At 29.4% G+C, this 57,671-nt stretch carries 58 protein-coding genes, 1 rRNA gene and 2 riboswitches (1 of these 61 running past the window's edge); of the genes, 49 read left to right on the top strand and 10 right to left on the bottom strand.

Going from position 1 to position 57,671, the window contains the following annotated elements; translation table 11 throughout:
* The 4 genes from guaB to Tmeso_RS07705 all read left to right on the top strand — a co-directional run.
* On the top strand, positions 1 to 611 hold the 3' end of the coding sequence (gene guaB / locus Tmeso_RS07720) for an IMP dehydrogenase (protein ID WP_099189882.1). 856 nt of this gene lie to the left of the window's left edge; the window shows 611 of its 1,467 coding nt (coding positions 857–1,467); its start codon lies off the left edge, out of view; its stop codon occupies positions 609 to 611.
* A 1-nt stretch (position 612) separates the two neighbouring features.
* On the top strand, positions 613 to 2,148 hold the full coding sequence (guaA, locus tag Tmeso_RS07715; RefSeq protein WP_099189879.1) for a glutamine-hydrolyzing GMP synthase: 1,536 nt from the start codon (positions 613 to 615) through the stop codon (positions 2,146 to 2,148).
* A gap of 177 nt (positions 2,149 to 2,325) precedes the next feature.
* A complete protein-coding gene (locus Tmeso_RS07710) occupies positions 2,326 to 3,270 on the top strand; it encodes a sensor histidine kinase (protein WP_099189877.1) in 945 nt (314 codons plus the stop codon).
* Between the two features lie 183 nt (positions 3,271 to 3,453).
* A complete protein-coding gene (locus tag Tmeso_RS07705; RefSeq protein ID WP_099189875.1) occupies positions 3,454 to 4,734 on the top strand; it encodes a sensor histidine kinase in 1,281 nt (426 codons plus the stop codon).
* A gap of 17 nt (positions 4,735 to 4,751) precedes the next feature.
* Here Tmeso_RS07705 and Tmeso_RS16405 read toward each other — a convergent pair whose 3' ends face one another.
* The 4 genes from Tmeso_RS16405 to Tmeso_RS07695 all read right to left on the bottom strand — a co-directional run bounded on the left by Tmeso_RS16405 (position 4,752) and on the right by Tmeso_RS07695 (position 6,799).
* Entirely contained in the window at positions 4,752 to 4,898 is a 147-nt protein-coding gene (locus Tmeso_RS16405; protein ID WP_187296269.1) for a hypothetical protein, read from the bottom strand.
* A complete protein-coding gene (locus Tmeso_RS07700) occupies positions 4,882 to 5,484 on the bottom strand; it encodes an accessory gene regulator B family protein (RefSeq protein ID WP_099189873.1) in 603 nt (200 codons plus the stop codon). Before Tmeso_RS07700 ends, Tmeso_RS16405 begins: the two co-directional genes overlap by 17 nt.
* 157 nt (positions 5,485 to 5,641) lie before the next feature.
* The gene (locus Tmeso_RS16400; RefSeq protein WP_187296268.1) at positions 5,642 to 5,785 is read right to left on the bottom strand and encodes a hypothetical protein; all 144 of its coding nucleotides are present in this window, start codon (positions 5,783 to 5,785) and stop codon (positions 5,642 to 5,644) included.
* Between the two features lie 795 nt (positions 5,786 to 6,580).
* The gene (locus tag Tmeso_RS07695; protein WP_099189871.1) at positions 6,581 to 6,799 is read right to left on the bottom strand and encodes a hypothetical protein; all 219 of its coding nucleotides are present in this window, start codon (positions 6,797 to 6,799) and stop codon (positions 6,581 to 6,583) included.
* A gap of 463 nt (positions 6,800 to 7,262) precedes the next feature.
* Here Tmeso_RS07695 and Tmeso_RS07690 point away from each other — a divergent pair, with 463 nt between their 5' ends.
* The 11 genes from Tmeso_RS07690 to Tmeso_RS07640 all read left to right on the top strand — a co-directional run bounded on the left by Tmeso_RS07690 (position 7,263) and on the right by Tmeso_RS07640 (position 21,326).
* Positions 7,263 to 7,643: a hypothetical protein gene (locus Tmeso_RS07690; protein WP_099189869.1), complete on the top strand. Its 381-nt coding sequence runs from the start codon at positions 7,263 to 7,265 to the stop codon at positions 7,641 to 7,643.
* 239 nt (positions 7,644 to 7,882) lie between these two features.
* Positions 7,883 to 8,653 (top strand): LytR/AlgR family response regulator transcription factor, encoded by a 771-nt coding sequence (locus Tmeso_RS07685; protein WP_099189867.1) that lies wholly within the window; start codon positions 7,883 to 7,885, stop codon positions 8,651 to 8,653.
* 86 nt (positions 8,654 to 8,739) lie between these two features.
* Positions 8,740 to 8,841: riboswitch (purine riboswitch) on the top strand.
* A gap of 82 nt (positions 8,842 to 8,923) precedes the next feature.
* A complete protein-coding gene (locus tag Tmeso_RS07680) occupies positions 8,924 to 10,273 on the top strand; it encodes an NCS2 family permease (protein ID WP_278281396.1) in 1,350 nt (449 codons plus the stop codon).
* A gap of 266 nt (positions 10,274 to 10,539) precedes the next feature.
* The gene (purE, locus tag Tmeso_RS07675) at positions 10,540 to 11,016 is read left to right on the top strand and encodes a 5-(carboxyamino)imidazole ribonucleotide mutase (RefSeq protein ID WP_099189865.1); all 477 of its coding nucleotides are present in this window, start codon (positions 10,540 to 10,542) and stop codon (positions 11,014 to 11,016) included.
* A gap of 29 nt (positions 11,017 to 11,045) precedes the next feature.
* Positions 11,046 to 11,744 carry a phosphoribosylaminoimidazolesuccinocarboxamide synthase gene (purC, locus tag Tmeso_RS07670; protein ID WP_099189863.1) on the top strand — a complete coding sequence of 233 codons (699 nt, stop codon included), beginning with the start codon at positions 11,046 to 11,048 and terminating at the stop codon, positions 11,742 to 11,744.
* A 38-nt stretch (positions 11,745 to 11,782) separates the two neighbouring features.
* Positions 11,783 to 13,141, top strand: coding sequence for an amidophosphoribosyltransferase (gene purF, locus Tmeso_RS07665; protein ID WP_099189861.1), 1,359 nt, complete (start codon positions 11,783 to 11,785; stop codon positions 13,139 to 13,141).
* Between the two features lies 1 nt (position 13,142).
* Complete coding sequence (gene purM / locus Tmeso_RS07660; RefSeq protein WP_099189859.1) at positions 13,143 to 14,171, top strand: phosphoribosylformylglycinamidine cyclo-ligase; 1,029 nt, start codon at positions 13,143 to 13,145, stop codon at positions 14,169 to 14,171.
* Positions 14,165 to 14,755 carry a phosphoribosylglycinamide formyltransferase gene (gene purN, locus Tmeso_RS07655; protein ID WP_099189857.1) on the top strand — a complete coding sequence of 197 codons (591 nt, stop codon included), beginning with the start codon at positions 14,165 to 14,167 and terminating at the stop codon, positions 14,753 to 14,755. The genes purM and purN overlap by 7 nt, the downstream gene beginning before the upstream one ends.
* Positions 14,748 to 16,280, top strand: a complete 1,533-nt coding sequence (gene purH, locus Tmeso_RS07650; RefSeq protein ID WP_099189855.1) for a bifunctional phosphoribosylaminoimidazolecarboxamide formyltransferase/IMP cyclohydrolase — start codon at positions 14,748 to 14,750, stop codon at positions 16,278 to 16,280. The genes purN and purH overlap by 8 nt, the downstream gene beginning before the upstream one ends.
* A gap of 23 nt (positions 16,281 to 16,303) precedes the next feature.
* Complete coding sequence (purD, locus tag Tmeso_RS07645; protein ID WP_099189853.1) at positions 16,304 to 17,557, top strand: phosphoribosylamine--glycine ligase; 1,254 nt, start codon at positions 16,304 to 16,306, stop codon at positions 17,555 to 17,557.
* A gap of 1 nt (position 17,558) precedes the next feature.
* A complete protein-coding gene (locus tag Tmeso_RS07640) occupies positions 17,559 to 21,326 on the top strand; it encodes a phosphoribosylformylglycinamidine synthase (RefSeq protein WP_099189851.1) in 3,768 nt (1,255 codons plus the stop codon).
* A 221-nt stretch (positions 21,327 to 21,547) separates the two neighbouring features.
* Here Tmeso_RS07640 and Tmeso_RS07635 read toward each other — a convergent pair whose 3' ends face one another.
* Together Tmeso_RS07635 and Tmeso_RS07630 are read right to left on the bottom strand one after the other, a co-directional pair.
* Positions 21,548 to 21,997 (bottom strand): stage III sporulation protein AH, encoded by a 450-nt coding sequence (locus tag Tmeso_RS07635; RefSeq protein ID WP_099189849.1) that lies wholly within the window; start codon positions 21,995 to 21,997, stop codon positions 21,548 to 21,550.
* Between the two features lie 67 nt (positions 21,998 to 22,064).
* Entirely contained in the window at positions 22,065 to 22,877 is an 813-nt protein-coding gene (locus Tmeso_RS07630; protein WP_099189847.1) for a hypothetical protein, read from the bottom strand.
* A gap of 389 nt (positions 22,878 to 23,266) precedes the next feature.
* On the opposite strand from Tmeso_RS07630, the gene Tmeso_RS07625 reads away from it, so the two are divergent.
* The 11 genes from Tmeso_RS07625 (at position 23,267) to Tmeso_RS07580 (ending at position 31,963) form a co-directional block, all read left to right on the top strand.
* Entirely contained in the window at positions 23,267 to 23,695 is a 429-nt protein-coding gene (locus Tmeso_RS07625) for a flavodoxin (RefSeq protein WP_099189845.1), read from the top strand.
* Between the two features lie 303 nt (positions 23,696 to 23,998).
* Positions 23,999 to 24,382 (top strand): transcriptional repressor, encoded by a 384-nt coding sequence (locus Tmeso_RS07620; RefSeq protein ID WP_242967894.1) that lies wholly within the window; start codon positions 23,999 to 24,001, stop codon positions 24,380 to 24,382.
* A 126-nt stretch (positions 24,383 to 24,508) separates the two neighbouring features.
* Positions 24,509 to 24,793 (top strand): FeoA family protein, encoded by a 285-nt coding sequence (locus tag Tmeso_RS07615; protein ID WP_330400324.1) that lies wholly within the window; start codon positions 24,509 to 24,511, stop codon positions 24,791 to 24,793.
* A 138-nt stretch (positions 24,794 to 24,931) separates the two neighbouring features.
* A complete protein-coding gene (feoB, locus tag Tmeso_RS07610) occupies positions 24,932 to 26,926 on the top strand; it encodes a ferrous iron transport protein B (RefSeq protein ID WP_099189841.1) in 1,995 nt (664 codons plus the stop codon).
* Positions 26,927 to 26,943: 17 nt separating this feature from the next.
* The gene (locus Tmeso_RS16205; protein ID WP_145993140.1) at positions 26,944 to 27,111 is read left to right on the top strand and encodes a FeoB-associated Cys-rich membrane protein; all 168 of its coding nucleotides are present in this window, start codon (positions 26,944 to 26,946) and stop codon (positions 27,109 to 27,111) included.
* A 246-nt stretch (positions 27,112 to 27,357) separates the two neighbouring features.
* Positions 27,358 to 27,573 carry a FeoA family protein gene (locus tag Tmeso_RS07605; protein ID WP_099189839.1) on the top strand — a complete coding sequence of 72 codons (216 nt, stop codon included), beginning with the start codon at positions 27,358 to 27,360 and terminating at the stop codon, positions 27,571 to 27,573.
* A gap of 18 nt (positions 27,574 to 27,591) precedes the next feature.
* A complete protein-coding gene (locus Tmeso_RS07600) occupies positions 27,592 to 27,816 on the top strand; it encodes a FeoA family protein (protein ID WP_330400323.1) in 225 nt (74 codons plus the stop codon).
* A 73-nt stretch (positions 27,817 to 27,889) separates the two neighbouring features.
* Positions 27,890 to 29,926, top strand: a complete 2,037-nt coding sequence (feoB, locus tag Tmeso_RS07595) for a ferrous iron transport protein B (RefSeq protein WP_099189837.1) — start codon at positions 27,890 to 27,892, stop codon at positions 29,924 to 29,926.
* A gap of 133 nt (positions 29,927 to 30,059) precedes the next feature.
* Positions 30,060 to 30,902: a DUF5685 family protein gene (locus Tmeso_RS07590; RefSeq protein WP_099189835.1), complete on the top strand. Its 843-nt coding sequence runs from the start codon at positions 30,060 to 30,062 to the stop codon at positions 30,900 to 30,902.
* Positions 30,886 to 31,464 (top strand): DnaJ domain-containing protein, encoded by a 579-nt coding sequence (locus tag Tmeso_RS16920; protein ID WP_099189833.1) that lies wholly within the window; start codon positions 30,886 to 30,888, stop codon positions 31,462 to 31,464. Before Tmeso_RS07590 ends, Tmeso_RS16920 begins: the two co-directional genes overlap by 17 nt.
* Positions 31,465 to 31,474: 10 nt before the next feature.
* A complete protein-coding gene (locus Tmeso_RS07580) occupies positions 31,475 to 31,963 on the top strand; it encodes a hypothetical protein (RefSeq protein WP_099189831.1) in 489 nt (162 codons plus the stop codon).
* Between the two features lie 188 nt (positions 31,964 to 32,151).
* Here Tmeso_RS07580 and Tmeso_RS07575 read toward each other — a convergent pair whose 3' ends face one another.
* The gene (locus tag Tmeso_RS07575) at positions 32,152 to 32,877 is read right to left on the bottom strand and encodes an HAD family hydrolase (protein ID WP_099189829.1); all 726 of its coding nucleotides are present in this window, start codon (positions 32,875 to 32,877) and stop codon (positions 32,152 to 32,154) included.
* A 251-nt stretch (positions 32,878 to 33,128) separates the two neighbouring features.
* Between Tmeso_RS07575 and Tmeso_RS07570 the strand changes: the two genes are divergently transcribed.
* Together Tmeso_RS07570 and Tmeso_RS07565 are read left to right on the top strand one after the other, a co-directional pair.
* Positions 33,129 to 34,346 (top strand): hypothetical protein, encoded by a 1,218-nt coding sequence (locus Tmeso_RS07570; protein ID WP_099189827.1) that lies wholly within the window; start codon positions 33,129 to 33,131, stop codon positions 34,344 to 34,346.
* Positions 34,347 to 34,425: 79 nt separating this feature from the next.
* Complete coding sequence (locus tag Tmeso_RS07565; protein WP_099189825.1) at positions 34,426 to 35,373, top strand: calcium/sodium antiporter; 948 nt, start codon at positions 34,426 to 34,428, stop codon at positions 35,371 to 35,373.
* A 40-nt stretch (positions 35,374 to 35,413) separates the two neighbouring features.
* On the opposite strand, the gene Tmeso_RS16395 is transcribed toward Tmeso_RS07565, so the two are convergent.
* Complete coding sequence (locus Tmeso_RS16395) at positions 35,414 to 35,842, bottom strand: hypothetical protein (RefSeq protein ID WP_102856505.1); 429 nt, start codon at positions 35,840 to 35,842, stop codon at positions 35,414 to 35,416.
* A gap of 178 nt (positions 35,843 to 36,020) precedes the next feature.
* Between Tmeso_RS16395 and Tmeso_RS07555 the strand changes: the two genes are divergently transcribed.
* The 20 genes from Tmeso_RS07555 (at position 36,021) to hemL (ending at position 55,030) form a co-directional block, all read left to right on the top strand.
* A complete protein-coding gene (locus Tmeso_RS07555; RefSeq protein WP_187296267.1) occupies positions 36,021 to 37,376 on the top strand; it encodes a DUF6612 family protein in 1,356 nt (451 codons plus the stop codon).
* 130 nt (positions 37,377 to 37,506) lie between these two features.
* Entirely contained in the window at positions 37,507 to 37,707 is a 201-nt protein-coding gene (locus Tmeso_RS07550; RefSeq protein WP_145993139.1) for a hypothetical protein, read from the top strand.
* A gap of 4 nt (positions 37,708 to 37,711) precedes the next feature.
* Positions 37,712 to 37,895: riboswitch (cobalamin riboswitch) on the top strand.
* 119 nt (positions 37,896 to 38,014) lie between these two features.
* On the top strand, positions 38,015 to 39,373 hold the full coding sequence (locus Tmeso_RS07545) for a cobyrinate a,c-diamide synthase (RefSeq protein WP_099189819.1): 1,359 nt from the start codon (positions 38,015 to 38,017) through the stop codon (positions 39,371 to 39,373).
* Complete coding sequence (cbiB, locus tag Tmeso_RS07540) at positions 39,370 to 40,317, top strand: adenosylcobinamide-phosphate synthase CbiB (protein ID WP_099189817.1); 948 nt, start codon at positions 39,370 to 39,372, stop codon at positions 40,315 to 40,317. The genes Tmeso_RS07545 and cbiB overlap by 4 nt, the downstream gene beginning before the upstream one ends.
* Positions 40,314 to 41,384: a pyridoxal phosphate-dependent aminotransferase gene (locus tag Tmeso_RS07535; RefSeq protein ID WP_099189814.1), complete on the top strand. Its 1,071-nt coding sequence runs from the start codon at positions 40,314 to 40,316 to the stop codon at positions 41,382 to 41,384. The genes cbiB and Tmeso_RS07535 overlap by 4 nt, the downstream gene beginning before the upstream one ends.
* A 1-nt stretch (position 41,385) precedes the next feature.
* Entirely contained in the window at positions 41,386 to 42,285 is a 900-nt protein-coding gene (locus tag Tmeso_RS07530; protein ID WP_099189812.1) for a GHMP family kinase ATP-binding protein, read from the top strand.
* A complete protein-coding gene (locus tag Tmeso_RS07525) occupies positions 42,260 to 42,892 on the top strand; it encodes a cobalt-precorrin-8 methylmutase (protein WP_099189810.1) in 633 nt (210 codons plus the stop codon). Before Tmeso_RS07530 ends, Tmeso_RS07525 begins: the two co-directional genes overlap by 26 nt.
* A 25-nt stretch (positions 42,893 to 42,917) precedes the next feature.
* Positions 42,918 to 44,027: a cobalt-precorrin-5B (C(1))-methyltransferase CbiD gene (cbiD, locus tag Tmeso_RS07520; RefSeq protein ID WP_099189808.1), complete on the top strand. Its 1,110-nt coding sequence runs from the start codon at positions 42,918 to 42,920 to the stop codon at positions 44,025 to 44,027.
* Entirely contained in the window at positions 44,024 to 44,632 is a 609-nt protein-coding gene (locus Tmeso_RS07515) for a cobalt-precorrin-7 (C(5))-methyltransferase (RefSeq protein ID WP_099189806.1), read from the top strand. Before cbiD ends, Tmeso_RS07515 begins: the two co-directional genes overlap by 4 nt.
* The gene (locus Tmeso_RS07510; RefSeq protein WP_099189804.1) at positions 44,622 to 45,182 is read left to right on the top strand and encodes a decarboxylating cobalt-precorrin-6B (C(15))-methyltransferase; all 561 of its coding nucleotides are present in this window, start codon (positions 44,622 to 44,624) and stop codon (positions 45,180 to 45,182) included. The genes Tmeso_RS07515 and Tmeso_RS07510 overlap by 11 nt, the downstream gene beginning before the upstream one ends.
* Complete coding sequence (locus Tmeso_RS07505) at positions 45,182 to 45,934, top strand: cobalt-precorrin-4 methyltransferase (RefSeq protein WP_099189802.1); 753 nt, start codon at positions 45,182 to 45,184, stop codon at positions 45,932 to 45,934. Before Tmeso_RS07510 ends, Tmeso_RS07505 begins: the two co-directional genes overlap by 1 nt.
* Entirely contained in the window at positions 45,918 to 46,952 is a 1,035-nt protein-coding gene (cbiG, locus tag Tmeso_RS07500; protein ID WP_099189800.1) for a cobalt-precorrin 5A hydrolase, read from the top strand. Before Tmeso_RS07505 ends, cbiG begins: the two co-directional genes overlap by 17 nt.
* The gene (gene cobJ, locus Tmeso_RS07495) at positions 46,949 to 47,674 is read left to right on the top strand and encodes a precorrin-3B C(17)-methyltransferase (protein WP_099189798.1); all 726 of its coding nucleotides are present in this window, start codon (positions 46,949 to 46,951) and stop codon (positions 47,672 to 47,674) included. The genes cbiG and cobJ overlap by 4 nt, the downstream gene beginning before the upstream one ends.
* Positions 47,671 to 48,435 carry a cobalt-precorrin-6A reductase gene (locus Tmeso_RS07490; RefSeq protein ID WP_099189796.1) on the top strand — a complete coding sequence of 255 codons (765 nt, stop codon included), beginning with the start codon at positions 47,671 to 47,673 and terminating at the stop codon, positions 48,433 to 48,435. Before cobJ ends, Tmeso_RS07490 begins: the two co-directional genes overlap by 4 nt.
* 62 nt (positions 48,436 to 48,497) lie before the next feature.
* On the top strand, positions 48,498 to 49,733 hold the full coding sequence (gene hemA, locus Tmeso_RS07485) for a glutamyl-tRNA reductase (protein ID WP_099189794.1): 1,236 nt from the start codon (positions 48,498 to 48,500) through the stop codon (positions 49,731 to 49,733).
* Between the two features lie 57 nt (positions 49,734 to 49,790).
* Positions 49,791 to 50,372 carry a precorrin-2 dehydrogenase/sirohydrochlorin ferrochelatase family protein gene (locus tag Tmeso_RS07480; protein ID WP_242967892.1) on the top strand — a complete coding sequence of 194 codons (582 nt, stop codon included), beginning with the start codon at positions 49,791 to 49,793 and terminating at the stop codon, positions 50,370 to 50,372.
* Entirely contained in the window at positions 50,350 to 51,255 is a 906-nt protein-coding gene (gene hemC, locus Tmeso_RS07475) for a hydroxymethylbilane synthase (protein ID WP_099189790.1), read from the top strand. The genes Tmeso_RS07480 and hemC overlap by 23 nt, the downstream gene beginning before the upstream one ends.
* Positions 51,243 to 52,751 (top strand): uroporphyrinogen-III C-methyltransferase, encoded by a 1,509-nt coding sequence (cobA, locus tag Tmeso_RS07470; RefSeq protein WP_099189788.1) that lies wholly within the window; start codon positions 51,243 to 51,245, stop codon positions 52,749 to 52,751. Before hemC ends, cobA begins: the two co-directional genes overlap by 13 nt.
* Before the next feature lie 2 nt (positions 52,752 to 52,753).
* Positions 52,754 to 53,719 carry a porphobilinogen synthase gene (hemB, locus tag Tmeso_RS07465; RefSeq protein WP_099189786.1) on the top strand — a complete coding sequence of 322 codons (966 nt, stop codon included), beginning with the start codon at positions 52,754 to 52,756 and terminating at the stop codon, positions 53,717 to 53,719.
* 15 nt (positions 53,720 to 53,734) lie between these two features.
* A complete protein-coding gene (gene hemL / locus Tmeso_RS07460; RefSeq protein ID WP_099189784.1) occupies positions 53,735 to 55,030 on the top strand; it encodes a glutamate-1-semialdehyde 2,1-aminomutase in 1,296 nt (431 codons plus the stop codon).
* A 100-nt stretch (positions 55,031 to 55,130) separates the two neighbouring features.
* Here the strand turns inward: hemL and Tmeso_RS07455 are convergent, their stop codons facing one another.
* Positions 55,131 to 55,616 (bottom strand): S1 RNA-binding domain-containing protein, encoded by a 486-nt coding sequence (locus Tmeso_RS07455; protein ID WP_099189782.1) that lies wholly within the window; start codon positions 55,614 to 55,616, stop codon positions 55,131 to 55,133.
* Between the two features lie 195 nt (positions 55,617 to 55,811).
* The gene (locus tag Tmeso_RS07450) at positions 55,812 to 57,083 is read right to left on the bottom strand and encodes a YjiH family protein (RefSeq protein WP_099189780.1); all 1,272 of its coding nucleotides are present in this window, start codon (positions 57,081 to 57,083) and stop codon (positions 55,812 to 55,814) included.
* Positions 57,084 to 57,456: 373 nt separating this feature from the next.
* Here Tmeso_RS07450 and Tmeso_RS07445 point away from each other — a divergent pair.
* Positions 57,457 to 57,671: ribosomal RNA gene (locus Tmeso_RS07445) — 16S ribosomal RNA — on the top strand; the annotation flags it as partial.

The following is a 57,671-nucleotide window of genomic DNA, read 5'->3' as shown; positions in this document are numbered from 1 at the left end:
AATTAATACAAGCTGGAGCAGATTGTGTAAAAGTAGGAATAGGTCCAGGATCAATATGTACAACAAGAGTAGTAGCTGGAATAGGAGTTCCCCAAGTAACAGCTATAATGGACTGTTATGAGGCTGCTAAAAAATATAATGTTCCAATAATAGCAGACGGAGGAATAAAATACTCTGGTGATGTAGTTAAGGCTATTGCTGCTGGAGGATCTGTTGTAATGATGGGATCTATGTTTGCTGGAACAGAACAAAGTCCTGGAGAAAATATAATATACAAAGGAAGATCTTTTAAGGCATATAGAGGAATGGGATCTATAGGAGCTATGGAAAAAGGATCTAAAGATAGATACTTCCAAACAGGGTCTAGAAAATTAGTACCTGAAGGCATTGAAGGAATGGTAGCATATAAGGGAAATGTTGAAGATATACTATTCCAATTAGCAGGAGGAATAAGATCTGGTATGGGATATTGTGGAGCACCAACTATAGATAAATTAATGGAAAATGGCAAATTTACAAAGATAACAGGAGCTGGTCTTAAGGAAAGCCATCCTCATGATGTAACAATAACTAAAGAAGCACCAAATTATAGTGCACAAGGAGAGAATTAATATGGAAAAGGAATTAGTATTAATAGTTGACTTTGGAGGTCAATATAATCAACTTATAGCTAGAAGAGTTAGAGATTGTAATGTATATTGCGAGATAGTTCCATATACTTACTCTATAGACAAAATAAAAGAAAAAAATCCTAAAGGTATAATATTTACAGGAGGACCTTCTAGTGTATATGCAGAAGGAGCACCTAGAATATCTAAAGAAATATTCGATATGAATATACCTATACTTGGAATATGCTATGGAGCTCAAATTATGTCATACACTCTAGGCGGTAACGTTAAAAGAGGAGATAAAAGAGAGTACGGAAAAACAGAAATAAACTATAAAGAGAGCTTAATATTTGAAGGTGTAGACTCTAAAAATATAACTTGGATGAGTCATACAGACTTAATAGATAAAACACCAGAAAATTTTGAAATAATTGCTCACACAAACGATTGTCCTGTAGCTGCAATACAAAATGAAGCTAAAAAATTATATGGAGTACAGTTCCATCCAGAAGTTGAACACTCTATACAGGGGAATGAAATAATAAAAAATTTCTTATTCAAAGTATGTAATTTAAGTGGTAGTTGGACTATGGATTCTTTTGTAGATCAAAAGATAAAAGAGATAAAAGAAAAGGTAGGAAATAAAAAAGTACTTTGTGCTTTGAGCGGAGGCGTAGATAGCTCAGTTGCTGCAGTTTTAGTTCATAAGGCAATAGGAGATAACCTTACTTGCATATTTGTAGATCACGGACTTTTAAGAAAGAACGAGGGAGATCAAGTAGAGCAGATATTTAGAAAAGAATTTAAGATGAACTTAATAAGAGTTAATGTACAAGAAAGATTCTTAAACAAATTATCAGGAGTATCTGAACCAGAGGCTAAGAGAAAAATAATTGGAGAAGAATTTATAAGAGTATTTGAAGAAGAGTCTAACAAATTAGGGAAAATAGACTTTTTAGTTCAAGGAACTATATATCCTGATGTTATAGAAAGTGGAGCTGGAGAAAGTGGAGCATCTACTATAAAATCTCACCATAATGTAGGTGGAATACCTGAAGATATAGAGTTTGAAATAATAGAACCGTTAAGAGAATTATTTAAGGATGAAGTTAGAAGATTAGGACTTGAGCTTGAAATACCTGAATATTTAATATTTAGACATCCTTTCCCTGGTCCAGGACTTGGAATAAGAGTTATAGGGGAAGTTACTAAAGAAAAGCTTGATATATTAAGAGAAGCTGATGATATATATATGCAAGAACTTAAAAATAATGATTTATACGATAAGATATGGCAAGCATTTGCAACATTACCAGATGTTAAGACTGTAGGAGTTATGGGAGATGAGAGAACTTATGCTCATTTAGTAGGATTAAGAGCTGTTACGTCTTCTGATGGAATGACATCTGACTGGTACAAGATGCCTTATGATGCACTTGAAAAAATATCAAACAGAATAGTTAATGAAGTTGATGGAGTTAATAGAGTTGTTTATGATATTACATCTAAACCTCCAGGAACTATTGAGTGGGAATAAATAGATAGCCAATGGCTATCTATTTTTTTATGTAAGCAAAAATATATAATTTTATTTTAAAATTTCTTTGAAAAATATATATTTATACAAAATTCGCTAAAAAGATTTACGTATAATTTAAAAGATAATATAATATATATTAATATGCTACTAATAACAATTAATTAGGAGGGCTAAATGTATGGTGTTTATTTATTTATTTTAACTTTTTTATGTACATATTCAATTTGGTTTACATTTAAATACTTGGGAAACTATAGACATTATAATAAATCCTGTAATATTAATAATAATGAAATGGATAAAATATTTTCGATATACATTGTATTTTTAATAATGGTATTTACAGTAATAATATATTACTATGAAAAAATAGATAAAAATCTAAATAAGTTTATAATGTTTTCTATATTGTTATTTATATGTTGTGTACTTTTAAGTTATTTTATATATTTAATAGTAGATAAGCTATACAAGGAAAAAAGCCAAAAGAAGGATATTCAGTTATATGCTAACATGATAGAGGAATCTCTTGAGAATATGAGAGTTTTTAAGCATGACTATAGAAATATCTTAATGTGTATAAGTGGTTATATAGCTAGCAAGAATATAGAAGGATTAGAAAAATACTTTTATGAAAATCTAGTTAATGACAAATATATAAACAACAATATTCATGGAATTATAAATATAAAGAATATACCTCTGAAAGGATTAATAAATGTAAAAGCATCAAAAGCTAGTTCTTTAGGGATTGATTTTAATTTAAATATAGAAAATTATATAGAAGACTTTATTATAAAAGAAGTTGATATATGTAAGATATTCGGTATACTAATAGATAATGCAATAGAGGCTAGTGAAGAATCTAAGGATAAGATAATAAATATTAATATGAATGAGAATAATAAAAGTATAATAATAGAAATTTCAAATTCCTATAATTTGAAACCAGATTTAAATAATATATATATAAAAGGGTACTCCACAAAAGGTAGAGACAGAGGACTGGGACTTGATATAATTAAGAAAATGAAAGATAACAAGTATAGGAATCTGAGTATTAACACATATATAAAAGAAGATTTATTTAATCAAAAAATAATTATAGATAAAAAATAGCGATGGCAGGATGCATCGCTATTTTTTATTGATATATAAATTAAAATTTAAAGATAACTATTTAATTACAAAATATACAAAAATATTGTCGGATGGTGTAAAATATAAAAAGAAGATAAATTTAGATATATTACAAATAAATAACAAAATGTAGTATATTACAAAATTGTGAAGGACTGATAAATGGAAATGATTACTTTATGTGATTTTATAATGACTAGTTTATTTACCTATTGTTTTATTTATGTATTTAAAAAAATAAATGGGGACATAGAAACTAATTTGAGATTAGAAATGAAATACGTATTATTAATATCATTAGTAGATTTTATTATGAATATGATAGCTGTTAAGCCTATAAAGTTGGGAGTATACTATATACTTTTAGAGGTAGCTATATATTATATAATAAGAAAAAAGAAAGACAATTTTTTCTTGTCATATATTTTAACATTTTGGGTATTTCAAATAGCAGATATATGTGTAGGTCTTTTTTTGTATAAGAGTAATATAATACCAAAAGTTTTAAGTGAAAATATATACTTTAATATAATAGGATCGATGATATTAGTAATGGCTGTATCTATATTACTATGCAATATATTATTGAAATTTAGAGAAATAAATAAACGCTTAGTTGTAGAAGAGGAAAAATTCCTTTGGATTTACGTAAATATTTTCATATTGGTTTATATGACTTATATATACATGTATAGCGGAGCAGAAAGTATGCAAAATATAATAACCGTTACATTTGTACTACTATTTTTTCTTTTTATGAGTTATCTAATATTCATGGTAATAAACAAATTGGACATTGAAAAAAATGAAAAAAAGTATATTCAGATATATAATAATATCATAGAAGAATCTTTAGATAGTATGAGAGAATATAAGCATGATCAGAATAATATACTGTTATCAATGAGTGGATTCTTAGTAAAGGATGATATAGAAGGATTAAAGAAGTATTTTTATGAAGATATATGTAAAAATCAAAAGATAAACAATAAGAAGCTATATGGTCTAAATAAGATAAAGAATAGTCCTATAAAGGGTTTGATGAATTTTAAAGTTTCAAAGGCTATCTCGAATAAAATAAATTTAGAAATAGATATAAGCAATGATATTAGTGAATTTTATGTAAATGATATAGATATGTGTAAGATATTTGGAATACTACTTGATAATGCAATAGAGGCAAGTATTGAATCAGATAAAAAAGTATTAAATATTGGTATGTCGAATAAAGAATCTAGAACATATATAACTATATCAAATTCATTTAAAAATGAACCTGATATTAATAAAATATTTGATAAAGGATATTCGACTAAGGGAGAAAATAGAGGATTAGGTCTTAATACTGTAAAAAAATTATCACAAACTAAGTATCCTAATATGTATGTGAATACAAATATAGAATATGATTTATTCAAAATAGAACTTATATTAAAAAAATAGAACAACTTGACGTTGTTCTATTTTTTTAATAGAGATTTTGGAGCTGTAGGCTCTTCAAGGAACCCTCTGCTACAACAAAATCCTATAGACGTAGTTGCAAGGAAAAAAGCAGAACTAAATACAAGTGTACATAACATAGTTTTTAACTTATTTGAAATCTTCATAATTTTTATACCTCCTGTTAAATATTTTATATGTAATAGGGTGTATAGCTATACACTCTACTAACAAAACAAATAAAAATATATTAGATACAGTTTGATTAGTACAAATTAAAGATATACAAATATATATAATTCCTATTAAGATAGAGAAATTTTTTTTAGTTTTTCTAGTTAATGGATTTAAAAGTGGTCTTTGTTCTGTATCGGCTGGAGCGTATTTATATATTATATATAGAATTGATATGTATACAAATATTTTAATTCTTATAGGGATGAATAATAACTTTGATATATAAACTACACTAAAAAATGCTATACAACTATAAAAAAGACATAACTTTCCGTTTTTCATATGTATTCCATGAGCCTTACTTCTTATAAACCCGAATAATATATAAGTTAAAATGCTGTATTTAAATATACCTAAAAGATAAGCAAACTCTAAAAATATAGGAAGCTTATAAAGCTCCATAAAGAAAAGGTTCATACCATATTTAGCAATTTCTAAATCGTCTTCAGATTTATTTTTGATATAAGGCTTTATTGAATCTAATATAGTATCGGTTGTTTTGTAAATAAAACTCATATTTAACACCTTCTTCTGTATATAACAAATTATAACATAAAAATACAGAAAATTCAAATAATGCTATGTTATACAGGATCAAAAAAAGTAAAGATATCAACATACCTATCTATCCCCAAAAACACGGGTTAAATGATTTAAAAAACATAATATAAATTTATTCTCTTTTCGAATCTATTATTTTGGAAACTTTATCCCATCTATCTTTAAAATCTCCAAAAACAAGAGCCAAAATTATGGCAATAGGTATATATATAATAAATGCAATTAGTTTTAATAAGTTTTTAAACAAATATTTCATTTTTAACCTCCTGTTTATCTATGCTTTTTATTTTTAAAAATATTATTATAAAATATAAACTCAGAAAAGGTAATAGATTGAGATTCTAATAAAAGAATAAAATTAATAATTATCATAGGAATACAAATGAGTAGCCAAAAGGGTAGTGCGAAAATATAAAATAGAATATCTAAAAGTTTGATATTGCTTCTCCTAATTATCACATAATCATCTCCTAAAGCAAATATAATAATAAGTAAAACATTTTTAATATAAAAAAACAATAGATATGCACTAAAGTGTAGATTTTATGACGTGAAATGTAAAAATGAATATGTGCTTAAATAAAACTAAGACTTATTAAAATATCGTGAATGTATTAAATATTTATAATAGAACTAAGCATTACGCCTTATTGAATATCCTAAAAGTTCTAAACTCCCTATGGTCAGACAACGAACTTTCTTAACGGATATTCAAACGGTGTAATACAAGTCCTATACATAAATATTTAAATAATTCACTAACATTTCAATAAGCCTTAGTTTTATATGTAGTTTTAAACTGTAATTGGAGAATTTTTAGATGAATATATAAATAGCTATGGAAAATTCCACAGCTATTTAAGGTAAATAAAGACTTAGCTAAGGTTTTATTTTTATTTATGATTTTAAGCTACTTTTTAAAAAAATGGTTATGAACTGCTTTAAATATAAACATAGAAAAGAATTTTCTAAAGACTTAAAGTTATTATATATTGCTTCAATAGAATAAAATCTAATGACTCTAGAAATTAAGGGTTTATTTGAAAATTTATTAAGATTGATTTTTATAAGATATAAAAGCTAAAATGTCTATAAGTGTTATTATAATTGATCCTAATATACCAATAGAATCTATTATTATCCAAAAATGATTGTTATCTTTTATATTAGAATGAAGACTAGAAAATAATAGTAATGATATGCTACATTCAGCAATAATTCTGATAAATAACTCCCATTTTGCTGTTGTAGGTTTATTTTTATTAGACATTATGACTAATCCTTAAGTATACTTAAGGATTTTGTGATGATTAAAAGACTATTAAAACATGATAAAATTTTAAAAACAATAAAAATGAACTAAATTGTATATATTTAGGCATGAAATACAAAGATAAATAGGTTTTTTGAGTGAAACTAAGACTTATTAAAATACCGTGAATGCATTAAATATTTATAATAGAACTAAGCATTACACCTTATTGAATATCCTAAAAGTTCTAAACTCCCTATGGTCAGACAACGAACTTTCTTAACAGATATTCAAACGGTGTAATATAAGTCCTATATATAAATATTTAAATAATTCACTAACATTTCAATAAGCCTTAGCTTTAAGTATGTTTTCAATTGTAAGTTGGAGAATCTTTAGATAAATAGATGTGGAAGCTTCCACAGCTATTTATGGTAAATAAAAACTTAGCTAAAGTATTATTTTTACTTATAGTTTTAAGTTGTTTTCTTCATTAATTTTTTATAATGAATTAGATTGTTTATTTTTAATTAACATTTTAATACCTAATGATGAGAGTAATATACTAATTAAAGATAATGATAGAATCATATCTTTTCCAAAATTGACTTCTGAAGATGTTAAGGAGAATACAACTGGAATAAAATATACTATACCAAATATAATTAGAACAATACTTACTATAAATTTATTAGAACTTAATAATTTAAAGCTAAGGAATATACTAATTATGCCAGAGATAATTAGTATTATAAATGTTGATAAATTATTAATATTAAATTTAATTGGATTAAATAAAGATGAACTTATAAAATGTAAATGCGGGATTCAGTTATTTTGTAGAAGGAAGCTTAGAAAATAAACCCTTATATGGATATAAAGGTGATATGAAACGAGTTAAAGTTGGTATGACAGCAGATGTACAAATCGTGACTAAAAGAAAAAAGATTATACATTATTTATTAGAAAAATTAGATTTAAGAAATTAATAATAAAATTATTATGGAAATATTTATAGAAATATAAGGTTGTTTTAAGATATATTGTATAGAATATACATTTGATATATTTACGCGATTGTATTAGAAAGGGATATTCTATATGAATATAATAATATGTGAAGATAATCAAATTATTGCTGAAGGAATAGCTGACACTATAAATAAATTAAATTCAACCGATAAGTACAACTTTGAGATAGATATGATTAAAGATTCTGATGAAGGCGTTATTGAGTATGTAAGAAATAATAATGATAAAGAGTATATATACATATTGGATATAGGCCTTAGAAATAATAGAAATGGAATAGAGTTGGCAAGAGAGATTAGAAGATACGATGATAAGGGTGAGATTATATTCATAACTGGGTATAGTCATATGATGGGAATGCTTTTTAAATATAGAGTTAGAGCAATTGATTTCATAGATAAAGGGTCTATTGATGTTTATGATAGATTGAGCGAAACTTTAAAGAACATATATGATAGAAATAATATGCATAATTTAGAAGAGAGTATGATTCTTAAAAATGGATTTAATGAATATATAATTAAACTTTCAGATATCATAAATATAGAGACTGTTGGAAAAAATAGAAAAATAATAATATACACAAAAGATGGAATATATGAATTTGCTAAAACTCTTAAAGATATAGAAGTTCATCTCGATGATAGATTTTTTAGATCACATAGATCTTGTATTTTAAATAAAGACTATGTAAAAAGGATAAATACTAAATTATGTGATTTATATGTTCTTATGGAAAATGGACAGAAAAGTCTTTTGTCTAGAAACAAGATAAGAGAGTTGAAATATGAATTACATTTAGATGAAGAAAGCTGCTGTTCTCAGCAATGTTCGTTATGATACGTACGTTTGTATAATGTAATAAAAAAATATATGAAAAAGTATTGACTATTAACGAACAATAATTTATTATTAGATTATAAGATAACTAAATAACCGAATTTTCTTATATAATCTCCGTAATATGGTCGGAGAGTTTCTACGGGATAGCCTTAAACATTCCAGCTATAAGAAAAGCTTTATATTTAAATTTTAGCTAGTTTAAAGCTTTTCTTGTATAATTTTGAGAATTGTTTGAGCTAGCTTTGTTTAATTTAAGGAGGGATATAAATGCAATTAGCACAAAAAAAAGTTGAGTCTACTGAGCAGCCAAAAGGGATGCTAGAAAAAATATTTAAGCTTTCAGAAAATGGGACTACTGTTAAAAAAGAAGTTCTTGCAGGTATTACTACGTTTATGACAATGGCATATATATTAGTAGTAAATCCAATGATACTTGGTGATGCAGGGATGGATAAAGGTGCAGTATTCATGGCAACAGCACTTGCATCTGTAATAGCAACTTTTGTTATGGCATTTTTAGCTAACTATCCAATGGTACTTGCACCTGGTATGGGTCTTAATGCGTTCTTTGCATATGGAGTTGTTTTAGGAATGGGATATTCATGGCAATTTGCTTTAGCTGCCGTGTTTATAGAGGGTATCATATTTATAATATTAACTTTTTTTAATGTTCGTGAAAAAATAATAAATGCAATTCCTCAAACTTTAAAAAATGCTGTTACAGCTGGTATTGGATTATTTATAGCTTTTATAGGACTTGTAGGAGTTGGATTCATAGAAGCTGGAGGAGCAATATTAACACTTGGAAATCTTAAAAATCCATTAGCATTACTTGCAATATTTGGTATTATACTTACTTCAGTGTTACTTAGTAAAAATGTTAAGGGAGCTTTTTTAATAGGAATGATAGGTACATCAGTAATAGGAATGATTACTGGAATAGTAGCTGCACCTAAGCAGTTTATAGATGCACCACCGTCTTTATCTCCAATATTTATGGCTTTTAGGCATATACCATCATCTGAAATATTTAGTATGGATATGGTAGTAGTAGTATTTACATTCTTATTCGTTGATTTATTTGATACTATAGGATGCTTAGTCGGTCTTGCTAGTAAGGCTGATATGCTAGATGAAAATGAAAATCTCCCAAGAGCAAAACAAGCATTATTTGCAGATGCAATAGGAACAACAGCGGGAGCTATGCTTGGAACTTCTACAGTTACAGTATTTGTTGAGAGTGCATCTGGAATAGCTGAAGGTGGAAGAACGGGACTTACAGCTTTTACAGCAGGGATGTTATTCTTAGTATCAACTTTATTTGCACCTATATTCACATCAATACCATCACAAGCAACAGCACCAGTGCTAATACTTGTAGGAGTTATGATGGCATCATCACTTCTTAAAATAGATTTTAATGATTTTACAGAAGCAATACCAGCATTCTTAACAGTTATAATGATGCCTCTTGCATATAGTATAGCTGAAGGATTGGTGTTTGGAATAGTTTCATACACAGCAATAAAGCTTTTAACTGGTAAAAAACACGAGATACAACCTACTTTATATGTTCTATCATTACTGTTCATATTAAAGTACGGGTTAGCTGGTTAAATTAAATAATAGCCCTAATATATAGAAATTTCTATATAGGGCTATTTTTATACTCAAAATTAGGTATAAAATTCCAATAGGTGTATAATATTGGGTGGGAAACTGTAATAGCAACTATTTTGAGAAACGGAGTCTGTAGGACTCGTTGGCGACATGAGCTATGCGTTAGCAGAAAGCGAATTTTTATACCCTTTTTAGGATTAAAATGAACTTTATAGGATAAAATGGAAAATATAAGATGATATAAAATATATAGGAGGTGCCTTATGAAGGTAGCTATAATAATGGGATCAAAGTCTGATTACCCTAAGTTAGAAGAAGGAATAAATTTATTAAAGAGATTTGGTATAGAAGTTGAAAAAAGAGTATTATCAGCGCACAGAACACCTAATGAACTTATGAAATTTATGAACAATATAGAAGATGTAGATGTAATGATAGCAGCTGCTGGAAAGGCTGCACACTTAGCTGGAGTTGTTGCATCTCATACATTAAAACCTGTAATAGGAATTCCGATTAAGTCTTCAACTTTAGATGGAATGGATTCTTTGCTTTCTATGGTTCAAATGCCAAAGGGAATTCCAGTTGCAACTGTAACTATAGATTCTTCTTTAAATGCATCATTGCTTGCTACTCAGATAATGAGTTTGAAATATGAAAATCTTAAAACTGAGCTTGAAAAATATAGAAAAGAAATGGCTGAAAAAGTACTAGAAGACGATGAAATTGTAAAAGGTTTATAATATAAATACTATATGGGGAGGTAAAAGATATGGAAATGCTTTATGAAGGAAAGGCTAAGAAAATTTTCAAAACTGATAATTCTGGTGAATATTTAGTTTATTACAAGGATGATGCTACAGCATTTAATGGAGTTAAAAAGGATGAAATAGGAGAAAAGGGAATTATAAATAACAAGATATCTTCTTATGTATTTGAACTTTTAGAAAGTAACGATATAAAGACTCACTATGTAAAAAGAATTTCTGACAGAGAGATGATTGTTAAATCTGTAGAGATAGTTCCTCTTGAAGTAATAGTTAGAAATGTATCTGCCGGATCTATGTGTAAAAGATTTGGAGTAGAGGAAGGCATAGAATTTGAATCTCCTGTATTTGAATTTTCATATAAGAATGATGATTTAGGAGATCCTTTAATTAACGATTATCATGCGATAGCTTTAAAAATTGCTACAAAAGAAGAAATGGACTATATAAGAAATCAAGCTTTTAAGATAAATGAATTATTAAAGAAATTTTTTGAAAAACTTAATTTAAAATTAATAGATTTTAAATTAGAATTTGGAAAAACTCAAGATAATCAGATAATACTTGCTGATGAAGTTTCTCCTGATACTTGTAGATTATGGGATGTTAATACTAATGAAAAGATGGATAAAGATAGATTTAGAAGAGATTTGGGAAATGTTATAGATGCTTATAAAGAGGTTCTTAATAGAATCGAGTTGTAGAACATTTTCAACCTAGGTTAAGGGAGGGGGAAACAAATATGTGCGGAATTATAGGTATTAGCTCAAATAAAGACATATCTAAGGAACTCTATTATGGGCTTTATTCCCTGCAACATAGAGGACAAGAGAGTTGTGGAATAGCTGTTTTAGATGAAGATAATAATATAAATTATCATAGAGGTATGGGTCTTGTATCGGACGTTTTAAAAGAGCGAGAGATTGGTAATTTAAATGGACATGTAGGTATAGGTCATGTTAGATATTCAACTGCTGGAGGAAGCCATGTATCCAATTGTCAACCGTTGGCTGGCGTTTGTAGAAGAAGGAAGTTATCTATAGCTCACAATGGAAATTTAATAAACCATGATTATTTAAGACAAACTCTTGAAGAAGAAGGATTCATGTTTCAAACATCTATAGATTCTGAGGTTATATTATATATATTGTCTAGATATTATAAAGGGAACATTATAGATAGTGTAAAAATCACTATGGATTATATAAAAGGAGCATATTCATTAGTAATACTTAGCGAAGAAGGACTTGTAGCTGTTAGAGACCCTTATGGATTTAGGCCTTTAATTCTTGGAAAAAAAGGTGATGAATATATAGTTTCATCAGAAAGTTCTTCTATAGATATACTTGGAGGAGAAATTATAAGAGACATAGAACCTGGGGAGATAGTTCTTATAAATAATGGAGAAGTTAAATCTTATAATTATAAAGATAATTACAAGGAAAAGCAGAAGACTTGTATATTTGAACACGTATATTTTGCTAGGAATGATGCGGTAATAGATGGAGTTAATGCATATGAATTTAGAGTGAAATCAGGTGAAATACTTGCAAAAGAAGATGATATAAAAGCAGATATAGTAATACCTGTTCCTGATTCAGGAATACCAGGAGCACTAGGTTATTCTAAGGAAAGTAAGATACCTTTAAAAGAAGGATTAGTTAAAAACAGATATGTTGGGAGAACATTTATAAAGCCTACTCAAAGTGAAAGAGAAATAGGAGTTAAATTAAAGCTTAATCCTCTGACTTCTGTAGTTAAAGGAAAATCTATAATATTAATTGATGACTCTATAGTTAGAGGTACAACATCAAAGATACTTATAGACTCACTTAAAAAAGCTGGGGTTAAAGAAGTTCATCTTAGAATAACATCTCCTCCAGTTAAATATTCTTGCTATTTTGGAATAGATACACCGAGAAGAAGTCAATTAATAGCATCTAAGAATTCTGTAGAAGATATAAGAAAAGAGATAGGAGCGGATTCTTTAAAATTTTTATCTACAGATGCACTTATTAAAGCTGCGGATTGCAGTAACATATTCTGTATGGCTTGCTTTGATGGGAAATATCCAATAAAGCCTATGGTTGAGGAGGATTAGTATGAATAAGATAACTTATAGAGATAGTGGAGTTAATATAGATGAAGGAAATAAAGCAGTAGATGTTATAAAGGAAAAAGTTAAATCTACTTATAATAAAAATGTTTTGGGCGATTTAGGAAGCTTTAGTGGATTATACAGTATAAAAGATTGTTTAAGCATGAAAGAACCTGTTTTATTATCTTCTACAGATGGTGTTGGGACTAAGCTTAAGATTGCTCAGATTATGGATAAGCATGATACTGTAGGAATAGATTTGGTGGCAATGTGCGTAAATGACCTTATATGTCAAGGAGCAAAGCCGTTATTTTTCTTAGATTATATAGCTACGGGAAGCCTTAAATCAAACCAAGTAGAGGATATAGTTTCAGGAATTGTAGCTGGATGTAAGGATTCAGGATGTGCACTTGTTGGTGGAGAAACTGCAGAAATGCCTGGAATGTACAGTGATGATGAATATGATTTGGCTGGATTTTCGGTTGGTATATGTGACAAAGAAAATATAATAACTGGAGACAATGTTAAAGAAGGAGATGTTCTTATAGGAATATCATCTAGTGGTATACACAGTAATGGATTCTCTTTAATAAGAAAAATATTCTTGGATAAGCTAAATTGGAAATTGGATAGATATACAGATGAACTTGGAAAAACTTTGGGAGAGGAACTTTTAACTCCTACTAAAATATACGTAAATACAGTAATGAACTTAATATCTGAATACAGTATAAAATCTATAGCTCATATAACAGGTGGAGGATTAATAGAGAATGTTACAAGAGTTATACCAGATGATTTAGGAATAAGTATAAATAAAAATTCATGGAGAGAACTAGATATATATTCTCTTATAAAAAAATTAGATTTAGTGGATGAGAGAGAACTATATAGAAGTTTCAATATGGGAATAGGACTTGTAATTATAGTTGATAAGAATGATGCAGATGATGTGGTTAACTTTATAAACCAAAATGAAGAAGCTTATATAATAGGAAAAGTAACTACTGATAAAGGAGTCGCATTATGTTAAACATAGCCGTTATGATATCAGGCTCTGGAAGTAATCTTCAGAGTTTAATAGATGGTTGTAAGTATGATATAAATGGTAATATAAAGGTAGTTATATCTGATAATGAAGAAGCTTATGGACTTACGAGAGCTAGAGAAAATAAAATAAAAGCTGTATATGAAAAAGATGAAAAAAAGATAATAGAAATTTTAAAGAATGAAAATATAGATTTGGTAGTTCTAGCTGGATATCTAAAAATAATAAGTGAAGAATTTGTAAGTGAGTTCAAAGATAGGATAATAAATATACATCCATCTTTGATACCTTCATTTTGTGGTAAAGGGTATTATGGTAAGATTGTTCATCAAAAGGTCCTTGAATATGGTGTAAAAATAACTGGAGCTACAGTTCATTTTGTAGATGAGAAAGCAGACAATGGTCCTATTATAATTCAAGAGGCTGTAGAGGTTAAAGATATTGATACTGTAGACACTCTTCAAAAAAGGGTGCTTCATGTGGAACATAAGATACTTAAAAAAGCAGTTAAGTTGTTCTGTGATGAAAAGGTTGAAATTAGGGGAAGGAGAGTGCTTATAAATGAATAAAAGAGCGTTAATAAGCGTTACTAATAAAGATGGAATAGTTGATTTTGGAAGAGAACTTGTAAAACTTGGATATGAGATAGTATCAACAGGAAATACGTACAAAATACTAACAGAATCTGGTGTTGACGCAATTAAAATAGATGAGGTAACAAATTTTCCTGAAATATTAAACGGAAGAGTAAAAACTTTAAACCCATATATACATGGTGGAATATTGTTTGAAAGAGATAAGTCAGAACATATAGATACTATAAAAAGACATAATATATCTCCTATAGATATTGTTGTAGTTAACTTATATGATTTTGAAGGGTCTCTTAAAAAAGACGAAGAGCATGACAAAATGATAGAAAATATAGATATAGGAGGTCCTACTATTATAAGAGCAGCATCTAAAAATTATAAAGATGTAACAGTAATAGTTGACCCTAGTGATTATGATGTTATAATAGACAAAATTAAAAACAATTCCCTATCTAAACAAGATAGATTAAATCTTGCCTTTAAAGCCTTTTCTATAACAGCTCGTTATGACTCTTTAATTTCAACTTACTTTGCAAATAGTTTGGGAGAAAAATATCCTCAATATTTAAATTTAACATTTGAAAAACAGTATGAACTTAGATATGGAGAAAATCCACATCAAAAGGCATGCTACTATAAAGATAGCTTTAGTCAAAAAAGTATATTAGACTTCGAAAAATTACATGGTAAAGAATTGTCTTTCAACAATATAAATGATTTAAATGGATGTCTTAATATAATGAGCGAATTTAAAGATGAGGATTATATAACAGCAGTTGCTATAAAACATACTAATCCATGCGGAGTAGCTATTGGGAAAAATTCATATGAAGCATTCAAAAAATGTTATGAATCAGATCCTGTATCTATATTCGGAGGAATAGTAGGAATAAATGCTACTGTTGATGAGGATACAGCTAAAATGTTAAATGATATATTCCTAGAGATAATTGTAGCTTATGACTATACAGAGAAGGCTCTTGAAATATTAACACAAAAGAAGAATGTTAGAATACTTAAAATAGATGACTTAAATAAAAGTGCTAGAGGATACGATTTTAAATATTTAGATGGGAAATTTTTAGCACAAGATGAGGACGAGAAGTTGCTTGATAAATTTGAAATTGTAACTGAAAATAAGCCAAGTGATAAAGATATAGAAGATATGAAGTTTGGAATGAAGATAGTTAAGAATATGAAATCGAATGGAATTGCTATAGTTAAAGATGGAAAAACTATCGCCCTAGGACCTGGACAAACTAGTAGAATATGGGCACTTGAAAACAGTATACATAATAACTGTGACAAGGACTTTAATGGAGCTACACTTGCATCAGACGCGTTTTTCCCATTCGATGATTGTGTAAGACTTGCTGCGAAATACGGAATTAAAAATATAATACAGCCTGGAGGGTCACTTAAGGATATAGATTCTATAAAGGCTTGTGATGAGCTAGGAATATCTATGGTGTTTACAGGAGTTAGACATTTTAAACACTAAAATATAAGGTACGGGGTGATTTTATGAAGGTTTTAGTAGTTGGAAGTGGAGGACGTGAGCACGCTATTTGTTATAAGTTATCAAATGAAGATAAGGTTGATAAGATATACTGTGCTCCTGGAAATGCAGGTATATCTGAGTTGGCTGAAATTGTTGATATAAAGGATAATGATATAGATTCTTTAGTTGAATTTGCAAAGAAAAACAATATAGATATTACTATAGTAGGACCTGAACTTTCACTTGTAATGGGAATAGTTGATGAGTTTGAAAAAAATAATATGAAGATATTTGGACCTAATAAAGCGTGTTCACTTCTTGAGGGAAGCAAGAGCTATTCTAAAGAGTTTATGATAAAACACGATATTCCTACTGCTAGATATACAGAATTCAATAATTTAGATGAAGCTATAGAAAATGTAGGTATATACGGATACCCTGTTGTAGTTAAAGCTGACGGTCTTGCTGCAGGAAAAGGTGTAATAATAGCCACTTGTGAAAATGAAGCTGTAGATAGTTTAAACGATATTATGAAAAATAAAAAATTTGGAGTAGCTGGGGAAAAAGTAATAATAGAGGAATTTCTAACTGGTATAGAGACATCTATACTGGCTTTTGTAGATAATGAAACTATAGTACCTATGGTAAGTGCAAAGGATCATAAGAAAGTATTTGATTTTGAAGAAGGACCAAATACTGGAGGTATGGGAACATTCTCACCAAGTAACATATACGATGAAAAGTTACAAATAGAGATAGATGAAAAAGTACTAAAGCCTATAATAGATGGTCTTAAAAAAGATAATTTAAAATATAAAGGAATACTTTTCATTGGACTTATGATAACTAGTGATGGTCCAAAGGTTCTGGAATTTAATGTTAGATTTGGAGATCCTGAAACTCAAGTAATTCTCACAAGACTTGAAAGTAGCTTGATAGATATAATGGAGAGTGTATTAGATAATAGATTAAAAGATATTGATATAAAGTGGAGTGATGAAAAAACTGTTTGCGTTATGCTAACATCTGGAGGATATCCTAATGATTATGAAAAAGGAAAAGTTATAAATATAGGGGATTTAGATGAGGATATAATGTTATTTCATAGTGGAACTAAAATCGAAGAAGAAGTTTTAGTAACAAATGGAGGTAGGGTTATAGGAGTAAGTGCTAAGGCAGATACTTTAAAACAAGCTACAAGAAAAGTATATGAAAATATAGATAAGATATATTTTGATGGAATGCATTATAGAAGAGATATTGGGGAGCGTGATTAATATGTCTAATATAAAAAGGTTGTTTGTAGAGAAAAAATCTGGGTTTGATGTAGAGTCTCAAAGATTACTTAGGGATATAAAAGTAAACTTAGGGGTAAAAAATATAAACAATATGAGAGTATTAAATAGATATGATATAGAGAACATATCGGACGATGTATATCAACAATCTGTTAAAAGTATATTCTCTGAGCCCAATATAGATAATGTATATCATGAAGATATAGATATTGATGATAATTCAAGAATGTTTGCTATAGAATACCTTCCAGGACAGTATGTTCAAAGAGCGGATTGGGCTGTTCAATGTATAGAAATATTAACTCAAAAAAGCAGACCTTTAGTTAACTTTGCTAGCGTTGTAATTATAGATGGAGAACTTGATGATGTTGAATTTGAAAGTATAAAAAACTATCTTATAAATCCTGTAGATTCAAGGGAAGCTAGATTAGACAAACCAGAAAAATTGGTTGTAGAAATAGATTATGTAAATAAAGTTGAGGTATTAGATGGTTTTATAGACATGGATGAGAATGATTTAAAAGACTTCATAAAAGATAGACGACTTGCAATGCTATATGACGATTTGGTGTTAATACAAAGTTATTTTAAAAACACTGAAAAAAGAAATCCTACTATAACTGAGATAAAGATAATAGATACTTATTGGTCAGATCACTGTAGACATACGACTTTCTTAACAAAGGTAGAAAGTGTAGAGATAGAAGATGGAAAGTATTCAGATATAATAAATAAAACTTACAATGAATATAAAGAATCTAGAAGTTATGTATATGAGTCAAGAGAAAAAGATATAACTCTTATGGATATAGCAACTATATCTATGAAGGAGCTTAGAAAAAAAGGGCTTCTTGAAGATCTAGATGTATCGGAAGAGATAAATGCATGTAGTATAAATGTAGATGTAGATATAGATGGAAAAATTGAAAAATATCTTGTTATGTTCAAAAATGAAACACATAATCACCCTACTGAAATAGAACCATACGGAGGAGCTGCTACTTGTCTTGGAGGAGCTATAAGGGATCCTTTATCAGGAAGAAGTTATGTATATCAAGCTATGCGTATAAGTGGATGTGCGAATCCTCTTCAAGATATAGGTGATACTCTTGATGGTAAGTTACCTCAAATTAAGATAACTAAGGAAGCAGCACATGGGTACAGTTCTTATGGAAATCAAATAGGAGTAGCTACAGGTTTTGTTGATGAAGTATATGATGATGATTTTGTTGCAAAGAGAATGGAAGTTGGAGCTGTTATTGCTGCAACGCCAAAGGATGAAGTAGTAAGAAAAACTCCGGAATCTTCTGATGTAGTTGTGCTAGTTGGTGGAAGAACTGGAAAAGATGGATGTGGAGGAGCTACAGGTTCGTCTAAAGAACACAGCGAAGAGTCTATATCTACTTGTTCTGCTGAAGTACAAAAGGGAAATGCTCCAACCGAAAGAAAGATACAAAGGTTATTTAGAAACGAAAAAGTAAGCTCTATGATAAAAAGATGTAATGATTTTGGAGCAGGTGGAGTATGTGTAGCTATAGGAGAGCTTGCAGATGGTATAGACATAGATCTTAATAAGGTTCCTAAAAAATATGAAGGTCTTGATGGAACTGAGATTGCTATATCTGAATCACAAGAGAGAATGGCTGTTGTTATAGATAAAGAAAATTTAGATGAGTTTATAAAATATGCAAATGAAGAAAATGTTGAAGCTACTCATGTTGCGACTGTAACAGATACCAATAGAGTAAGAATGAGTTGGAATGAAAAACTTATAGTAGATATAAGCAGAGATTTCTTAAATACTAATGGAGCTAAACAATACACAGATGTATTAATAAAATCCACAGATGAAGATACTAATTATTTTGAAAATGCAGAAATAGTTGGGGATAACTTGGAAGATAAGTGGATAAATAAATTGAAGGATTTAAATGTATGTTCTAAAAGAGGATTAATAGAGATGTTTGATACATCTATTGGGGCTGGCACTGTACTTATGCCTTTGGGTGGTAAGTATCAATCAACTCCTGTTGATGCTATGGTGTGTAAGATACCAGTTCTAAAGGGAAATACGGATACGGCTACTGCCATGGCTTATGGATACAATCCTAAAATAGGGAAATGGAGTCCATTCCACGGTGCCATATATGCTTTAGTTGAATCTATATGTAAGATAGTATCTGTTGGAGGGGACTACAATAATATAAGACTGACGTTACAAGAATACTTTGAAAAAATAGGTAAAGACAAGGAAAAATGGGGCAAGCCATTTAGTGCACTACTTGGAGCATATCTTGTTCAAAAAAGACTAAACATACCTGCTATAGGTGGTAAGGATAGTATGTCTGGAACATTCGAAGATATAAATGTCCCTCCTACATTGATATCATTTGCTGTTGATGTTGTGGATTCAAACTACGTTATATCCCCAGAATTTAAAAAAGTAAATTCTAAGGTTGTATTATTATCAACAAGAAAAGATGATAATTATATCGTAGATTTTGACTGTTTAAAATCTAATTTAGATATTATAACAAAAAATATAAGAAACAAAAATATACTATCAGCTTATCCTATAAAGGGTGGCGGAATATGTGAAGCTGTAAGTAAGATGTCATTTGGAAATAAAATAGGATTTAAGTTCAAAGATGAAATGACTGATAAAGATTTATTCTCATCTGACTATGGAAGCTTTATTCTTGAAATTGAAGATGGAGCTGATATTGATGGAATATTTAAAAACTGCGACTATAAAATATTAGGAAGCACTAATTCTAGTGACTGTATAGAAATAAACAATATAAAAATAGATATGGATAAGATGCATAGTAATTGGAGCAATACACTAGAAAAAGTATTCCCAACTAAAACTACTGATATAAATCAGAAGATAGAGACTATACATTATGAAAAAGCGAATATAATAAAACCGAAAACTAGTATATCAAAACCTAAAGTATTAGTGCCTGTATTTCCAGGAACTAACTGTGAGTATGACTGTATAAATGCATTTGAAAGAGCAGGTGGAGATTGTCATACTAGCATATTTAAAAATTTAAAATCACAAGATATACAAGATAGTATAGAGGCTTTCGTTAAAAAAATAAATCAGTCTCAAATAATAATGTTACCAGGTGGATTTAGTGCAGGAGATGAGCCGGATGGGTCTGCTAAATTTATAGTAAATGTATTAAAAAACCCTAGAATAAAAGAAGCTATTATGGAACTTTTAAACAACAGAGACGGATTAATGCTAGGTATTTGTAATGGATTCCAGGCACTTATAAAGCTTGGATTACTTCCTTATGGGGAGATAAAAGACATTGATGAAAATGATCCAACGCTTACTTACAATAATATAGCGAGACATCAATCTAAGGCTGTAAGAACTAAGATAGTATCAAATCTATCTCCATGGATGTCTAATGTAAAAGTTGGAGATATACACTCTATACCTATATCACATGGAGAAGGTAGATTCGTATGTAATGGAAGTATGATAGAAAAACTTATAAAGAATGGACAAATAGCTACACAGTATGTAGATAATAATGAAAATGCAACATACGATATAGACTTTAACCCAAATGGCTCATTCTATGCAGTTGAAGGAATAACTAGTCCTGATGGAAGAGTATTTGGTAAGATGGGACACTCTGAGAGAATAGGAGCTAATGTTCTTAAGAATATACATGGAGATAAGGATCAAAGACTATTTGAATCTGGAATAGAATATTTTAAATTATAGATTTTAGTTTGAATTAATAAAATTATTAGGAACCTAGATTTCGTATAGACGAAATCTAGGTTCTTTTTAGTCTGAGGGGCATCAAAAACTATCTATAAAAATACCGTGAATACAGCGGTATTTTGAATACAACTAAGGCTTCATCTAAAATTTACGAAACTCCCTACGGTCAGACACGCAAATTTCTTAACGAATTATTAAACGATAAAACCTAAGTTGTATTAGTCAATTGAATATTTTAAACCAGGTATAGATTTTATAAACTCTAAATCTGATTCATTTTCATTTTCAATCCAACTTATCTTTTCATGTGCAACGTTATATAACCATACACTTTTATCTGTTTTTATAAAACATAGATCTTCAGGTAGTTTAGGGTTAACCCAAGAATATAAGCTATTAGCATATTGTATTAATACATCTTTTGTTTCTTCATTTAAAGCATAATAATAAATTGAAGATGGAGGGCCAAAAGTTTCTGTTCCTGGCCATTTTTTAGATTTTGAACTATTTTTTAAATATGGATTTAGTTTCTGAAAAACCTTTTGACCTTCTTTGCTTAGTTTTTGTCCATTTCGAATTACTAAAATAAATTCTTTACAAATTTTCGAAGCATAATCAATTAATAATTCATATTCTTTATTACTTGGATTATTCAATATATTTATCATATTATAATAACAACTCCTTGTTAAAAATTATAAGAACCTTATTTAAATAAGGTTCTTATATTACTTACTACAGAAAGAATATATGTGATTCTTTATTTAATTTACAATGAAAATGAAGATAATAATTTGGAGGTCTCTTAGTTCCATGAATTTCAGGGCCTCTTTCAATACCTCCGCATTTTTGAGCCAATGATTGCGCATATGATTTATGAGATGAAAAGACATCTAATCCAGCTGCAACAGCTGCACCTGCTGCTTTATCAGTTAAAGGAGGTCCAACATATACCACTCCATTTTTAATTATAGCAGAAAAATGCTTATATTGTTTATTTCGTTTTGTATTCATATATGATTTTATAGCTCCATGAGAATACCATTCAGTTTCTTCATTTGAACTTTCGATATGTATTGTTTTTCCAGCAACTGCTGCACCAGCTAATGCAGCTAAAAGTACGGCAACTTCTTCAGCTATAGGTAGCGCCCATATGAATCTCTTTTTTCTTTTACTTGTATTTTGATTTTCTCCTATAGGATATACTTCATCAGTTTCTTTATTTATAAGAACTCCTGATATTTTATCTTCTTCAAAATAATCAAGTTTAGCTTCATAAACTTGATTATTTTCTTTGCCATCGAACTTTTCAAGTGTTTCCACTACAATATCATTAGTATCCTTGTCTAATGTTGCAATACATTTCCCATTTTCAAATTCAAGTAATACTTTTAATATTATTTCATTGTCTTCAAGCACTACTGTGTTATTTTTTAATTCCTCAATATAACTATTATTTTTTTCTAAAGCATACCCACTAACTGCAAAAGAAAAGAAAATGGTAAAACACAAAAATAATGATATTATTTTTTTACATAAATATTTCATTATAATTACAACTCCTTTTTATATTATTTAAAATATTTGAATTAATAATGTGAGGAGACCGCACATAAACCTATGAGTTTATTAAAGCTATGTATATTAATTCATTTAAACAGATTATTTCTAAATGGCCATTTAAAAACTCAAAAATACTTTCCATAAATAAAGACAAATGAAATCTAAAAAAGTTTCAACTTTTTTTATTTTTTTAAAAATTTTTGATTTAATATATTTTTATTTTACGTTAGAAACAGTTTATAAATATATAAAGAGCCTGTTGATATGTGGATAAATGATGTTGATAATTATTTTCAAAGAAAACCTTTACAAAAATTTCATATGTGCTATAATTGATAATGATAATAAGTATCAATAAAAAAGGAGGTATATTTATGAAAAAAATATCTATCGTTTATTGGAGTGGAACAGGAAATACAGAGGTTATGGCGCAAGCTATATCAAAAGGTGCGCAAGATAATAGTGAAGTGAAGCTTGTAAAAGTAGAAGATGCTAATAAAGAAGATATTTTAGATGCTGATGCAGTAGCTATCGGTTGCCCATCAATGGGAGCTGAGGAACTTGAATCTGAGTATATGGAACCATTTATAGCTTCTTTTGAGAATATAGATTTAAATGGAAAACCTATGATTTTATTCGGATCTTATGACTGGGGAGACGGACAGTGGATGAAAGAATGGGATGAAAGAATGAAAGATTATGGAGCTAATATATTACAAGAAGGATTAATAACTCACTTAAGCCCAGAAGATGAAGATATACATAAATGTGAAGAAATAGGGAAAAAACTATCTAATATTTAATTATTAGGTAAGAAACAATTTTAATTTTAAAATGATGGATATGAAAATAATGCTATTGCATTAAATAATTTCATATCCATTATTTTGTGTATGGAAAATTGTAAAATTTCAAATTTGTAGATAATATTAATTAAAGCACTAAAGCTACAACTATTTTGAGCAACGGAGCCAGTTAGGGTTCGTTGGCGACATGAGGCATGCGATAGCATAAATCGAATTTTATGTTTACAAAAACAAAAAAATATGATAGATTTATTGACAATGATAATCAATATAAATTATAAGGAGGTATAGTTGATTAATATGAATCTATCTAAAAATAAATCTATAATATATAGTGTTTTTAAAGAAAATCCTAATTTAGAATTAGATATAAACGATATATTAAAATTTATAGATACAGCTAAATTAGCTATAAGCAAAAGAACAGTATATAGGTCTATAGATAAGCTTATAGGTATGGGCAAAATATACTGTAGTTCTGTACATGATAGAAAAAGAAAGTTTAAACTTAGCGATATGAGCTATTGTGAGATTATATGCAATGAATGCAATGACTTAAAAAAAATAAAGATAGCAAATAATGATAAGTTTAAAAAATATATAATAGGAAATAAATCATTCGATATAACTGGTGGATATATTAAATTTTATGGAACTTGCAGTAAATGTTTGAATAGAATATAAAAAGATATTGACAATCACTATCGATAGAGATATACTTTATAACTGTAATGATAATTAAAATCAAATGAAGAATAAGCATAATTAATATTAAAAATTAAAAAGTGACATATATTAGGGGGGATACATATGGCTGGTACTTTAGTAAGTGAAATGATAAATGAAGCTTGTAAATTCGAAGGGACAAAGGGTTATTTGATGAAAAACTTATCTGAAGTAGAAGTGAATGTGGAATACATAATAAAATCGATTGAGACGGATGATGAGGATATGGAGAGTTTTTTATTTACACTGGGATGTTACGAAGGTGAAAAGGTGACAGTAATATCGGTATTGGCTGAAAACTATGTTATATCAGTAAAAGATGCAAGATACAGCATTGATTTAGAATTGGCACAAGCTATACTTATATAGAATTATACTAGTTTTAAGTTGCGGATAACATGAATGGAAGAACTATATTTGCAACTATTTTTGAGCAACGGAGCCCGTAGGGATCGTTTGCGATATGAGTCAGTGCGTAGCGACTAGACGAATTTTAGGAGGGGAATTATGAAAATAGCATTAACAGGTAATCCCAATAGTGGTAAAACAACATTGTTCAACTCTATAACAGGTAAGATTGAACATGTTGGAAACTGGGCTGGTGTTACAATTGATAAAAAAGAAGGTAATATAAAAAAGAATCTTAATAAAGCTGATATAGAGATTACAGCAGTTGATCTTCCAGGTGCATATTCAATGTCACCATTCACATCTGAAGAATCGATTACTAGAGACTTTGTTAAAAATGAAAGTCCAGATGTAATTATAAATATTGTTGATGCAACTAACTTAAGCAGAAGTTTATTCTTCACAACACAGCTTATGGAATTGGGTATCCCAGTAGTTATAGCTCTTAACAAAAGTGACTTGAATGAGAAAAAGAAGACTGCAATTAATGTGATTGAGTTAAGTAAAGCACTAGGGTGTCCTGTTGTAAAAACTGTAGCAACGAAATCAAGTAGCAATGGTTTAGAAGAGTTAATCTCTAAAGCTGTGGAAGTTAAAGGCAAAGGTCAAATGTCTCCATATAACAGTAAGGGAGTAGATTTTACAAATTCTGAAGAGGTAAAAGCTTCGGATAAAAATCGTTATGAGTTCGTTAAAGGGATTGTATCTAAAGTTGAGAATCGTAAAGTGATTAGTAATCGTCAAACAAATCAAGATGCTGCCGATAGAATATTGGCTCATAAATGGTTTGGAATTCCAATCTTTGCAGTAGTTATGTGGGCGGTATTCTCGATTTCACAAACACATTTGGGTCCACTGTTGGCTGATACACTTGTTGGTTGGATCGATGCTATATATGCATGGGCAGAAGGTGCTATGGGAGGCGGAGTATCCCCAATTTTAAAATCGCTGCTGTTGGATGGAATTATAGGTGGAGTCGGTGCTGTAGTAGGATTCTTGCCGCTTATCATGGTATTATTCTTCTTATTGGCATTACTTGAAGATTGTGGTTACATGGCACGTGTTGCTGTAGTAATGGATAGATTTTTTAAGCGTGTAGGGTTATCAGGCAAATCAATTATCCCTATGGTTATAGGTACTGGTTGCGCTATTCCTGGTGTTATGGCGACTAGAACCATCAGAAATGAGAGACAAAGAAGAACTACTGCAATGCTGACTCCATTCATGCCTTGCGGCGCGAAGCTGCCGGTTATAGCATTATTTGCAGGTGTGTTCTTTAACGATGCGGCATGGGTTGGCACAACAATGTACTTTATGGGTATCACAATAATTATTATTAGTGCTTTAATAGTAGCAAAAATAACTGGTGAGAAAAATAAAAGATCATATTTTATTATGGAATTACCTGAATATAGATTTCCAAGCATAAAAAGGGCTACAATTTCAATGTTCTCTAGAGCAAAAGCATTTATAATCAAAGCGAGTACTATTATACTTCTTTGTAATGCAGCTGTGCAAGTTATGCAAACATTCAACTGGCAGTTCCAAGTTGTTGCTGAAGGGGCTGAAAGCACAAGCATTCTTGCAAGCATTGCATCACCGTTTGCTATCTTACTGATTCCACTTGGATTTGGTGCATGGCAGCTTGCGGCAGCAGCTATTACTGGTTTTATCGCAAAAGAGAATGTTGTAGGTACTTTGGCTGTAGTATACTCGATTACAAATTTCATTGATACTGAAGAACTGGCACTTGTATCAGGCGGAGCAGATGTTGCAAGTGTTATGGGATTAACTTCTGTAGCTGCACTTGCATACCTTATGTTCAACCTGTTCACACCGCCGTGTTTTGCAGCGATTGGTGCAATGAACTCTGAGATGGAAGATAGAAAATGGCTTTGGGGAGGAGTTGCATTCCAATTCAGCATGGGTTATATTGTAGCTTTTATGACCTATCAGATTGGTACGTTAATTACAACGGGTTCTTTAGGTGCTGGTTTTATACCTGGATTTGTTGCTGTTGTAGCAATGGTGGGATATGTTGTGCGCCTTATGAAAAAAGGTGATAATAGGGCGAATCAAAAGAATTTAGCATAAGCGAATAGGAGAGAGTCATGGCAAATATAATTGTTGGAATAGTTATACTGTTAATTATTACTTTATCTATTGCAAAAGTTATTAGCGAAAAAAGAAAAGGTGTTAAGTGTATTGGTTGTCCGCATTCTGGATCCAATAATAAAACAAGCAATTGTAGTTGCAATATAGAAAAATTAGATAAATAATATATAAAAGACCGAGTGAATTTTCACTCGGTCTTTTATATATTCAAGGTCTTTAGAAGATAAGCCACTTGATATAACGGATTGATAAATTGGATTTTATAGGACCTGTAGAAATTTCTTGGAAAAAACATGAAAAAGATATTGACAATCACTATCGATGGATATATACTTTATATCTGTAATGATAATTAAAATCAAATGAACAAATAAAACCATTGAGAATGATTAATATAGGAGGGGTTACATATGCCTTTAGCTATGGCTAATCCAGGGCAAGAAGTTGTCTTACAGACTATAAATTGGGGTCCAAAAATGAAAAAAAAGCTTCAGGATATGGGGTTAACTCCTGGAGTTAAAATAAGTGTTATATCGAATGAAACAAATGGAGCATTCATAGTTAATGTAAGAGGTTCAAGGCTTGTACTTGGAGGAGTAGTTGCTCAACAAATTATGGTAAATTAAACATGAGGAGGTAAGTAAATGATAAAAACTTTAAAAGACTTAGAACCTGGAGCAAGTGGAAAAGTTGTAATGGTAAAAGGAAAAGGCGGTATAAAAAGAAGGTTTATGGATATGGGAGTTATAAAGGGAACAAAAATAAATGTTGAAAAAGTAGCTCCATTAGGAGATCCTATAGAAGTTAAAATAAAGGGGTATAGTCTGACTCTAAGAAAAGAAGATGCACAAAATATAGTAATAGAGTAATCATCTTGTACAACAGTTTTTTTTAGATACTAAATGAAAATAATTATTATTTTCAAGAAAAGGAGGAGCAGTTTTGAGCAAAAATATTACTATCGCTTTAGCAGGTAATCCTAACAGTGGCAAAACAACTTTGTTTAACGCATTGACTGGTGCTAGACACCGTGTAGGAAACTGGGCTGGGGTTACAGTTGAGAAAAAAGAAGGAAAATTCAAACATAAAGATACTGAAATAATAGGTGTTGACTTACCTGGTACATACAGTTTATCACCATATTCATTGGAAGAAAAAATAGCTAGAAATTACATAGTAGAGGAATCACCAGATGTTGTAGTTAATATAGTAGATGCTTCTAATATAGAGAGAAACTTATACTTATCTGTGCAATTAATTGAGCTTGGAAAACCTGTTATTATAGCTCTTAACATGATGGATGTAGCTAAATCTAGAGGATATAAAATAGATATAGATAAATTATCTTCACTTTTAGGAGTACCTGTTGTCGCTATAGTTGCTAGTAAAAAGCAAGGAATAAGCAATCTTTTAGATGAAGTAGTTAAGGTGAGTAGTAATAAAGATTTAGGAAAAGGCAATTCTGTTGACTATGGGAAGCAATTAGAGAAGAAGATAGCTGAAACTATGGAATTTCTAAAGTTAGATTCAAAAGTATCTAAATATGACTTGAGATGGCTAGCTGTAAGAGTAGTAGAAGAAGACGAAGAAATAATGAAATTATTAAATAAAAATACTACAATCAGTAATAGTGATGAAATAGCTGCTTCATCAGAAGTTTTAGAAATATCACTTGAAGATGATTTTGAATCTTTAATAGCAGATAGAAGGTACAATCATATAACTAGTATAATATCAAAGTCAATCAAAAAACCTGCAGTACAAGGTTTAACTGCATCAGATAAAGCTGATAAAATACTTACTAATAGATGGTTAGGAATTCCTATATTTGCATTTATAATGATGGGTGTATTCTATTTTACATTTGATTTAGTTGGTAACATATTCTTAGATAAGATAGATGTATTCTTTGCTGAAACATTATCAGGATGGGCTACAGATGCATTAACTAGTATGAACGCGGCGCAATGGTTACAATCACTTATAGTAGATGGTATAATTGGAGGAGTAGGTGGAGTATTGGTATTCTTACCTAATATAATATGTTTGTTCCTTGCTATATCATTACTTGAAGATAGTGGTTATATGGCAAGAGTTGCATTCATAATGGATAGACTTATGAGAAAAATAGGACTTAGTGGAAAAGCATTTATACCTATGATATTAGGATTTGGTTGTAATGCACCAGCTATAATGGGAACAAGAACACTTGAAGATGAGAATGATAGACTTGCAGCTATACTTATAAATCCTTTTATGTCTTGTTCTGCAAGACTACCGGTGTATACTTTATTTGCAGCAGCATTCTTTCCTGGAAAAGAAAAATTTATAGTATTCTCACTTTATTTATTGGGAGTAGTAGTTGCTATAATAGTAGGACTTATATTTAAAAAAACTTTATTTAAATCAGATGGGATGCCTTTTATAATGGAACTTCCTCCATATAGAATACCTACATTAAAAGGTACACTAATAACTGTATGGGAAAGGGCTAAAGGATTCTTAATAAAAGCAGGAACATTAATATTTGGAGCAAGTATGGTACTTTGGTTTACATTAGGATTTAACTTTTCAGGACCAGTTGAATTAACTGAAAGTATAGGTGCTTCGATAGGTAGAGTATTTGCCCCTATATTTGCACCACTTGGATTTGGAAACTGGCAAGCATCACTTTCATTAATAACAGGAGTACTTGCTAAAGAAGTTGTTGTAAGTAATATGTCTATAATATATGGACTTGGAGAAGAAGCAGTAGCTAGTGCATTTGGGCAAACATTATCTGGAACATTTAATCAACTTACAGCTTATGGATTTATGGCATTCGTACTTTTATACACACCATGTGTTGGGGTAATAGGAGCTATAAAAAGAGAAACAAATTCTTGGAAATGGACTATCTTTTCAGTAGTATATCAATTCGTAGTAGCTTGGATAGTAGCTATGCTAATATATCAAATAGGAAGCTTAATAGGATTTTAATAAAAAGGGATTTCTTTTAAAAGAAATCCTTTTTTGTTTTTAAGACCTGTTTGTATGTGAGCGTATGAGATAGCATAATGCAGGTTTTAGATGTATAATAAATAGATAATAATAAGAATAGGTAGGTATATACATGTTTGGATACGTAAGAATAAATAAAATGGAACTTAAAATAAAAGAATATTATAAGTATAGAGGATATTATTGTGGTCTTTGTAAGTACTTAAAAGAAAACTTCGGAGAAATCTCTAGACTTTCATTAAATTATGATGTAACATTTTTGATAATATTATTATCGTCTATATATAAAATGGAAGATTCAATAACTAAGGAACGATGTATAGTTAAGCCTACACAGAGAAATTTTAGGATAATAAATGATATAACTGAGTACGGAGCAAACATGAATATTATATTAACTCATAATAAGCTGAAAGATAATATAGAGGATGATAAAAAAATAAAGGATTATATACTTTATAATATACATGGCAATGTATATAAAAAGATTAATAATATATACAAACAAAAATCAGATTTTATACAAAATAAACTAGAAGAACTTTCTGAATTAGAAAAAAACAAAATAATGTGCATAGACAAAACATCCAATATATTTGGAGACATAATGAGAGAAGTATTTCATTATAAAGATGATGAATATACATATATATTAGGTAATATAGGATTTAATATAGGAAAGTATATTTATATACTCGATGCATATGAGGATTTAGATGAGGATTTTAAATTAGGAAGATACAATCCTTTTATGAATTATATATATAATAAAGAAGAACTTAAAAATAAGGTTGAAAATCTTATTTTAATTATACTATCCTTTATAGAAGAAGATATTACTAAACTAGAATTAAAGGATAACAAAGGAATATTAGAAAATATAATATATTCAGGAATGTATTTAAGGTTTACTAACATAATGAAGGGAAGGGATAATGATGAGAAATCCATATGAAGTTTTAGGTGTTAATAAAAATGCTTCCAAAGAAGAAGTTAAAAGAGCTTATAGAGAACTTGCAAAGAAGTATCACCCTGATAAGCATATGAATAATCCTTTATCAGAATTAGCGCAAGAGAAGTTTAAAGAGATAAATGAAGCTTATGACTATATAATGAAGGAATATGAAAATTCAGGAGAAAGTCAATATAACAATTCTGGTAATGATTTTCATAATATAAGACAGTATATAAATAGAGGAGATTTTTCAACAGCTAGAAATATACTTTCTAATATGAATAATAGAAGTGGTGAATGGTATTATCTTATGGGTCTTACATCTATGAGACTTGGTCTTTATGATGAGGGAACAGATTTTATAAAAAGAGCTCACTTTATGGATCCAAATAATATGGAATATAAGATGGCACATGATAATATAATCAATAGACAAAGAGCGTATTCTTCTAAGACTTACCAATATAATCAAGGAACTGATATGTGCAATATATGTACAACTCTTTATTGTGCAGACTGTTGTTGTGAATGTTGTGGTGGAGATTTAATCGGTTGTTGTTAGGGAGGATAATATGAGTAGAAAAATAAGTTTTTTGGGAATGCTTTTAGGAATAAATCAGATAATGTTATTTTTTTCTAGTATAATACCAGGAAACAGATTGTTTTTTTTAGGGATATCATCACTTCCTGTTGCATTAGTCATAATAGAGTTTGGATTAAAAAGTGGAATAATGTTTTATATAGCATCAGCTTTATTATCATTTATTATAATTTTTGATAAAGTGTATTTAATACCATATATACTGTTCTTTGGATTGTATGGAGTTATAAAATATTTGATTGAGAAGGACAGAAATCTTGTATTTGAGTATACACTTAAATTAATATCGTTTAATATAATTTTAACTATAGGATATTTTATAGTAAGGTATTTAATATTTGCAAAGTTTAATATGAATGTAGTTGCATTTATATTAGCTCAAGTTATATTTTTGGTATACGATTATGCGTATGGATTGTTTATAAGTTATTATTACAATAAGATACAGGGAAAGTTATAAAGATTATTAGATTGGTTCTTAAGCAAAAAATAAAGGTCATTAAAATAGCTAACATTTAAATGACCTTTCATTTTAATTAGATATTAAATTGTAGAGTTTCAACTTATTCATTACAATGATAAAGGACTAAAATATCGTTGTATTCAAGATGTTTTTATAGCTAGTTTTGATAAACCTCATGAAAATAATTATATTGAAACACTAACGCTAGGATCTAGGTTGTAGATTACATCTTTTCTTTCAACTATTATTTTAGCAGTTTTAGATAAATATGCATCATTTTGAATTTTACATAAAAGCTCTTTTGCGGGATTTATAGCCACGGGATTACCTACTTTGGTAAGCATTGAGAAGTCTCCGTTTGTATCTCCATAAGCATAGGACTCTGATAAGTCTAGATTATATTTTTGAACGAAATCATTTATAGCTTTATCTTTACTATCTGAATCCCACATAGGGGTAACATCTCCTGAAAATTTATTATCTCTAAATATATATCCGCTTCCTATGCAATCTGCTACATTGTATTTATTAGCCATTTTTTCAACTAAAAAATCTGGACTTCCTGATATAAATATAACTATATGCCCTTCGTTTAAATGCCATTTTATTCTCGAACGAGTATATCTATAAACTCTTTCAGCTTTTAAACTTATAACTTGATTACTTGTAAATTCTATGTCTTTTTTATTAAGACCTTTTATAGATGATATATATATTTCTGCAAGTTCAAGTAAGTAATCATCGTAATTTCCTTGCCTTTTATCCCAATCCAAAAATGTTTGTTTAGCATGAGAGTGCCATACAGAAGGATCTACTAAATCATACTTTATAAGTTTTTTGAAATGTTCAACCATTAAAGAGTCTCTATATAACGTACCATCGATATCGAAAAAAGCTGCTGTTTTTTTCATTAACCCACCACCTTAAGAATAATTCTATATAAACTGTTAATTATATCAATTTTAATTTTAGGTATTTAGATAAGTTTTACTTTATAAATATTATATACATTATTATGTAAAATTCAACAATATTTAATACTAATTTTAATATATTAACTAGTTTTATAATAAAAAAGTATACTACTTTATATTATTGGGCTATATAATTAAAATTGATGCTTAAAATATAATATGTAAATAATATAAGAGAAGGTGAATAAATGGACTTTCTAAATACAAGAAAATCATATGATTTTCAAGCTAAGGATAACACTGCTAAAAGTAATACAATATCAACTATTTTAAGCAACAGAGACCGCAGGACTCGTTTGAGACATGAGCCATGCGATAGCATGAAGCGAATTTTTTTATTTGCAAAAATTACTAATTCTAGACTCATGGGAACTATGGGACTTAGGGTAGCGCTTAAGGTTGATAATGATAGATTAGATCAATATTTTTTACTTGATGCAGAAAAAGTTGGAATAGCAGACTATGTATCTATAAAAAATGGAGATGAGAGATCTTTGTACGAGGAAGAAGAAAGATTGATGGGAGGACTTGGCTCATATAGAATATTTATAAACGAGAAAGAGGCTATGTATCTTATAAATCATTTTGGTAATAAAAACCTAAAGTATAATAAAGAGTTTCCTGGCTGTAAAGATGAATATATAAATATAATAAAAAATGAAATAGATATTATAGATTATGAAAATTTATTTATGAAAATATCTAAAAAAATAAAAAGTCCTATAGAATTTATAAATTATATGACTATGAGAATAATAGGAAGTGATTATGAGGCACTGAATTTTTTCTCAAAATACTACATTGATGATATAAATATCACAAATAATGAAGCAGTGCTTCTTAAAAACAAGGTACTATCAATGAAAAATAGCAGATATGTATCTGAATTTATATTTGAAGACGATATATACTATAAATCTAAAATTGCTTTTAATATATCTTGTTCAAATGGATATTATAAAATAGAGTCTATAATATATACAGATAAAGAAGAAGTAGATTTTAATACTGTTTCAAATGAATTAAGAAGAAATGAATATATAAATATTTATAAGATAGAAGATGGATTTTATGAAAAATTTATATATGATAATGCCAGATTTATGAAAAGTGAGTTCGATAGAGGCATTTTATTAACTGAATTTAAATCTAATAACAATCATGTAGATAACGAGATATATTATATAAGTGGGGATATAAATTCTATATACTATATAAATCAAGAAGAAATGGTAGTTGCTACTTATGATTATGGTACGAAATTTGAAGTGGAAAAAAGACTTACAAAGGAATATAGTGAATATATACACTTAAGTAGTGGATATGAATTTGAAAACTCTTTGATATATGAATTTGCACAAGAGGGATACGATAATTTTTACGACTTCATAAAAGATTATATTTAACAAATTGCAGTTGTCTTTTAGATTGATATATTATAGTATATGTATATTAAACATTGTATAAATGAGAGGATGGTTAAATTTGGATTATTTCATATTAATAGTAGGTTTTGTGTTTTTGATAAAGGGAGCTGATTTATTCGTAGACGGGTCTTCATCAATAGCAAAAACTTTTAAAATACCTCCTATACTTATAGGTCTTACTATAGTTGCATTTGGGACTAGTGCGCCAGAAGCTGCTGTTAGTATCAATGCAGCTCTTAAGGGTTCGAATGAAATAGCACTTGGAAATGTTATAGGATCTAATTTATTCAACTTTTTATTAGTTATAGGTATAGCATCTATAATAAATCCTATGAAGGTTCAAAAGGGTACTATATTAAAAGAATTTCCATTGGCAATACTAACTAGTGTAGTATTATTTATTTTATGTGCGGATGTAAGTCTTCAAGGAACTGAAATGAATGTTATATCTAGGGCTGATGGGCTAATACTTCTTTCATTATTTTTAGTATTTCTCTACTATCTTATAGAAATGGCTATACTATCAAGGGATGATTATAAAGATGATGGAGAAAAGTCACCTTTAGGAAAGAGTATATTTATAAGTATTATAGGAGTTATAGGAATTCTATATGGTGCAGAGTGGGTAGTTGGTGCCAGTTCATCTATTGCTATAAAATTTGGTATGAGCAAGAATTTAGTAGGACTTACTATTGTAGCTATAGGAACTTCTCTTCCAGAACTTGTTACATCTATTGTAGCAGCATTTAAAAATGAAAGTGATATAGCTATGGGAAATGTTATAGGGTCCAATCTATTCAATATTCTTCTTGTTTTAGGCATATCATCAGCAATAAGACCTATACCAATAAATCCAGCTATATTTGTAGACATGGTATTTTTATTAGTAGTTACTATAGTAATTTATGTATTTGCTATAACTAAAAAAACTGTGTTCAAATTAGAAGGAATATTTTTAGCATTTTTATATATAGGTTATATGAGTTATATAATAGTTAGAAATTAAACAAAAATAAAGCCTTGACTTAGTCAAGGCTTTATTTTTTTTATTCATCATCTTCGCAATAGTCCATATCCATCATAGGGTTCATACCCATCATAGGGTTCATACCCATCATAGGATTCATGCCCATCATAGGGTGCATACTCATCATAGGATTCATACCCATCATAGGGTTTGCTCCCATCATGCCTTGCATTTCACCCATTGGATAAACATATACCATATATCCCATAGGAGATGGCATATTCATATCATCCATAGATGGCATACCCATTGTATTATCCATAGATGGCATACCCATCATAGGGTTCATCCCCATCATACCCATCATAGGATTCATACAATGCATGCCCATCATGCCTTGCATACCCATCATAGGGTTCATACAATTCATACCCATCATAGGATTGTACATATTCATATCCATTTCCATATCGTCATTACAATTTTTACATTTTCTATAATCATACATAAGGTAGACCTCCCTGATAAAAAAATTTAATCCTCCCTATATATATATTTAAGTAATATAAAAATTGTTACAAAAATAAATCTTTGATATAGGAATAAATATAGTATAAATATAATATAAAATATGGTAATATAAATATATTCCAAATATGGGATTGATTATAAAGGAGGGGTTTGGGTTGAAAACTTTAAAATTTATATTTGCTTTAGTCATGTCTATTTTGATGTCTTTTACAACTGTTTCAATGGCTCAAGAAAATGACAATATAAGTAGAATAGAATTATCAAAAAACATAATAGACTCATTTGAAATTGGATTGGTACAAGGCAGTGGATCTGCTTTTACGGATGTTAAAGCAGAGGATTCAAAATATGTAGATACTATAGTAAAGAAAAAAATAGCTTCAGGATATGGAGAAGCTTTTAAGCCTGATAAAAGTGTTACTAACGAAGAGGCTATGACTATGATAGTAAGAGCAATGAATGAAGAAAAGTTTGCTCAAAAAATGGATATCAAAGGAATTGAAAAAGGATCAGATTGGGCTAAAGGATATATAGCGTATAGCATAGAAAAAGGAATAACAGACAAAAACATTAATCCAAGTGAAGTTTTAACTAAAGAAAACTGTGATAGTATGATTAAAAATGCAGTTGAGTACTATAATAAAGAATTAAAAAGAGATGGACTAACAGTATATGATATGTTAGATAAGGCTGGTCAAAATATGATGGATAAAAAGACATATAAAGCTACAACTAATATGGATATTATAAGCACTATAAAATCAGAAGAAGAGTCACAAGAAGATGTTGTTACAACTATGAAGAAAGTTCAAGAAGTACAATTTGAAGCACCTGAAACTGTATATACAAAAGATACTACTACTATGAAAAATAGCGAAATGGATGAAGATATGACTATGACTTCTCAGGTTTATATGAAGGATAGAATAATGTATATTAAGACTGATGGACAAGAAAAATGGACTAAGATGGATATGAACCCTATGATGAATGAATTACAGTCTATGATGGGAAGTAGTATGAATACTAGTACACTTACTAAAGAACAGTTAGATATATTTGGAATGTATGCTAAGTATGAAGCAGATGAAAAAATAGAAGGCAAGGATTACTATGTTGTATCTATAGATATAGATGATGAGTCATTTAAAGAAATAGTTAAAATGATAGCTGACAAGGCTACTGAAATAGCTGCTAATGCTGAAGCAACAGAAAATAAAGATAAAAAAGATATAGATGAATTTATAGGTGGGTCTGATAATCAAGAGACGGTAAAACAAATTATAGACACTATAATTGAAAATGTAAAAATGGATATTAATTGTAAATACTATATAGATAAAGAAACTAAGATGTATGATAAGATGAAGATGGAAATGGATATGAATATGAACTTTATGGGAATGAACAATGAAACCAAAGTTACAGCTGAATCAAAATATCATGACTTTGGAGAAAAAATGGAGTTCCCTGAGATAAGTGAAGATGATGTAGAAAGTATGGATTTGTAAGAACTGAATAGATTGATGGAAAATGATGCTTATAATAAGCATCATTTTTTGTATGTGGGTAATCGAAAACTTACTATGAAAATAAAGTGAATATAACGAATGGATAAAAAGATACAATAAGGCTTTATATGTGACGAATAAATTGGTAAAAGAAGATTATTTTCATGGTGTCATAAATATATCTAAAAAAAGAAAATGGAATTTTGAAGAAATAAAGGGAAATACAGATATGATAGAGAATTTAATAAATGGGTATTGGAATAAAGATGACTTTGAATATATATATAAAGTTAAGCGTAAAACGTTGGAAATATTGAATAATAATATTTGATATGGTATTATGAAAAAAAGTAGAATATTAGAATTAATTGGTAAAAGGGAAAGGGGTTAAAATCCTCTACAGCCCCCGCTACTGTAATGAAAGACGAAACCTAAAATATACCACTTCAATTTATTGTAGGAAGGTAAGGGAGTAGGATGAATCTAAGTCAGGATACCTTTTCAATTAATTAAATGGGAAACCTTCGGAGGGAAGGGTGCTAATATATTTTGAATTGTGAATATAAAAACCTAACCTTAATAGAGGTTGGTTTTTTTTAATTTTAATGGGAATTTTCTTCAACAAAGGGGTGAATCAATTGAATAAAATATTAATAGCAGGAACTAGTAGTGGAGTTGGTAAAACTACTGTTTCAATGGGAATAATGTCAGCTTTAAAAAATAGAAATCTTAAAGTTCAACCTTATAAGGTAGGTCCCGATTATATAGATACTTCGTACCATACTTATATAACTAAGAGGAACTCTAGAAATTTAGATTCTTTCATGCTAGATGATGAGAAAATAAAGTATTTATATCTAAAAAACTCTAAGGACGCAGATATTTCTGTAATAGAAGGAGTTATGGGGCTTTATGATGGATTTGGAATAGATATAGATTCTTGTACAAGCTCATATACTTCAAAAATACTTAAAGCTCCTGTTATATTAGTTATAGACGGTAAGAGCATGGCTACATCTGCTGCAGCTATGGTTTTAGGATATAAAAGCTTAGATGAAAATATTAATTTAAGAGGAGTTATAATAAATAATATAGCATCTAAAAGTCATTTTGATATAGTTAAGCAAGCTATTGAAAAGTATACTGATGTTGAAGTTCTTGGATATCTTCCAAGAAATATAGAATTTTCACTTCCATCTCGACACTTAGGGCTAATACCAACAGTCGAGATGAATGAATTAGAACAAAAATTTATCGATTTAGCAAAAACAATAGAAGAGCATATAGACATTGATAGATTAATACAGATATCAAAATCACAGGATGTAGTATCAAAATTTAAAAGTGATTTACCTAAGTTTGAAAATGTAACAATAGCTATACCGTATGATAAGGCATTTAATTTTTATTACTGGGATAATATAGACATGCTAAAGGATATGGGGGTTAATATAAAGATGTTTAGCCCTTTGAATGATAAGAATGTACCTGAATGTGACGGTATATATATAGGTGGTGGATTCCCAGAAATATTTGCAAAAGAGTTAGAAGGAAATAAGTCTATAAGAGAAGATATTAAAAGATATCATGATAATAATAAACCTATATATGCCGAATGCGGAGGCCTTATGTATTTGGGTGAGAGTATAGTTAATAAAGATAATGAAGAATACGAAATGGTTGGAATATTAAAAGGGAAAAGTGAGATGAGTAAATCTCTTAAAAGATTTGGTTATGCAAAAGGAATTGCTTTAATAGATACTACTATATCTAAAAAAGAAGATATAGTTATGGGACATGAATTTCACCATTCAGAATTTATAACTAATGAAGAATGTGCTTATGAGGTGAAAAAAGAGAGAGATTTTAAAATAATAAAAGAGTGGATGGGGGGGTACCAAAAGAAGAATACCCTTGCAACTTATCTACATACTCACTTTTATAGTAATCTAAATATTCCTATTAACTTCTTAAATAAGGTGGTAGAAAATAAATGAGTATAGTATCAATTTATACAGGATATGTGCTAGATATTATATTTGGAGATCCTTATAATTTACCTCATCCAGTTATATACATAGGTAAATTTATAAATTATATAGAAAAAATTATAAGAAGAATATTTAAGACTGAGAAAAGTCTTAAAATAGGAGGATTCTTTTTAAACTTTATAGTAGTATTTACAACTTATTTTGTAACAGATTTAATTATAAAATTATCTCACAATGTAAATTATTATTTATACTTAGTTGTAAATTCATTGATTATATACACTATATTTGCGACAAAATGTTTAAAAGATGAAGCCGTTAAAATCTATAATGTACTAAAGGAAGATGATATAGTAAAGGCTAGAAAGCAATTGTCTTTTATAGTTGGAAGAGATACTCAGGATTTATCTAAAGATGAAATTATAAGGGCTACTGTAGAGACTGTTGCAGAAAATACAGTAGATGGAATAATAGCGCCCATGATGTATATATTTATAGGAGGAGCACCTCTGGGGATGATGTATAAGGCTGTTAATACATTAGATTCTATGGTTGGCTATAAAAATGATAAGTATTTGAATCTAGGATTCGCATCTGCTAAAATAGATGATTTATTCAATTTCATACCAGCTAGAATTACAGCTTGTATAATGGCTGTTGCTTCTTTATTTTTAGGTTTTGACTTTAAAGGAAGCGTCAAAGTATTTATAAGAGATAGAAAGAATCATAAAAGTCCAAATTGTGCATTTCCAGAAGGAGCTGTAGCTGGAGGATTAGGCATACAGCTTGGAGGAACTAATATGTACTTTGGAGAAAAAGTATATAAGCCTACTATAGGAGATGCTTTAAGAAATATAGAGCCAGAGGATATATTGAAAACAAATAAAATAATGTATTTAAGTTCAATTTTAAGCTTAATAATTTTCACACTTATACAGGAGGTTATATGAAAGATTTAGTTAATCTAGGACATGGTGCAGATATCGATCAAATGATAATTAAGTACAATAAAAGTGAAAATATATTAGATTTTAGTTCTAATATAAATCCATATAAACCTAAAAATATAGAAGAATATGTACTTGAAGGTTTGAAAAATAGTATAAAATATCCTGATATAGAGTACTTAAATCTCAGAAAAAACATATCCTCTTATTTAAATTTAAACTATGAATATATAGTACCTGGAAATGGTGCTAGCGAGATAATATATATGGTTATGAAGGTGTTAGATGGAAGATTAGCTATTTTAAATCCTACATTTTCAGAATATGAAAGGGCAGCTGTTATCAATAATATAGATATATTAGATTTATACTTGGGTGAAGATTTTAAAGTAGATATAGAAAGCATAGAGAAAAATATAGATAAATTTGATTTCTTATTTGTGTGCAATCCTAATAATCCAAGTGGTAATGTTCAAGATCTTTTAAAGTTATTAGAACTTTTACAAAAACATGAAAAAATTATGATAGTAGATGAAACTTTTATGGAGTTTGTAAATAATAGTGATGAATATTCATTAGTTAAATATGTGAATGAATACAGTAATTTATTTATTATAAAAGCTGTTACTAAGTTTTTTGGACTTCCTGGAGTAAGACTTGGTTATGGTATAACTAGCAATAAAGATATAATTCATAATATGTGGAGTATTAAAGAACCTTGGACTGTAAATTCATTTGCTGAAAATATATGTAAGTATATATTTAAAGATATCGAATACATAAGAAAAACTAAGGATTATTTTGAAGAAGAGATAAATTACATGTTAAAAGAATTAAATAATATAGATAATATAAAAAGTTTTAATACTAATACAAATTTTATATTGATAAAATTAGAAAAATACGATTCACATTATATAAAAGAAAAACTATTTATAAATAAAGGTATATTAATAAGAGATGCATCTAATTTCAAAGGATTAGATGAAAAATATATAAGAGTTGCAGTTAAAAAAAGAGAAGAAAATGAAAGATTAATAACTGCATTGAGAGAAATAATGGGGGTATAGCATGAAACACTATGGAATTTGCCCAGGCTCATGTGGAGAATTTATCCAGGGCATGATAAAGGACAAAGAATATTTAGTATCTTATGCTGTAAATATGTATTCAAGGGCGGATATTTATGAAGGAACTAAAAATATAAATATGGGACCTTTTAAATCAAGAAGAGCTTTAGAAAAAGTATTTGAACATTTTGGACTTAGTAAAGATGATACTAAAAATATATCTTTAAGAATAAAAAGCAATATTCCCTTGGGGAAAGGTATGGCGAGCTCTACAGCTGATATAGGAGCTACAATAAGAGCTGGACTTAGTTTTTTAAATAAAGATATGACAGATGAGGAAATATCAAAAATAGCGGCAAAGATTGAGCCTACAGATTCTATATATATAAATGATAATTGTATTTTTAATCCTTTAAAAGGTGAGGTACTTAAAAAATTAGGTTACATAGATGGAATTAAGATACTAACTCTTGAGCCTGATGAAAGATTGAATACACAACATATAAGAAAGAGGCAGGATTATTTCATTAAAAAAAAGGCAAACGAGCAAAAGTTAGAATATGCTTTTGAAATATTAGAAAAAGGGTTTAAAAATAATGATTTAAGCTTAGTTGGAAAAGCTTCAACTATAAGTTCAATACTTAATGAAAATATACATAAGAAGGAAGCTTTGAGCGAGATAATAAAAATAAGTGAGGATTATGGAGCTTATGGTGTTAATGTAGCTCATAGTGGAACTGTTGTAGGAATAATATTGGATAGTGATATGGATGAGATTAAGCTTAAAGAAAAACTGATTATGAACAAAATAAATAAAAAATATAAAAAAATATATTCTTTAAATGTTATAAGAGCAGGATTAAGGGGAGGGTCATATGAAGTACATAAAAAATCCAAGTGAGATAGAAGTTAAAAGTTTTGAAATAATACAAGGTATAATTGATGAAATCAGACCTGGTTATGAATTTAAGAATGAAATTGAAGAAAAAATAATAAAAAGATGCATACATACAACAGCTGATTTTGAATACTTAGACATACTAAAGATATCTGAAAATGCAGTTGATAAGTTAGTAGATGCCTTAAAATCTGGTGCAACTATATATACAGATACGAATATGGTTTTATCTGGAATAAATAAGAGAAAATTAAAGACTTTAGGTTGTGATATAAAGTGCTTCGTTGCAGATGCAGAGGTTGCAAAGATTGCAAAAGAAAAGAAGATGACAAGATCTATGGCAGCTGTAGAAAAAGCAGCTAGTGAAAAGGGAAGAAAGATATTTGTAATGGGAAATGCTCCTACTGCGCTTTATAAGGTAATGGAAATGAAGGACGAAGGAAAATTAAATCCAGATGCTATTATAGGGGTTCCTGTTGGATTCGTTGGAGCTGCTGAATCTAAGGATGAGCTTGAAAAGAGTGATAATGAGTATATATTGGCTAAGGGTAGAAAAGGTGGAAGTAATTTGGCGGCTGCTATAGTTAATGCAGTGCTTTATAGTATATAGTCTCGGTATTGAGAAGAGGGATGTTATGGAAAAGTATGTGTATATAGATGGGAAGAAGTATAGAAGGGGTTATACTACTGGGTCTACTGCTACAGGTGCGGCTAAGGCTGCGGCTTTTATGGCTTTAAGCAAAGAAAATATAGATATTATTCAGATAGATACGCCTAAAGGAATAGGGCTAGATTTGAATGTTGAGAATCAGGAAATAGGAGAAGGTTATGCTGTAGCTTCTGTTAAGAAAGATGGGGGAGATGACAAGGATGCTACTCATAAGTTAGATATATTTGCAAAGGTTACTATTAACAACACTGGAATTATCAATATAGACGGTGGTATAGGAGTTGGGAGAATAACTAAGAAAGGTCTTAATATTCCAATTGGAAATGCTGCTATAAATAAGGTTCCTATGAAGATGATAGAAAAGGAAGTAAGGGAAGTTATAGGAGATTTAGGAGCAGATGTATTGGTTTATATTCCAAGAGGTGAGGAAATTGCAAAGAAGACTTTCAATCCAAGACTTGGAATAGAAGGTGGTATATCTATAATAGGCACTACTGGAATTGTAGAGCCTATGTCTGAGGAAGGTTGGAAGAAGTCGCTTTCTATTGAGTTAGGCATGAAAAGTGAACAAGGAATTAAAAAAATTATACTTGTTCCAGGGAATCATGGAGAGAATTTTGTAAAAGATGTGTTAAATATCGACTCTAGTTACGTTGTTAGAACTAGCAACTTTGTAGGATATATGATAAAGGAAGCTGAAAGGTTTGGGTTTGAAAAAATACTTATGGTTGGTCATTTAGGCAAGTTTGTAAAGCTTGCTGGAGGCATTTTCCATACTCATAGTAAGATGGCAGATTGCAGAATGGAGATAATTATAACTCATTTAGCTTTAATGGGAGCTGATATAAGTATTTTAAATGATATTTACAATTGTTCAACTACTGAGGCTGCAATAGATATAATAGAAAAAAGTGGATATGAAAAAGTCTACGATATTATAGCAAATAAAGGAAGAGAGAAGATTCTTCAAAGGTTAGACAATGATATTAAGGTTGAGATTATGATATTTTCTATGGAGCTTGATATACTTGGAAAATCTGATGGTGCAGATAATCTTTTGGAGGTATTTAGATGATAAACATAATTGGGACAGGGCCTGGAAATTTAAATTACCTGACTAAAATAGGTGAGAATATAGTAAATGAAAGTGATGTATTGATAGGTGGAACTAGGAATTTAGATAGCTTTAAGGATTTTAATGGAGAAAAAATCGAGATAAAAGGAAGCCTTAAGAAAATTATAGATTACATAAATGAGAATAAGGATAAGAATATATCTATAATAGCATCGGGTGATCCAAGTATATACGGTATAGGAAAGTACATGGTTAGTGAGCTTGGACGTGATAATGTGAATGTAGTATCGGGGATAAGCTCTATACAATATATATTTTCAAAAATTGGTATGGATATGAATGATATATATATAAGTAGTTGCCATGGCAAACAACCTGATTTCGACTACATATTATCTCATAAAAAAGTAGCATTAGTTACAGATAATATAATAGGTCCAAAGGAAATTGCAAAAGAGATAATCAAAAGGAAATTAAACAAAGTTATGGTGGTAGGGGAGAACCTTTCTTATGATAATGAGAGAATAACTATAGGTTGTTGTGAAGATATAATTAATGTAGATAAATTTGATATGAATGTAGTGGTGATATACGATGAAGGATAGTGAATTTATAAGAGGTAAGGTTCCAATGACTAAGGAAGAGATAAGGACTATATCTATAAGCAAATTAAACTTAAAGAATTGTAGTACGTTCTTAGATGTAGGTGGTGGAACAGGAAGTATAAGCATACAAGCATCTCTTGAAAATAAAGGGCTAAATGTTTTTACTATAGAGAGAAATGAAGAAGCCGTTGAGCTTATATATGAAAATATTGATAAATTTAATATAAATAATATAAAAGTTATTAAAGACTATGCACCAGTTGATTCTTTTGATAAAAAAATAGATTCTGCTTTCATAGGAGGAAGTGGAGGAAATTTAGAAGAAATAATAATATGGCTTAAAGGTCTATTGAATGAAAATGCAACATTGGTTATTAACTGTATAATAGTTGAAACGCTTAACGAGTCTTTAAGAATACTTAAAGAGCAAGGTTTTGGAGATATAGAGTGTGTACAAGTTTGTGTATCAAGGCTTGAAAAATTAGGTAAAGGTAATTATTTCAAGCCTTTAAATCCAACATATATAATTTCATGTAAAAGGGGTAGATAATAATGAAAATTCATTTTGTAGGGGCAGGACCAGGAGACAAAGAACTTATAACTTTAAAAGGATATAAATTATTGAGTGAAGCCGATGTTGTTATATATGCTGGTTCTTTAGTTAATCCAGAACTTCTTGAATATTGTAAAGAGGGATGCGAAATTCATAACAGTGCTTATATGGATTTAGGAGAAATAGTAGAGGTTATGAAAAAGGGAGTTAAGGAGAATAAGAGTGTTGTAAGACTTCAAACAGGTGATTTTTCTATATATGGTTCAATTAGAGAACAAGTAGAAGAACTTGCTAAAGAAGATATAGGATATGACTGTACACCAGGAGTTAGTTCATTCCTTGGAGCATCATCTGCACTTGGAGTTGAATATACAGTTCCTGAGATATCTCAAAGTGTTATTATAACTAGAATGGAAGGAAGAACTCCAGTACCAGAGAAAGAATCCATAGAATCTTTTGCAAAGCATCAAACGTCTATGGTAATATTCTTGTCTGTTCAAGAAATAGAAAAAGTCGTATCTAGACTTATTGAAGGTGGATATACAGAAGAGACTCCAATAGCTGTTGTATATAAGGCTACTTGGAAGGATGAACAAATAATTAAAGGCAAATTGAAAAATATAGCTACTAAGGTTAAAGAAGAAGGAATAAATAAAACAGCTCTTATAATGGTTGGAGAATTTCTTGGTAAAGAGTACAATTACTCAAAGTTGTACGATAAGGAATTTAAGCATGAGTACAGAAAGTAATAAAGCTGTAATAGCACTTACTTCAAATGGAAAAAAGCTTGCACTTAATATAAAAAAATATATTGAGTGCGATGTATATGTTAATAACAAAATCCTTTGTGATAATACTATGTCTATAAAAGGAAAATTTAAAGAGTTTGTAGGGGATATATTCTACAAGTATGAATATTTAATATTTATAATGGCAACGGGTATTGTAGTTAGAAGTATTTGCCCTTACATAAAGGACAAAACACAAGATCCTGCCATAATAGTAATGGATGAGATGGGAAAGAATGTTATAAGTCTTCTGTCTGGACATATAGGTGGTGCAAATGAAATGACTATAAAGTTAAGTGAGCATCTGAACTCGAATCCAGTTATAACCACTGCTACAGATGTTAACAATAAATCATCACTTGATATGATAATAAAAAAAATAGATGCACATATAGATGATTTTAAAGAAAATGTGAAGAGAGTGAATTCATATCTAGTAGAAGGCAAAAAAGTAGGAATATACATGGATGGTTACTACGACATAGACACTAGAGGATTTGTTTTAATAAATGATAAAAATAATATTGATGATGTAGATACTTTGGTTTACATAACTAATAAGAAAAATATAGATATAAAACATAAGGATATTATAAAGATAACTCCAAAGAATATTGTTTTATCAGTAGGATGTAGAAGAGATACTGATTCTAATTTCATGTATGAGTCTTTTAAAGATTTTTTAGATAAAGAAAATATAGATAAAGATGCTATAAAAATAGTTGGAAGCGTAGATCTAAAAAAAGATGAAAAAGCGATAATTGATTTAGCAAACAAACTGGGCGTGAGATTTGAGATAGTATCTAGAGAAGAAATACTAAAAGTCGAGGATAAATTTGAAAAATCAGAGTTTGTGAAGAAATCTATTGGGGTATATTCAGTAGTTGAGCCGGTCTCGTATATATTAAGTGGTGAAAATTTGATTGTAAATAAAACAAAGTATAAAGGAATAACTTTTGGATTGGGGAGATTAAAATGATTTATGTAATAGGTATAGGCCCAGGTAGCAAGGAATTGATGACTAATGAAGCTATAGAAGCGTTAGAAAAAAGTGAAGTTATAGTGGGTTATAAAACTTATATAAATTTAGTTGAAGAATTTATAAAGGATAAAGAAGTAGTTCAAAATGGAATGAGAAAAGAAATCGAGAGATGTCAAGATGCTATAGAAAAGGCTAAAGAAGGTAAGATAGTTGCTGTTATAAGTAGTGGAGATAGCGGAATATATGGAATGGCAGGTCTTATCCTTGAACTTGTAACTAAACAAAACTTAGATATAGAGATAAAGATTGTACCTGGCGTTACTGCTAGTATAGGAGCAGCTGCTGTACTTGGAGCACCTATTATGCATGATTTTTGCCATATAAGCCTTAGTGATTTACTTACTCCTTGGGATGTTATAGAAAAAAGACTAAAACTTGCAGCAGAGGCTGACTTTGTAATATGTCTATATAATCCTAGAAGTAAGGGAAGAAAAGATCACTTAAAAAGAGCTTTTGAAATTATGGGAGAGTTTAAATCTGACGATATACCGGTTGGGATAGTTAAGGATGTAGCTAGAGAAGGCCAGTGTAAACAGGTTGTTAAATACAAGGATATCGATTTTGAGACTGTGGATATGACGACTATTGTAATAATAGGAAATAAATCTACTTACATACATGGAGATAAGATGATAACTCCAAGGGGTTATGTTATATGATACTAGTTCTTGGAGGAACTAGTGATAGCTTAAAAATATGTGATTTACTCAATGAACTGAATAAGCCATATATTCTATCTGTTGCAACTGATTATGGAAGAGAGATTTCCAAAAATTACTGTAAAGACATTAATGTAGCTAGACTAGATAAGTATGATATGATTAAATTTGTTACACAAAATAATATAGAAACTATTATAGATGCAACTCATCCGTATGCTTTAGAGGTATCTAAAAATGCCATGGATGCAAGTTATGAGTTAGGTATAAAGTATATAAGGTATGAGAGAGGTTCAAGTGATATATTAGAACATGAGAATATAATAAAGGTCAATAATATAGAAGAAGCTTGTGATATTGCCAATGAAATAGGTAAAAATATATTTTTGTCTACAGGAAGCAAAAACTTAGGGCATTTTGTTAAGAATTTAAAAAATAAAAATATTATAGCTAGAGTTCTTCCAACATCTGAAGTCTTAAAATCTTGTGAGAACTTAGGTTTAAAAGCTCATAATATAGTAGCTATGAAAGGTCCTTTTTCTTATGATATAAACAAGCAGTTATACAAATTCTATAATTGTGATGTGGTTATAACGAAGGAAAGTGGAGCAGCTGGAGGTTTTGAAGAAAAACTAAGAGCAAGTATTGATTCTAATATAAAAACTATAGTAATACTAAGACCTAGCCTTGATTATCCAGAAAAGATAGATGGTATTGAAGAACTAAAGTCGCAACTATTTTTGAACAACGAAGTCCGTTAGGGATCGTTGGCGACATGAGTCAGTGCGGAGCGACTAGACGAATTTTTAATGGAGGCGAGATTATGAAAGTAGCAGTTATAGGGGTTAATCACAAAACTGCTCCTATTAGAATAAGAGAAAAAGTATCTTTTACGGAATCTAAGAAAATAGAAGGTGCAAATTTTTTACTTGATAACGGGATAGAAGAAGTAATTATTTTATCTACTTGTAATAGAAGTGAGATATATATAGCTGCAAAAGATATCGATTCAAAAATCGAAGTAGTTAAAGATTTTTATGAAGACTACTTTGATGAAAAAGATATAAAAGAGTATTTGTTTGATAAAAGACATAAAGAAGCTATAAATCATATATACGAGGTTGCATCTGGACTGGATTCGTTAGTTTTAGGTGAAGATCAGATTCTTGGACAAGCAAAAGAAGCTATGCAATTCTCTATGGAACTTGGTTTTAGTGGTAAGATTTTAAATAAGCTTTTTAGAGAGGCTATAACTACTAGTAAAAACATAAAGAATGAAACTAAAATATCAGAGAATCCTCTTTCTATAAGTTATATAGGAGTTAAATTTTTAAAAGAAAAACTTAAAACATTAAAAAATAAAAAAGCTCTTATAATAGGTGTTGGAAAGATGAGTATATTAGCCCTTAAACACTTAATAGAGGAGGATTTAGATGAAATATATATGACAAATAGATCTCATAAAAAAGTTTTGGATTTAAGTGATGATTTTCCAATGGTAAAACCTATAGAATATAAAAATAGATACGAAATATTAAAAGATGTAGATATTGTTATAACTGCAACTGCATCCCCCCATACTGTCATAAGAAAAGATGAGATGATGGATATAGAGAATAAAGTTTATATAATGGATATAGCTCTTCCTCGTGATGTTGAAGAGTCTGTTGATGAGCTTTCAAATGTTAATGTTTATGATATAGATGATCTTAAGAAGATATCTGATGAAAATGAACAAAGAAGAATCGAATTATCTAAGGTTGCAAAGAGTATTATAGATGAGAGTATAAATGAGTTTTTAGAATGGATGAGTAGTATAAAGGTAGATCCTACTATAAAATCTTTGAATGAAAGATGCAGTGATATACAAAGTGATACACTTGATTATATATACAGAAAGCTAGATCTTGACTGTAGAGAAAAAAAGATAATAGAGAAAATGTTAAATTCAGCTTTGAAAAGGGTTATTAGAGAGCCTATAATAAAGCTTAAGTCTACTAAAGATGAGGGAAAAGTAAAGGATTACACTAATATAATTGAGGAATTGTTCGATCTTTAAAATACGATTTTTAAATAATAAATTGATGCTAGAGGTGGTATAGTGTTTTACCCCATGATGATAAATTTAGACAACAAAAATGTAACTATAATAGGTGGAGGAAAAGTTGCGTTTAGAAAAGCAAAGAAGTTTTTAGAGTTTAATTGTAAGATAAAGGTTATAAGCCCTTCGTTTATAGAAGAGTTCTATAGTATAGAGGTTAAACTTATAAATGATGAATATAGAGAAGATTATTTGAAAGAATCGTTTATAGTTATAGCGGCTTCATCTAATAAAAAGGTAAATGAGGATATAGATAATTACTGTAAAGAAAATAATATTATGTGTAATAGAGCTGATAATAAAGAGTTATCTGATTTTATAGTGCCTTCAAGTATTAAAAGAGGAAATTTAGTTATTAGCGTATCTACTATGGGAAACAGCCCATCTCTTGCCTCTAAAATAAGAAAAGAACTTGAAAGTAACTATGGTGTTGAGTATGAGGAATATGTAAATATTTTAGGTGATATAAGAAACTTAGTTTTAAAAAATTGTACGGATAAGAATGAAAAGAAAAAAATACTAAATGAATTAGTAAACTTAAATCTAGAAGAACTAAAAAAGAGGAGACTTGATTATGAAAATAATAGTTGGAACTAGAGGAAGTGATCTTGCCTTAAGTCAAACTAAATGGGTTATAAAAAACCTTAGAAATTCAAATCCCCATGTAGAATTTGAAATTAAGATAATAAAGACTAAAGGTGATAGAATTCAGAATATATCACTTGACAAAATAGGCGATAAGGGATTATTCGTAAAAGAAATAGAAGAGCAACTTTTAAATAAAGAAATTGACATAGCTGTTCATAGTATGAAGGATATGCCATCTAATGTTACGGAGGGACTTAAATTTGCAGCAATTCCTAAACGTGAGGATCACAGAGATGTGTTAGTTTTGAAAGAAGGATATAAGAGCATATATGATCTTCCAAGAAAAGCTAAAATAGGTACAGGAAGTAAAAGAAGAAAGTATCAATTGCTTAAGTATAGAGAAGATTTAGAAATAGTTTCTATAAGAGGAAATGTTGGAACTAGAATAAGAAAAATTAAAGAAGAAAATCTTGATGGTGTAGTGCTTGCAGCTGCGGGTCTTCATAGATTGAATATAGAGGATGAAATAAGCTTTTATATACCTACTGATATAATGCTTCCAGCACCAGCACAAGGAGCTTTAGCTATACAGATAAGAGAAACTGATGAAGATATAGAAAAAATAGTATCATCTATAAAAGATGACAAGACTTGTATTGAGGTTGAAGCAGAAAGAGCTTTCTTACATGGAGTTAATGGGGGATGTCATATACCTGTAGGGGCATTCTGTACCGTAGATGAAGATAAAATAAAAGTTGAAGGTTTATTTGGAGCAGAAGATGGAAGTAGGATTGTAAGAACATTTGTAGAAGGTAGTGTTAATGAAGCAAAAGAGTTAGGATATAAGCTTGCTGATATTATACTAGAGGAGATGAAGCCATGTACGGAGTAGTATATTTAGTAGGGGCAGGGCCCGGAGATTATAAGCTTATTACATTGAAAGGTTTAGAGTGCATTAAAAAGGCAGATGTAATAGTATATGATAGATTGGCGAATGAAAATTTATTGAATGAGGCTAAAGGAAATTGTGAGTTTATATATGTTGGAAAGGCATCTAGCGATCATACTTTAACTCAAGATGAAATAAATGAGGTTATATGCCAGAAAGCAAAAGAAGGTAAAATTGTAACAAGACTTAAAGGAGGAGATCCTTACGTTTTCGGTAGAGGAGGAGAAGAAGGTGAATATCTTCTTGAAAGAGGAGTTAAGTTCGAAGTAGTTCCAGGTATAACTTCAGCTATTGGTGGCCTTTGTTATGCTGGCATACCTATAACTCACAGAGATTATGCTTCTTCGTTTCATGTTATAACCGGTCATTTAAAGGATGAAAAAAATGAACTTGATTGGAAATCATTAGGTAAGTTAAATGGAACTTTGGTGTTTTTAATGGGAGTTAAAAATCTAAATAATATATGCACTAATTTAATTAATGAAGGTAAAAGTAAGGATACACCTGTTGCTCTTATAAACTGGGGAACTAGATATAATCAGAGAGTAGTAACCGGGAATCTTGAGAATATATACGATATAGCTATTAAGGAAAATATAAAGCCACCTAGCTTAATTGTTGTAGGTGATGTTGTAAAACTTAGAGACAAATTAAACTTCTTTGAGCAAAAAGGGTTGTTTGGAAAAAATATACTTGTTACAAGAGCTAGGGCACAAAATAGTAAATTACTAGAGAAAATAATGGATTTGGGAGGCAACCCTATACAGTTTCCAACTATAAATATAGAAGAAATAACTCCTAATGAAGAATTAGATCATCAAATAAACAATTTTCAGGAATACAGTTATATAATATTTACAAGCCAAAATGCTGTTAAAATATTCTTTAATAGATTAGATGAGATGGATTTTGATGTTAGAAAACTATCTAATATGAAGATAGTAGCTATAGGACCATCTACAGCTAAAGACCTTAAGAAAAAAGGTATAATAGCTGATATAGTGCCTGCGAAATTCGTAGCTGAATCTATATATGATGAGTTGAAGGATTTGTTAGTTGAGAATGATAAAATATTGATTCCAAGAGCTAGCGAGGCTAGAGATTATTTAATAGATAAACTAAATGAAATATGTTATGTTAAAGAGGTTAAGATATATAATACTGTATTAGGTGATGGAAATAAAGATAAAATACTTAAAATGTTAGATTCTAATAAATTAGATTATATAACATTTACTAGTTCATCAACTGTGAAGAATTTAGTTAAAATAGTAGGTAAAGAAAATATAGACAAGCTTAAAAATTCAAAATTAATATCTATAGGACCTATAACTTCAAATACTGTGAGAAATTTTAATTTGGATGTTTACAAAGAAGCTGAGGAATATACTATAGATGGAATTTTAAATACTATTATAGAAGATATTAAGGGGGAATAGCTGTGATTAAAAGACCTAGAAGACTTAGAAGTAGTGAACTTGTAAGGGATTTAGTTAGAGAGACTAAAATTGAGATGGATAACTTAATATATCCTTTATTTATTGTTGAGGGAGAAAATATAAAAAAAGAGATACAATCAATGCCTGATGTTTATCATCTATCTGTAGATAAGTTAGAAGAAGAAGTAAATGAGTTAAAAGAGTTTGGAATAAAGTATGTAATGCTATTTGGAGTTCCAAATGAAAAAGATGAGTATGGAAAAGGCGCTTATGCAGAGGATGGGATTGTTCAAAGAGCTATAAAAGAGATAAAGAGACTTACTAATGATATATATATTATTACTGATGTGTGCATGTGTGAGTATACGAGCCATGGGCACTGCGGAATACTATGTTCAGATGGATATGTAGATAATGACAAGACATTAGAATATCTATCAAGAATAGCTGTAAGTCATGTAGATGCAGGGGCGGATATGGTAGCTCCATCTGATATGATGGATGGAAGAATAGCTCATATGAGAAAAACTTTAGACAAAGCAGGGCATGAAAACACACCTATAATGGCGTATAGTGCCAAATACGCATCTTCATTCTATGGACCTTTCAGAGATGCAGCTAATTCAGCACCGTCTTTTGGAGATAGAAAATCTTATCAAATGGACCCTGCAAACACAGATGAAGCAGTTCGTGAGGTAGGACTTGATATAGAAGAAGGAGCAGATATAGTCATGGTAAAACCTGCACTTTCATACTTAGATGTAATAAGAAGAATAAAAGACAATTTCAACATGCCTATAGCTGCATACAATGTAAGTGGAGAATACTCTATGTTAAAACTTGCTGTTAAGAATGGGTTATTAGATGAAAAAGCTATAATGGAAAGTATTTTATCTATAAAAAGAGCTGGGGCAGATATAATAATAACTTACTTTGCAAAAGATATAGCTAAAATGTTGAAAAAATAAAAGGGGATGACTATTATGAATACTACTAAATCTGAAAGCATATATAGTGAAGCTGTAAAATACATACCTGGTGGAGTCAACAGTCCTGTTAGAGCATTTAAATCAGTTGGACTTAATCCTATATTTGTAGATCATGCTAAAGGATCTAGATTATATGATGTTGATGGAAATGAATATCTAGATTATATATGTTCTTGGGGACCATTAATGCTTGGTCATAGTAATGAAGAAGTTTTAAGTGGGGTTGAAGATATAATAAGAAGAGGAACAAGTTATGGTGTTCCTACAGAAATAGAAGTAAAAATGGCAAAATTAATATGTCAGGCATATGAATCAATAGAAATGGTTAGGATGGTAAACTCAGGAACAGAAGCTACTATGAGTGCATTAAGAGTGGCTAGAGCTTATACTAAGAGAAATAAAATATTAAAATTTGAAGGGTGCTACCATGGTCATTCTGATGCATTACTTGTTAAATCAGGATCTGGAACAATAACATATGGAGTCCCTACAAGCCCTGGAGTTCCAGCTGATGTAGTGAAAGATACACTTGTATGCAGATACAATGATTTAGAATCAGTAAAAGAAATATTTAAAAAACATGGAAACGACATAGCAGCTGTAATCGTAGAGCCTGTTGCTGGGAATATGGGAGTAGTTGCAGGTAAAAAAGAATTTTTACAAGGTCTTAGAAATATAACTAATGAATACAAATCTATTCTTATATTTGATGAAGTAATAACAGGATTTAGATTAGCTTTCGGTGGTGCAGGAGAGCATTATGGAATAAAAGCAGATATGACATGTCTTGGAAAAATTATAGGAGCAGGACTTCCTGTTGGAGCTTACGGTGGGAAGAAAGAGATAATGGATATGGTATCCCCAGTTGGACCTGTATATCAAGCTGGAACATTATCCGGGAATCCTCTTGCTATGTATATGGGATATAAAAACATAAGTATATTAAAAGATAATAAAAATATATATAAAGAGCTTGAAGAAAAGGCTATAAGACTAGAAAATGGGCTTAAAGAAAATCTTAAAAAGCTTAATGTAGAAGGAACTGTAAATAGGGCAGGGTCTTTAGTATGTCTTTTCTTTGCAAAAGGACCTATAGAAAACTACGAAGATGTAATGAAATGTGATGTAGAAAAATTCAATATATATTTCAAAGAATTAATAGAAAGAGGGATACTACTTGCCCCAACACAGTTTGAAGCAATGTTTTTATCTAATGCTCATACAAATGAAGATATAGACTGTACAATAAAAGCAAGTTATGAAGCTATGAAGATAGCATTTAATAAATAAAAAACGCCGACAATGTGTCGGCATTTTTTATATACTAAGGCATTCTATAATATGAATATGAAACAAAAAAACTCTCGGATTAATCTGAGAGTTTAAAAAATTATCTTCTTTTGCTACGTTTATTTAAAGTAGCTTGACGATCATCTGATTGCTTTAACCAATCTTTTAATTTATCTTCAAGAGAATTTTCTTTTGGTTTTGCTTGGAATTTACCTTTAGATGCATCCTTATTTCTATAGCTAGAACCAGAGTTATAGTTAGGTTTAGAACTAGAACTTGAGTTAGAGCTAGAATTATAAGATGGCTTATCTTTAGGTTTTGGAGTAAAAGGCTTTGGAGTAAATGGTGTTGCTTGTTTAATTGAAAGAGATATTTTTTTAGATTCTTCATCAATGCTTATAACTTTAACTTTAACTTTATCCCCAGCTGAAATATGTTCATTTATATCGTTTATAAAGTTATGACTAATTTGTGAAATATGAACTAATCCTTTAGTTTTTTCATCTAGAGCCACAAAAGCACCGAAAGGCTTAACGTCTGTTACTGTACCTTCAATAATATTGCCAATTTCAAATTTCTTACACATAGACACACTCCTAAAAATTTTATAGTTTATAAATAATTTAAAAATTCGAGTTATTTATATTAATTAATATAGCATATAACTTCAACAAAAAACAAATTTTAAATTATCTTTTCAACTATCTATAATATATATTTTTACGCTTTTTTGCAACCTTTAAACACATAAAATATAATTAAGTTTTTGCCATTAAAAAAGTCAAATAATTAAAGTAACTATAGGCGTAACTATTATAAAAGAAAATACTACTCTTTCTATCCATATCAAAAATAATTCCCAAATAGATAAGGGTATTTTTGTAGATAAAATACAAGGTATAGATGAACAAAAAGATAATACAGAACTAACGGATACTACACCTATTATAAAACGAGTTAAAAATGAAGAATTTGTTATTAAGAATGATGGTAAAAATAAGTCTATTATACCAATTGATGTAGATTTAGCAGTAAGCATTGGTTGTGGAAGTTGAAGGATTTTTAATAATGGATAAAATATATATGCTAATAAATCTATAAAACAAGTATATTTACTTAATATCAAACCAGCAGTACCTATTGACACTATTGAAGGCAGAACTGTCATAGTTACGATTAAACCATTTTTGAAATTATGATATATATTCTTATACAAGTTAATAGGTTTATTTATAGATTTAATAGCTTCATTCCATGCAATTTGAATGAAATTTTTGTCAATAGTAGCTTCTATAAAGGAATCAGATGAAATATAAGAATGACTTTTTCTGCTAAGAGGAGGTATCCTAGCTGTAATTGCGGTTACTAAACAAGTTACTATTAATGTAATTATAAAATAAGAATTCCACATACGCATAAGACCTAAAGTCTTAGCTATAATAAGCATTGAACTTATAGATACAGTAGAAAATCCTGTAACTATAATACTAGCTTCTTTAATACTATACTTACTATCTTTGAATAAAGCATCTGTAATTAGAACTCCTATAGAACAATTACTTAAAAAAGATGCTAAAGCATTTATAGCTGATTTACCTGGAACTTTAAATAGTGGTTTAATTATAGGCTGCATCAAAGTTCCTATAAACTCTAAGAGTCCATAATCTATGAGAAAAGTTAAAAAAACAGATCCTACAGGAATAGCTATACTAATAGGAATAGCTATATTATTAAATATTATAGATAACATATCTTTAGATATAAAATAGAACTTATTTAAATTAGTAATAAATATTATACATATAAATATACTCGAAAAATTAAAAAAAGAAATTATTTTATTGAATCTATTCGTATTCCATGATTTTGTGATAAAAGGATAAAAAACTCCTAGTATAATTAGAGCTAAAGTATAGATACATACATAATTTAAGAATTGAGTATATATATATATAATAATATGATCTATTGGTATTGTTATTTTACTGTTTAACTTTATAGGTATAAAAAATATGAATATACCTACAAAATTATATATTATGAATTTGATCATATTATATAACCCCCTTTTATTATATATAATGAACTGTTGTGTATTTTATTCTATAAGATTATAATTTTAAAACTGTGAAGTTAGGAATCATTGGAGACATGAGTTAGTGAGTAGCTACTAGGCGAATTTTTTATAACTCACGTTTAATATCTTATATAATATATTTTATAAAAAACTTTAAAAAAAGTGTTGACGGATTGCTTAGAAGGTGATATATTATTACTTGTCCTCAACAACGAGGCAAACACGAAACACACGAAGGAAATAAATGAACTTTGAAAATTAAACAGTAGGTTATAAATAAATCACAACAGTGATTTTCGGAATAAACAAACAAAAAGTCAGTTTACTGAGTACTGACAAACTTTAAATTTTATTTAAGAGTTTGATCCTGGCTCAGGATGAACGCTGGCGGCGTGCCTAACACATGCAAGTCGAGCGGAGATTAAAAAGCTTGCTTTTTAATCTTAGCGGCGGACGGGTGAGTAACGCGTGGGTAACCTGCCCTATACACACGGATAACATATCGAAAGATATGCTAATACGAGATAATACATTTTTAAGGCATCTTAAAAATGTCAAAGATTT

This window comes from Tepidibacter mesophilus, from assembly GCF_002724055.1.
GTDB classification, from domain to species: domain Bacteria; phylum Bacillota; class Clostridia; order Peptostreptococcales; family Peptostreptococcaceae; genus Tepidibacter_A; species Tepidibacter_A mesophilus.
Note: the sequence above shows the minus strand (reverse complement) of the source record. Positions and strands in the feature narration are given on the sequence as shown.

Excerpts from the sequence above, each read along its gene's own strand:
- Tmeso_RS07700 (WP_099189873.1), bottom strand. The coding sequence starts at position 5,484 with ATGAGTTTTATTTACAAAACAACCGATACTATATTAGATTCAATAAAG.
- Tmeso_RS07455 (WP_099189782.1), bottom strand. The coding sequence starts at position 55,616 with ATGTGTAAGAAATTTGAAATTGGCAATATTATTGAAGGTACAGTAACA.
- Tmeso_RS07630 (WP_099189847.1), bottom strand. The coding sequence starts at position 22,877 with ATGAAATATTTATGTAAAAAAATAATATCATTATTTTTGTGTTTTACC.
- feoB (WP_099189841.1), top strand. The coding sequence starts at position 24,932 with ATGAAAATAGCATTAACAGGTAATCCCAATAGTGGTAAAACAACATTG.
- Tmeso_RS07710 (WP_099189877.1), top strand. The coding sequence starts at position 2,326 with ATGTATGGTGTTTATTTATTTATTTTAACTTTTTTATGTACATATTCA.
- Tmeso_RS07515 (WP_099189806.1), top strand. The coding sequence starts at position 44,024 with ATGATAAACATAATTGGGACAGGGCCTGGAAATTTAAATTACCTGACT.
- Tmeso_RS07620 (WP_242967894.1), top strand. The coding sequence starts at position 23,999 with ATGAATCTATCTAAAAATAAATCTATAATATATAGTGTTTTTAAAGAA.
- Tmeso_RS07480 (WP_242967892.1), top strand. The coding sequence starts at position 49,791 with ATGATAAATTTAGACAACAAAAATGTAACTATAATAGGTGGAGGAAAA.
- purF (WP_099189861.1), top strand. The coding sequence starts at position 11,783 with ATGTGCGGAATTATAGGTATTAGCTCAAATAAAGACATATCTAAGGAA.
- purH (WP_099189855.1), top strand. The coding sequence starts at position 14,748 with ATGAATAAAAGAGCGTTAATAAGCGTTACTAATAAAGATGGAATAGTT.
- guaA (WP_099189879.1), top strand. The coding sequence starts at position 613 with ATGGAAAAGGAATTAGTATTAATAGTTGACTTTGGAGGTCAATATAAT.
- Tmeso_RS07695 (WP_099189871.1), bottom strand. The coding sequence starts at position 6,799 with ATGTCTAATAAAAATAAACCTACAACAGCAAAATGGGAGTTATTTATC.
- cbiD (WP_099189808.1), top strand. The coding sequence starts at position 42,918 with ATGGAAAAGTATGTGTATATAGATGGGAAGAAGTATAGAAGGGGTTAT.
- Tmeso_RS16405 (WP_187296269.1), bottom strand. The coding sequence starts at position 4,898 with ATGAAGATTTCAAATAAGTTAAAAACTATGTTATGTACACTTGTATTT.
- cbiG (WP_099189800.1), top strand. The coding sequence starts at position 45,918 with ATGAGTACAGAAAGTAATAAAGCTGTAATAGCACTTACTTCAAATGGA.
- hemC (WP_099189790.1), top strand. The coding sequence starts at position 50,350 with ATGAAAATAATAGTTGGAACTAGAGGAAGTGATCTTGCCTTAAGTCAA.
- cobA (WP_099189788.1), top strand. The coding sequence starts at position 51,243 with ATGTACGGAGTAGTATATTTAGTAGGGGCAGGGCCCGGAGATTATAAG.
- Tmeso_RS07535 (WP_099189814.1), top strand. The coding sequence starts at position 40,314 with ATGAAAGATTTAGTTAATCTAGGACATGGTGCAGATATCGATCAAATG.
- Tmeso_RS16400 (WP_187296268.1), bottom strand. The coding sequence starts at position 5,785 with ATGAAATATTTGTTTAAAAACTTATTAAAACTAATTGCATTTATTATA.
- Tmeso_RS07510 (WP_099189804.1), top strand. The coding sequence starts at position 44,622 with ATGAAGGATAGTGAATTTATAAGAGGTAAGGTTCCAATGACTAAGGAA.
- hemL (WP_099189784.1), top strand. The coding sequence starts at position 53,735 with ATGAATACTACTAAATCTGAAAGCATATATAGTGAAGCTGTAAAATAC.
- Tmeso_RS07490 (WP_099189796.1), top strand. The coding sequence starts at position 47,671 with ATGATACTAGTTCTTGGAGGAACTAGTGATAGCTTAAAAATATGTGAT.
- Tmeso_RS07580 (WP_099189831.1), top strand. The coding sequence starts at position 31,475 with ATGAGTAGAAAAATAAGTTTTTTGGGAATGCTTTTAGGAATAAATCAG.
- cbiB (WP_099189817.1), top strand. The coding sequence starts at position 39,370 with ATGAGTATAGTATCAATTTATACAGGATATGTGCTAGATATTATATTT.
- Tmeso_RS16920 (WP_099189833.1), top strand. The coding sequence starts at position 30,886 with ATGAGAAATCCATATGAAGTTTTAGGTGTTAATAAAAATGCTTCCAAA.
- Tmeso_RS07590 (WP_099189835.1), top strand. The coding sequence starts at position 30,060 with ATGTTTGGATACGTAAGAATAAATAAAATGGAACTTAAAATAAAAGAA.
- hemA (WP_099189794.1), top strand. The coding sequence starts at position 48,498 with ATGAAAGTAGCAGTTATAGGGGTTAATCACAAAACTGCTCCTATTAGA.
- Tmeso_RS16395 (WP_102856505.1), bottom strand. The coding sequence starts at position 35,842 with ATGTATGATTATAGAAAATGTAAAAATTGTAATGACGATATGGAAATG.
- Tmeso_RS07625 (WP_099189845.1), top strand. The coding sequence starts at position 23,267 with ATGAAAAAAATATCTATCGTTTATTGGAGTGGAACAGGAAATACAGAG.
- Tmeso_RS07680 (WP_278281396.1), top strand. The coding sequence starts at position 8,924 with ATGCAATTAGCACAAAAAAAAGTTGAGTCTACTGAGCAGCCAAAAGGG.
- Tmeso_RS07640 (WP_099189851.1), top strand. The coding sequence starts at position 17,559 with ATGTCTAATATAAAAAGGTTGTTTGTAGAGAAAAAATCTGGGTTTGAT.
- purC (WP_099189863.1), top strand. The coding sequence starts at position 11,046 with ATGGAAATGCTTTATGAAGGAAAGGCTAAGAAAATTTTCAAAACTGAT.
- Tmeso_RS16205 (WP_145993140.1), top strand. The coding sequence starts at position 26,944 with ATGGCAAATATAATTGTTGGAATAGTTATACTGTTAATTATTACTTTA.
- Tmeso_RS07615 (WP_330400324.1), top strand. The coding sequence starts at position 24,509 with ATGGCTGGTACTTTAGTAAGTGAAATGATAAATGAAGCTTGTAAATTC.
- Tmeso_RS07575 (WP_099189829.1), bottom strand. The coding sequence starts at position 32,877 with ATGAAAAAAACAGCAGCTTTTTTCGATATCGATGGTACGTTATATAGA.
- purE (WP_099189865.1), top strand. The coding sequence starts at position 10,540 with ATGAAGGTAGCTATAATAATGGGATCAAAGTCTGATTACCCTAAGTTA.
- Tmeso_RS07605 (WP_099189839.1), top strand. The coding sequence starts at position 27,358 with ATGCCTTTAGCTATGGCTAATCCAGGGCAAGAAGTTGTCTTACAGACT.
- Tmeso_RS07635 (WP_099189849.1), bottom strand. The coding sequence starts at position 21,997 with ATGATAAATATATTGAATAATCCAAGTAATAAAGAATATGAATTATTA.
- purN (WP_099189857.1), top strand. The coding sequence starts at position 14,165 with ATGTTAAACATAGCCGTTATGATATCAGGCTCTGGAAGTAATCTTCAG.
- purM (WP_099189859.1), top strand. The coding sequence starts at position 13,143 with ATGAATAAGATAACTTATAGAGATAGTGGAGTTAATATAGATGAAGGA.
- Tmeso_RS07530 (WP_099189812.1), top strand. The coding sequence starts at position 41,386 with ATGAAACACTATGGAATTTGCCCAGGCTCATGTGGAGAATTTATCCAG.
- Tmeso_RS07450 (WP_099189780.1), bottom strand. The coding sequence starts at position 57,083 with ATGATCAAATTCATAATATATAATTTTGTAGGTATATTCATATTTTTT.
- Tmeso_RS07525 (WP_099189810.1), top strand. The coding sequence starts at position 42,260 with ATGAAGTACATAAAAAATCCAAGTGAGATAGAAGTTAAAAGTTTTGAA.
- Tmeso_RS07600 (WP_330400323.1), top strand. The coding sequence starts at position 27,592 with ATGATAAAAACTTTAAAAGACTTAGAACCTGGAGCAAGTGGAAAAGTT.
- Tmeso_RS07685 (WP_099189867.1), top strand. The coding sequence starts at position 7,883 with ATGAATATAATAATATGTGAAGATAATCAAATTATTGCTGAAGGAATA.
- Tmeso_RS07705 (WP_099189875.1), top strand. The coding sequence starts at position 3,454 with ATGGAAATGATTACTTTATGTGATTTTATAATGACTAGTTTATTTACC.
- cobJ (WP_099189798.1), top strand. The coding sequence starts at position 46,949 with ATGATTTATGTAATAGGTATAGGCCCAGGTAGCAAGGAATTGATGACT.
- purD (WP_099189853.1), top strand. The coding sequence starts at position 16,304 with ATGAAGGTTTTAGTAGTTGGAAGTGGAGGACGTGAGCACGCTATTTGT.
- Tmeso_RS07570 (WP_099189827.1), top strand. The coding sequence starts at position 33,129 with ATGGACTTTCTAAATACAAGAAAATCATATGATTTTCAAGCTAAGGAT.